Here is a 57,671-nt window from a genome sequence, read left to right as displayed (position 1 = left end):
GCCATTGCTCTTACTAGTTGTGGCAATTCCAAAAAAGAAACAGCCACAACACCTGTTAAGGAAATAGAACAAAGTCCGCTAGAGGCTAGTGTCGCTCGTGGTAAAGAAATATACAGTGATAACTGTGTAAGTTGTCACATGACCAGCGGTAAAGGAGTTGCAGGCGCTTTTCCTCCACTCAATCCATCCAACTGGTTGACAGAGAAACGTACAGAAAGTATACATGCATTAAAATATGGACTTAAAGGACCTATTGAAGTTAACGGTCAAGAATATAACAACATCATGCTCTCACTAGGCTTAGAAGATCAAGAAATAGCAGACGTGATGAACTATACCATTCAAACTTGGAACAGTGGTGATATGGTTACCGAGGAAGAAGTTAAAGTTGTGGAGAAGTAATATTAATCATGGAGTTACTTACATTAAGGGAATTAGCAAAATGGATGAAAGCCAATAATTACGCATTCGATAACTATAGTATTAATGGTAATTTCATTCATGAAGGTTATGGAATTGAAAAAAATGGAGAACTTTTTCAATGGTATTACACAGAACGTGGAGAGAAGCAAACTTTAGAATATTTTAGAACTGAATTTGAAGCTGTTCAATACGCTTTAAGTAAAATAATTGGTGACTAGATATAAGAATCATGTGTTCGTTGAAATATGAAGATTATGAAATAACCTACGTTAGATGAAATCTTAAAAGTAATCGCTAATAGTAATTCTCAAACCAAATCAGAAAGAGAGCTATCATTTAAAAATGGATTAGGTAAAGAAAAATTACATATGAGAAGTTTAGATTTCTCAGTTTAAAAATGAACATCCACAGATTATAGTGATTTACTAAACAAAAAACCCCAATGCTCTCGCATTGGGATTTTTAATATATATAAAAGAATCCTAGTTATAAACCGACTCTTTTCCGTGATGTACACATAGCATGTAATAGATACAAGCGCGATACTTAGCGCGTTCACTCTTACCATACTTTTCCATAACAGCCTCTACTGACGCCATTAGGTTGTCTCCAGACATTCCTAACTTTTTCTTTAGGTAGTTATCTACCACACGTTGCATTTCTGAAGCTTCAGCACTTACAGTTTCTGCGTCCTTATTATAAATTGATGGTCCTAGACCTTTTGTTACTTTTCTCAATAACTCTTCGTCAAGCTTTCCACCTACTTTGTCTTTGTAAGCTGCAACGTACTTTTCTACTCTTTCGTCAAATTTACTCATTGGATATATAGTTTTATAGTTAAGACTTTAAATGTAAGAATTAATAGGATATGATAAAACTCTATTTTAAAAATTTAAAATAGTCTAGAAGAACGGTATCATTTTCTAGTCTAGGTGTAAATATTTCTAATAATTGTGGTTTAGTATTGTCTTCTAGGAATGATTTGTACGCTTTCGCGAAAGCGTTTTCATCATCAACTCTACTATAATTAATGTCAAACATCTTGCATAAATGACTTGCGTCTAGCTCATGTGTAGTTTCAAAATAAGTATGAAACGTATCATTATCCTTATCGCCTGGTAAGATTCTGAAAATCCCGCCACCACTATTATTGATCACGATTATCTTAAAATGTGCTGGTATATAGTTATTCCACAACGCATTGCTATCGTAGAAAAAACTCAAATCACCCGTGATAAAAACTGTAGGTTGTTGAGATACTACCGCTGCGCCTATTGCCGTACTCGTGCTACCATCGATACCGCTGGTTCCACGATTTGAAAAGACTTGATGAGTAGCATTCATAGGAAATAGCTGTGCATATCTAATCGTGCTGCTATTTCCTAGTTGTAAAGTTATTCTAGATGGTAAATCGTTGAAAATCAATTCAAATGCCTTAAAATCGCTCCATGGCATCATTTGAAGATAATCTTTTCTCTTTATGAGGTAATCTTTAAAGAATGACAACCAGTAAGAACTATAATCGCTATGGGCTTGTGAAGGTTCTAAAGATTCTACCCAAGCGGCTGGTGTAACTTTAATATGTCCAGCAAGTTTAAAAAAGGTATCGTATGCCTTGCGGTTCCCTACGTGATAATGGGTTTTAGTTTCAAATTTGCGCAAGTATTGTTTTATTTTCTTTGAAACTATCATGCCGCCTATGGTCACGACCATATCTGGTTGCAAGTGTGCAATAGCCTCATCATCCTTTTCAATAGGCGCAATTAAGGTATCTATTCCCCATATCACTTTTTCATGAACTAGATTACTACTTACTTCACTCATCACAAGAACTGTAGAATCACTTGTTAATTTATCAAGTTGTTCTTGAGTAAGAACGCCTGGATTGAGTGTGGAGAGAATCACAAGCTTGCGCTGTGCACTACTCCATTGTTTATGAAAACTATCTGGGATACTACTAGAGTTATTTTTAAGTAAATCCATTACTTTAGGATCTACAATAGTTTCAACTACAGTATTATAAAGCGGTTCCTCAAAAGGCACATTAATATGTACTGGACCATTTTGAGAAACACTAATGTTGATAGCTTTGTTGATTAAGCGTTCATTTGTTGCGATAGCTTCCGCATTACTAGAATCATTAATCATCTCTAGTTGTGTATCATATAAAATATGATTTGCATAAACCTGTTGCTGTCTTATAGTCTGTCCATCACCTATGTCAATTTTATGTGGTGGACGATCTGCGCTGAGTACTATTAAAGGTATTTCACTATAAAAAGCCTCTGTTACTGCTGGGTAATAATTTAACAATGCACTACCGCTAGTACAAACTAATGCTACTGGTTCCTTCAATTGCTGAGCAATTCCCATCCCGAAATGAGATGCACATCGCTCATCTACAATACTATAACATTTAAAAAATGAGTCGTTTGTAAATCCTATGGTAAGTGGCGCGTTCCTAGAGCCTGGTGAGATGACTATGTGCCTGATTCCTCTTTTCTTAAAAAGTAGGATGACTTGTTGAGCGTGAATTATTTCTGGTAGCATTACCACAAAGGTAACTTAGGCTATTCCATTCATCAAATAAGAATGGATAAAATGAATATAAATTAAGGTGGTTTTCACTTTTCAGCCGTTTATATGATCCGTTCAACAATTGAAAAAGTAATTTCAAAAAAAATGGCTTTGCTAATTAAAATAAATTCATCATCTTTAGTATTCTTAAACTAGCCAACCTATGAAATTATTCAAATTTGTAATTTTCTACACCTTTATAGGTATTTATGAAACTGGTCTATTTGTGAAGTCAAACTTTACAAAGATTAAGAGTATTACAAAATTAAGCTTGCAACAAGAGAAATCGAGTCATACTGCACCACAACGTATGAAAGGTGCATTGCTCAAAACAGCTTTTAGAAGTATTTTATAACAATCTAAACATGGTTTGTAGTTTTGCCATGGTCTCCTGATATTCTAGTTGAACATCACTCTTAACTGTGACGCCACCACCTACATATATAATCACCTTTTTATCAAATAGTTGCATACATCTCAAGTTGACAAAATAGTCGCTTGAATCTTCTTTTACTATTCCTAAATAGCCTGTATAATAGCTGCGATCATAATTCTCGTTTGCCATAATAAACTCCTTGCTTTTATCACGTGGCAATCCACAAACAGCTGGTGTAGGATGTAATGAGTTAATCAATTCCTCGATATTACCAGAATGAGTAGTTCCAGCTAGTAAAGTGCATAGATGAAGTAAATGACCAGCTTCTATGGTTTCTAACGCACTTTCTTTAATATTAGTAATTCCTGTTTTTACAAATTGAGATTTTATAAAATCAGTGACTAGTCGTTGTTCTTCAAGTTCTTTATCACCCCAAATGTGAGTATCCTTACCAACATTTAACGCTGTCCCAGCAAGAGACATAGTGGAAACTGCATCTCCTTTTACATTTAATAACAACTCAGGAGTTGCACCCATCCATTTTCCAACTTGTGGATGGTAGAAAAAATAACCATTTGCAGTTGGATAAGTATCGAGTAGTCTTTCAAAAATTTCAATGTCTGTATCACGTTTAGGAAATTCTTGCTTTCTTGATAAGACCACCTTTTTAAGATTGGATTTTTTGAGCTCGCTCATCGCTTTTTCAAAGAGTTCTAGGTACTCTTTTTTACCATCCTCAGCAATGATTCCTGTAGTATGTAGTGAATTTACAGCTGCACTACTCCACTTAAAGTTTAACTCTTCTTCATTTATTATATAAACCTGACTATCAATATTATCAAATTTTGAAAAAACACCATAAGACAGGTTGTCATGTACCGATTTATGTAGAATTTGATTGTTTTGGGAGATGATTTTTACCTCATTTTCATTTGCTTTTTTAAGAGCAAGAAACGGTAACTTTTTATCTAACAACGATTGTAGGTATGGAAATATCTTTTCGCGCAAGCGGTGAAAATTTAAGAGATTTAAACGTCTTTTTTAAGAGCTATAGTGGTGAGCTTGCAAATGGAAATTAATCGTTCTTGCTCGTCTGTGATTTTAATTTCCCAGAGCTGTGTCGTTCTTCCTTCGTGAAGAAAACGAGCTGTTGCAAAGACGTGACCGTCTTTTTTAGATCGAGTGTGATTTGCACTGATTTCTATGCCACGTATGGCAAACTCGTCTGTGTTGAGAAACATATAACTTGCAGCACTTCCTACAGACTCTGCGAGCGCAACGCTTGCGCCACCGTGCAGCACACCATCTGGTTGATGAACTCTTGGTGTTACCGGCATGCGAGCCGTGAGGAAATCTTCTCCTACGTCTATGAAATCGATCTCAAGTGTCTCCATGAGCGTGTTGCGACATATCTGGTTGCAACGCAATAGTATCTGTTCTTTGTCCATATCTTTACCAAAAATAAGCTACAGACTCCATATTATGATAAAAACAGTCTCTTATCAGCATACTAATTCTTATGAAATTCTAAATCCTATTCAGGATAGCACAGAGAATATTTGGGTTTGCTTTCATGGTTTAGGCTACCTAGCGACTTATTTCAAGCGCTACTTTACAGGAATGGATGCTACAAAAAATGCTGTTATTGTCTTACAAGCACCTTCAAAATTCTATCAAGGAACTAACTTTAAACATGTAGGTGCAAGCTGGCTCACTCGAGTAGATACTGCTCAAGAAATGCTAAATAACCTTAATTATATAGATGCAGTTTTTAAAAATGAAAGCTTAATAAACGATCCTAGAATAGTTTTAATGGGATATTCTCAAGGTGTTTCTATCACTATGAGATACTTAATCCACTACAATAAATCAGTTAAAGCTTTGATTATGCATAGCGGCTCTATTCCTCATGAATTCAATGAAATAGACGGAAATACATTTAGAGATTTAGCCTCTAGATCTATTCACATTTCTGGAAAACGTGATGAGTACGTAACTGCAGATTTAATCCTAAGAGAGAATCTTAAAATCAAAGAACTTTTCGGCACGGAATGTGAATTACACAGACCAGACATCAAACACGAAGTCGATACACAATTACTCGTAGAAATTTCAAAAACACTTTAATATGGAAATCATATTTGCTACTCATAATTTAAACAAACTGAAGGAAGTTCAAATCTTGATGCCTTCACATATAAAATTATTAAGTCTAGGAGACATAGGTATGCATGAAGACATTCCTGAAACCTCAGCTACAATCTCTGGTAATGCGGCACAGAAAGTCAGGTTTATAAGAGATCGATATGATTTACCCGTTTTTGCTGACGATACAGGATTGGAAGTTCTTGCACTTAACAATGAGCCAGGAGTTTACAGCGCGAGATATGCTGGCGAACAAAAAAGCAGTGAAGATAATATGGACTTGCTTTTAAAGAATCTTGAGGGAAAAAGAGATCGCAGTGCAAGATTTGTTACTGTGATAGCGTTAGATATGGAACACTGTCAGACTATGTTTGAAGGAGTTTGTGAAGGAGAAATTATAGAAGAACGAGTTGGGACAGAAGGTTTTGGGTACGATCCCATCTTTAAACCTAATGGATTTGATAAAACCTTTGCTCAAATGAATTTGGTTGAAAAAGGCGCCATAAGCCACCGAGGTATCGCACTTAAAAAATTAATCGCTTATCTATCATAGTTAATTTATTAATAAACTCGTTTAAAAACCATTACGTTAGATTATTTTAGCCCACAGAATGAAAGTATTAAAACAAATTACCATTGCATTACTTCTTTTGATCACGGCAACAGCTGGTGCTCAAAACAACCCATCCACTACTTCTACAGAAAAATCATCTTCTGTTTTTGGGAAAGTGTTGAATGCAAAAAATGACAGCATTTTAAGTAACGTTAACATCGTCAACCTGAACCAAGTAAAAGGAACTATCTCAACTAAAACTGGAGCATTTAAAATTCCAGCAAAAGTGAATGACACTTTGTTCTTTTCTTATATTGGATTTGAAACTATTACTATAAAAGTGACTGAGGACTGGCTCAAATTTGGTGATGTAACTATTTCAATGACTGAAAAAGGAATCGCACTAGAACAAATTGATATTAAAGCAAACACACTTACCGGTTTTTTAGAAATAGATGCTCGCAAAGCTCCTATTTATAATAATAGACGTTACAGTATAAGCGGTTTACCTAAAGCATATGAAGCCGGAAATGATAAACCTGGCGCTATTACTACTGCCTTAAATTCTATTTTTAATCCTGCAGACTTCTTGTATAACGTCTTTGGTAAAAAAGGTAGTTCTATGCGTAAACTGCGACAAATCAAGGAACAAGACGAAATACGTAACTTGCTACAAAGTAAATATGATCGTGAAACACTCATGAATCTACTACAAATGGATAAAGTGAGTATTGATGCAGTATTGCGCAATTGCCAGTACTCTAAATCATTTATAGAAACGGCAAATGATCTTCAAATCCTAGACGCCATAAGCGAGTGTTATGAAGAATACAAGATCTTAAAACGAAAATAAACTTAACCAATAATCTACTAAACTTCAACATCTTGAATATTAAATATATGATCCTCACGTTGTGTGCTGTTGCGCTCACAACTTCTTGTTCTAGCAAGAAAAAATCAAATGAGGAAAACGGAAAGGATAAAAAAGAAACCATTCTCTCAAACGAATACAATGATGTAGATGCAATGAAATATGCAAATACCATCACTCTTGAGGAACTTAAAGAACAACTGTACTTCTATGCGAGTGATGAAATGGAAGGACGCTACACAGGTTCTCCTGGTCAGAAAAAGGCTGTTGAATATTTAAAGTCTAAATACCAAGAAATGAATGTTCCTGGAGGAAATCTAGATGGCACTTATTTTCAAACCGTACCTGGCTCCTATTTTAATAAACCAGACGTGACTTCAGAGAATGTACTTGCATTCATCAAAGGAACTGAAAAACCTGATGAAGTTCTTGTAATCTCTGCGCATCTAGATCATATAGGTATGAAAGATGGTGTAGTTTTTAATGGTGCAGACGATGATGGTAGTGGTACGATTGCTCTTATAGAAATCGCCGAAGCATTTAAAAAGGCCGCAGACGATGGTTATGGACCTAAACGTTCTATCCTTTTCCTGCACGTTACTGGAGAAGAAATAGGTCTTTATGGTAGTAAGTATTATTCTGAGAATCCGGTTTATGCTATGGACAAGACCATTACTAATCTTAATATCGATATGATAGGTCGTATCGATCCTAAACGAGAGGAAAAGTCAGATTACATTTATTTGATAGGTAGCGATATGCTAAGTCAGGATTTACATGACATGTCTGAGGCTGCAAATGATAAATACATGCAACTAGACCTAGATTATAAATACAACGGTAAAAATGACCCTAATCGTTTCTATTACCGTTCTGACCATTACAATTTTGCAAAAAACGACGTTCCTGTAATATTCTATTTCAACGGGACACATGAGGATTACCATAAAGCTGGTGATACTCCAGATAAAATTGAATATGAAATGTATCAAAAAAGAGCTCAGCTGGTATTTGTAACAGCATGGGAACTTGCAAACGGAACTGAAAGACCTACTTTGAAGTAAATGAACCTTTCAAGAAATTAAAAAAGCAGCTTTTGAGAAAAAGCTGCTTTTTTAATGGGTTGTTATTTCGCTTTCGCGAAAGCGAGATTATTCTGATTCAACTCCAGCAAATTCTTGTTGAATTGCCATACGCAGTCTGCGGTAGTAATCTTCTTCTAACCAGTCTTTATAGTTGTTTGTATTATTGATGATACAATAAGAATAACGACGTATTCTATCTTTAATATCGTCTTTAAGTAGTTTTGCTAAAATACGTGCGTCAAAAACGTCTTCACTATTCTCCACACACCATTGAACGTGCTGCTCGATAGATTCGTCTAGTACATACTTAGATTTACGGTTTTCTTTAGTAATGCGCTTGTAAGCACCTTTAATGTCAAATGAGAATTCTTTTGTATTAGGGAATTCGGCTTTTACGTGTGCTGGAAGTCGGTACACAAAATTGCGTTCTATTTCCTCATCAGTAACGATGTTCTCTACATAGAAATCTGGTGATCTAAAGACCTGTTGCCAGTCCACTGGTTCATTCCACAATCCAAAACGAGCCACGTTATTACCTAAATCAATAATATTAAACTCGGTTTTGTTCTTATAAATACGAGATCCACGACCTATCATTTGATAATATAAGGTCAGTGACTTAGTCGCTCGGTTCAAAATGATACAATCTACACTAGGCTCATCAAAACCTGTGGTAAGAATACTCACAGAAGTAAGAATAGCATCGGGTTTATTTTTAAACCACTTGAGGATTTCTTTACGTTCCTCTTTAGAATTAGTATTATCAAGGTGTCTTATCTCTAAGCCAGCTCTTTTAAACGTCTCCTCTACTTCTATCGAGGTACGGATACCGTTATTAAAAATAAGTGTCTTTTTACCTTTACAAACATCATTATAAGATTGCAGTAATTTCTCCTGCATGTTTGTATCGATGTATAATTTCTCACTGGATTTTACCGTATAATCTCCATTCATACCTATGGTAAGACCACTCAGTCCTACATCATACGTATGTGTAACCGCTTGAGCAAGAAATCCTTGTTCTACCAGTGAAGTAATACTATCACCTACGATGAGTTCTTTATAGTTATCCTTCATAGGTAACTTAAAGTTTGAACTCAACGGCGTAGCGGTAACTCCTAGAATAAAGCAGTGTTCAAAATACTTGAAGAGTTTTCTAAAACTGTTATAATGCGCCTCATCTATAATAACTAGTCCTATATCCTGTAACTCAAGCTTATCTTCTTGTAACCTGTTATTAAGTGTTTCCACCATGGCTACAAAACACTGGTACTCATTCTGATCGTTGAGCTCTTTAACCTTAGAATTAATTACTTTATTATTCACATCAAAACCGTGAAGCATTTTTGAGGTTTGCTTACATAATTCAATACGGTGCGTGAGAATAACAACTTTCTTTTGCTTCTCCTTAATATACTTTCTTACAATTTCAGAAAAGATTACTGTTTTACCACCACCAGTAGGTAGTTGATACAACAGGTTGTAATCATCATCCTCATTGTTAATACGGTCAAAAATTTCAGCCAGATCACGTTTTTGATATTCGTAGAGTGACTTAACTTTATTTTCAGGATTTATTGTCTTCAAGGGTCGTCTTTAATTTTTAAGGTTTGCAAAAATAGGGCTTTTAAATACTTTTATAAGCGCATTTTCCTAGCTTTAACTAATATATTTTTCTTGCCATATTATTAACAGATATCATGACAAGAAAAGATTATTTTTGTAGTCTTATCAACGTCCCAGTGCCAGATACTTCAAATAGACATAAAAGCAAATTTCAATTCAATAGAGCACACCGTTACTATAAACTAACTGGGTTCTATTCCTTTGTAGTTGAGAGCATTAAAAAGTCCATGCCACCAGTTCTCGTTGTGGTAGGAATTCTTGCTGCAATTCATTTTTTCTATATGGACATTCCTACTTTACTAGAAATGGCTGTTGAGAAATTACCTGATTATGGTGTTTTGGCTTTTTTCTACGTATCTGAAACTGTTCTAGGTTTGATTCCGCCAGAGTTGTTTATTGCTTGGGCTGGTAAAACCGCTACGCCTGTATTTAACTTGTTTCTCATTGCATTACTTTCTTATCTAGGCGGAATGACTGCTTATTTCATAGGCCGTCGAGCTCTTAAGATTCCTAGTATCCATTACTATCTAGAAGTAAGAATGGCAAAACAATTAGTGATGGCAAGAAAATGGGGCGGCATTCTTATCGCCGTAGGTGCTTTATTACCACTACCCTTTTCTATTTCTAGTCTAGTCGCTGGAATGCTTAAGTACGATTTTAAGTGGTGGCTTATTATTGGGCTGTTACGCTTTGTAAGGTTTGCACTCTATGGTGCCGCAATATTCCAAGTGGTGTAAGTAGCTGTTAGCTGTTAGCTGTTAGCTGTTAGCTGTTAGCTGTTAGCTGTTAGCTGTTAGCTGTTAGCTGTTAGCTGTTAGCTAAAAAACGGAATCCAAAGTGCTTTTCATTCCTTCCACAATATTTCTTATTCACAATCCTTTTAATATTACTTATCTAACTAAGCTACTTTGAGCTGATAGCGATGAGGAAATATTCTGAGTTTATGGATATGAGAGGTGATTTAGATGCGTCTCCTCAACAGCAGATTGCCACGCTGCGCTTGCAATGACGATGAGAAACGTCATTACGAGGAGTACAACGACGAAGTAATCTGACTTTGTGGATATGAGAGGTAATTTACATGCGTCTTCATCACCAGCAGATGCTGAATCAAGTCTGCCTGCCGGCAGGCTGGCAGGCAGGCAGGTTTAGCATGACAATTTTATAATCAAATTCAAAAACATTTCCCTTTGTGAAGGGAAAACAGGTGGACGACGAGCTTAGTGCAACTAAGCGAGCCACCAAAAGGGTTTGGCACAATAAAACGAAACCTATTCCCTAACCCTAAAGGGTAAGGTTTCTGCCTTTCAATTGTGAAGGGAATTTGTTGAAATGCACTCCTGCAGTTTCCGCACCCTTTAGGGATGGGGAACGGAAACTGAACCGACAAGCTTTTCCATCACTAACAGATGCTGAATTAAGCCTGCCTGCCGGCAGGCAGGTTCAGCATGACAGGTTTAAAATGAGACATAAAAAAACGCCTCAATTACTTGAGGCGTTTAGTATTAAAAAGCTATTGAAAATTACTCTTTCTTCTTAGCGTCTATTTTTGCTTGTTCCATTCCTGACTCAATCATGTCAAAGAATTGGTCGAGTTTAGGAAGAATGATAATTCTAGTTCTACGATTCTTTGCCCTACCTTCAGCAGTGTCGTTGCTGGCGATAGGCACGTAGTAAGAACGTCCAGCTGCTGTCATTCTAGCTGGATTGATGTTTTGATTCTCTTGTAAATAACGAGTGATTGATGCTGCACGAGCAGTACTTAAATCCCAGTTATCTTTGAACTTACCAGAAGCGATAGGCTGACTGTCTGTGTGACCTTCAATCATCACTTCCATGTTTGCTTTATCCTTAAGAATAGTTCCCACTTTTCCTAAAATAGGAAATGCACTGCTGTTGATTTGTTCACTACCACTGGCAAATAATAATTTATCGCTTATGGAAATAAACACCACTCCTTTTTCTACGTTCACATTAATATCTTCATCGTTTACGTTTCCTAGTGAACTTTTAATTGAAGTCACTAAAGCAATAGTTACACTGTCTTTTTTAGTTAATGCATCATTAAGTGAACGGATTTGAAGATCCTTTTCTCTAATGCGTTCTAGCGAAGTCTCTAGAATCTCTGCATCTTTTTTAGAAAGCGTTGCTAGATCTCCTACATTGTTAAGTAAAGAAGCATTGTTCTCTCTTAAATTTTGGATTTCGCTCATTAAAGCACTTAGTTTTGCTTGAGCAGCTTTCTCGTCAGATAAACATGCGTTTAACTTGACTGTTGCAGTGTCTAACAATTCTTGAGTAGATTGTTGTTTAGCAAGTGCTGCTTCTAGATCTTTTTTTGAAGCACAAGAAAACAATGTTCCTGCGCATAACATTATTAAGATTATTTTTTTCATTGTTTGTTTAGTTTAGACTAGTTTAATTTTAATATCACAAAATGCTTCTTTTTACAAAACTTGTAATTCAAATTACATTTTATCACAATCAAAAATAAGAAATTGACAACCCTATTGTTAATACTTAACAGATATTTATCAATTATTATTTTAACTCTTGAAAATACTGACGTTTTTTAACAAAATACTGATAAACAATCGAGTAGATTCTAGATTTAGATAAACTAACGGTAGCAAACTGCTTGACTTCTTGACGTTTTTTCAATACCGTAGGAAGTTGCACATAAAAAGATCCGTGAGCTTTCAACACAGCCATAAAGTGAGCTGCTTTTCCTGTGAGAAGAAATTGCATAGCCGCTACTCCATCGAGTACCATGCGTATCCACAAGGTCAACAACCACGTGGTTCTATGATTATTTTTCACAATGTTGAAAAGACTATTTCTAAAATTATAAAAAGTCTTTCTAGGATTTAAAGTTTCTAGCGTTCCACCACCTAAATGATATACAACAGCGTCTGTAGCAATAGCGATATTAAATCCTGCGTGACGTAATCTCCAGCATACATCTATTTCTTCTTGATGCGCAAAATAACTCTCATCAAAAGCTCCTACTTCTAGAAATGCATTTTTCCTCACAAAAAATGCTGCTCCACTCGCCCAATCTAGATCTGTAACATTTTTAAACTGACTAGTGTTTGCTTCTATATTATTAAAGACACGACCACGACAGTAAGGATAAGCCAGCTCATCGAGATAGCCACCAGCAGCTCCTGCATATTCAAAGTGTGTGCGCTTTTTATCATCTATTAAAAGTGGTTGTGCCGCTGCAACATCTGGATGATTTTCAAACAGTGTAACTAGTGGTTGTAACCAGTTTGCTGTTACTTCTATATCATTGTTCAATAAGCATAGAATTTCCTCTTCTACTTCTGGAATGGCGACGTTATAACCACCGGCATAACCTCTGTTTTCACTCATGGTGATGATGCGCACGGTTGGGAAATGCTCGCGCGTCCAGGCGATGGACTGATCTGTTGAAGCATTATCTGCCACGTAAATAGTATGGTTACCGCTATGCTGTACCACGCTAGGCAAATAACGTTTCAATAACGCCAGCCCATTCCAGTTCAATATAACGATGCCTATTTTCATGCCCATTCTGGTAAATCTTCTATGAATTGATAGCGTTGCTGCTCATAATCCATGGTGCAAAAGTAATGTTCCAATCCATTAGTAACCATTAAATACTGAGATTCTAGAGCAAGATTATAACGCGCGATTTGGTCAAAAACGGTCTGATCGACTTTTATTTGCGGTGCTTTACATTCTATAAGTCCATAAATAGTACCATCTGTGTTAAAAATGATGATGTCATACCGCTTCTTAGTTCCTGCGATAACGAGCTGTTTTTCAACGTTGATGAGACTGTGTGGGATACGCTTTCGCGAAAGCAGCCAAAACACCACATGTTGCCTTACCCATTCCTCTGGAGTGAGATGGACAAATTTTTTACGTATCGGGTCAAAAATCAACCGACCTTTTTCAGTACTTTTAACCCTGAATTTTCCGGCCGGTAGTCGTAATGGCGTCATACCGCAATATTACAAAAACCACCACGGCTCTCTATGAGTGATACCAGAAAGATTATAGAAGATATTAAGAATAGGAAACTTGCTCCTATCTACTTTTTATATGGCAATGAGCCTTATTTCATAGATGAGATAAGTGATTACATTGCTGATCATGTGCTGGATGAAGGCGAGAAAGGTTTTAACCAGATGGTGCTCTACGGTCGCGATATAGACATGGGCGAGCTGGTTGAAAATGCTAAGCGTTTCCCTATGATGGCAGAGTACCAAGTCATTATAGTAAAAGAGGCACAAGATCTAGCGCGCCACTGGGATAAGTTTGAGTCTTATGCAAAGCAACCACAACCTACTACGATTTTGGTTTTTAATTATAAATACAAATCTCCCGATAAGCGTAAAAAAGTTTTTAAGGAAATGGCAAAAAATGCCGTTTTCTTTGAAAGTAAACCGCTGTATGAGAATAAAGTCCTGCCATGGATTAATGGACATTTAAAAGGTCGCGGCTATAATATTGAGCCTAAGGCTGGCCAAATGCTCATAGAATTTCTAGGAACTGAGATTGCCAAAATTAAAAACGAACTCGATAAACTGATGATTATAGTTCCTGCAGGAACGATGATCACGCCTCAACTCATTGAGGAAAACATAGGGATCTCAAAAGATTACAACAACTTTGAATTGCGCAAAGCGCTAGGTGCAAAAGATGCGGTGAAAGTGAACCGTATTATCAATTATTTTGCAGAGAATCCTAAGGATAATCCGCTAGTGGTGACGGTAGGTCAACTGCATAGTTTCTTTATTCAATTATTGAAACTTCATGCCATGACAGATCGTAATCCACAGAATGTAGCCCGGCAAATAGGTGTGAGTCCATTTTTTGTCCAGGAATATTTTACTGCGGCCAAGCATTATCCTATGAAACACTGCAGTCATGCGATTAAAGTGATACGTGATATAGACATGAAGTCTAAAGGTGTAGGAACTAACAAAGCGCAACAACACGATTTGCTTCAAGAACTTACCGTTAATATCATGTATCCCTAATGAGTAACAAATTTAAAGCCTGGATCAGTGCCGCAAGATTAAGAACTTTACCGTTGAGTATTAGTGGGATTCTTGTGGGAAGTGCCTATGGCTATAGTTATGTTCTATCGACGAGAGATTTTCTTGAACATTCAATAAAAACATTAAGTCTAACATCGGAAGAGTTGTTTCCTTTCAATATTTGGATACCTATTCTCGCACTCATCACTACTCTAGGATTCCAAATACTCTCTAATTTTGCCAACGATTATGGCGATGGCGTTAAAGGTACTGATAATGAAGACCGAGTAGGTCCTATGCGTGCGTTGCAAAGCGGTATCATCAAACCAAAGGAGATGAAACGTGCTATGATCATTACTGCGGTTCTCACGTTGATTAGTGCTGTGGCCTTAATCTATGTAAGTCTAGGCCTAGAACGCTTGTTGATTTCGCTCTTCTTTCTCGTACTGGGAATTGCAGCGATATGGGCAGCGATTAAATACACCGTAGGTGATAATGCTTATGGTTATCGCGGACTAGGCGATGTGTTTGTTTTTGTATTCTTTGGACCAGTGAGTGTGATGGGAATCTTTTACTTGATTACAAAAACGCTGGACTGGACCATGGTTTTGCCTTCATTCACGATAGGTTTATTAAGCGTAGCCGTGTTGAATCTTAATAACATGCGTGATATTGAAAGTGATAAAAAAGCAGGGAAAAATACCATTGTAGTAAAAATGGGATTGCCTGAAGCCAAGTTGTTCCATTATACACTGGTCACACTAGCTTTTGTAGCAGCTTCTTTATTCTTCATTATCAAATGGTATGCTCAGTATTTAAATGTGGACTTTGGTGATCCATCTATCTTTTACTTCTTACCTATCCTGGCCTTTATTCCTTTATTCATTCATCTTAAAATAGTGGAACTGCGCAAAGAACCAGCCCTACTCGATCCAGAGTTAAAAAAAGTAGCGCTATCTACATTTGCATTTGCGCTCTTGTGCGTTCTTTCTGTATGGCTGGTAAGTTCTTAACAATTTCAAATTGCTAACTTTTTGATTTTCATTTGTTTAATAAAAAGATAGATTCATATAACTTTTGATTAACACAATCCATTAACAAATGTTACGTTATAAATGAAATGAATCTCCTAACTTAGTGGAGTAATTAAAACCTGTTTGCCTCTGACGCTATTCTACTTTTAACTAATCCCTGAATTATTATGGCTAGAGCTATGTTTGAGTACACTAAAACTGTGCTAGAGAAAGTTAGTTTTGATCCTACCCTATTTTGTAAAGAATTACAAAAGGCTGTAGAACGTTTATTACCCTTTGAAATTGAAGAATTGAAAATATGGATGAAACCCATGTTATTGCAGCACCCAGAATTGGCTACCTGCATTCCATTGTTTCCTCGATAACGATTTGAAATTTCGAAGAAAAAATCCCCTTCAAGCTTTGCTTGAAGGGGATTTTTTTTTGTGTGAGGCTATAAAGTAAAGTCCTGTAGGGAAAATCAGTAATTAATAGTTAATTTGCCTATGTCTAAAAAAGACAATAATAATGAACCAAAAAATTGCTTTTCTATTCTCCATTTTTTTCATCATAAGTTCATGTAAAGAGCTTTCTCCGGAAAAAGTAAATAGTGACCAATTTGAATTTTATGCTGATAACGATAATCTAATTTTCAAAAAAAGAATTATTCATAAAGATTATGACAGCCTGTACTACTTTTATAGAAATAGAGAATTATTTAAAAAAGGTAAAATTCATAAGAACGGAAGGCCTCACGGAATTTGGAACTTATATTCAAATAGTGGACAATTAAGAGAGATAAGAGAATGGTTTTATTTAGAAGGACATTCAAGGCTAAACAGAGCTTGGTTTCTTAATAAAAAAGGTGACACTATTGAATATAGGATTCAAGATTCAATTTTTGATCAAAAAGAGTATGTTAATGACACTCTAGGGACAAGAGAAACAGATTATAACCATTTTCAATTCAACAAAGACACAATTTATTTGAATGAACCTTTTCGAGCAATTGCGGTTTGTAATTCGCCTCGACTAAGCAATTATAATTCACAGACTAGACTTTTTCTTCATACAGAAAGTGAGGAATTCAATATATACTTTCCAAATGATAGTATAATCAGAAAAATGGAATTTAAAAATTTAGAAACTGACACTATAAATCAAAAATGGTTCCCCAACGTAAAAACTGATAGATATAAATACGTTACAACTTTTGGTTGTTACTTCAAGAATCCTGGAAATAAATTATTGAGAGGTTACATGGAAGAGTACGCTATCGGTCCTTTTAAAGATTTCAGCAGTGATAGTATTACAGCAAGGACATATTTTGAGAAGAGGATTTACGTTAAAGATACAATTAACTAATTTCGATGAATCTAAGACTTTAGGATTCGATTATTGATTCTAGATTCTTATTTAATTTATGTTTTAAAAGAAGTAAATTAAAAAATTCGGCTCGTGCTTGACTGAAAAACAATCGCTAATTTGCACGCTACGAGCGATATACAAGACCTTTGTGGTTAATTTGAGAAAAACAGAATGTTAATCGAAAAATATAAATCAAATTGGACTAAAAATTTTGCGGATTTAAAACGCGAAATTGGAAATGGATTAAAAGGACTTGAATATAGTATTGAACACATTGGAAGCACTTCTGTCCCATATTTGGATTCCAAACCAATTATTGACATTGATATTATTTATGATAATAATTCACAATTTGAAAAAATCAAATCTGAATTAATTGAACTCGGATATTATCATAACGGAAATCAAGGAATTGAAAAACGAGAAGTTTTTAAACGAAACGGAAATTCACCGAATGGAATTTTAGATTCAATTCCTCACCACTTGTACGTTTGCATAAAGGGTAGCGAACCTTTAGAAAGACACATTCTGATGCGGAATTTTTTAAGAAAAAATGATCTGGCTAGAATAAAATATCAGGAAATGAAATATGAATTAGCTAAAAGAGCAAATCAGAATAAAAGAGTATACGCAGAATTGAAAGAATTAAATGTAAATGATTTTATTGACGAAATAATTAAAAAAGAAAAAACGAACGCTCAAAAATGGCTATAAGTAATTGCTTGTTTTCGCAGACTTTCTATCTATTATTTATTTGCTAAATTTAGTACTCAAACACGCTACGAGCCATATACAAAACCGCTACCTGCGAGATTTAAAAACTTATGAGAATAACATTAACCTTTTTATTTATAATTATAATCAATGCTGCAAATGCTCAGCTCAAATTTGAGGAGTTAAAGCAAAAAATATCTACCTACGAAACAGTTCAAGAATTTGACAGTCTGATAACGTCAAAATATATGAAGGATATGAATGCGCTTCTAGTATACTATGAATTCAAAAGACCAGTAGATAGCGGATATCAACAAAATCGAATTACTATAGATGATTATATTAAAATAAATTTCATTAGTAAAAACGGAAAACTAATGTTTGGTTGGATTTCGAAATTTGACTCTAATAACAAAAAGATAAAACACACAGAAGAAATTAAACCTGCGGAAAATAAGATTAAAGCATACATCAAAATACATAATTCACTATATAACTCTGAACTGACTGAAAAGGATTTAAAAACTCAAATATTAGCGGAATATGTAGTTGGTTTTGGCTGCGGTTATAGTGGAAATTATATTTCAGAAGAATCTTCAAAAATGATGAAATATGTTAAGCGAAAAGACATTAGTAATTTACATGATTGGTTAACCGCATTTTCACCAGAACTTCAAACTTTGGGAGCAATTGGACTTATGCAACTTGGAGAAATAAATGAAACGCAAAGTCAAATAATTAAGGGATTGAAAACAAGAAACACAACGATTTCAAATTGTATGGGATGCACATATTCTAATGACACTGAATTCAAAAAATTGATTAAAATATATAGCGAATAAGCCATCAGGTAGCTAAGAACTAAGATAAAAATCAACACTTTTCTTCGTTAAGAAGAAACATTATCATTCTAGGCTCATAGATTCAATGGTTTGATTTTAGAGCCTATTTTTATTTTAGTATTTTTAAAAAACTAAAATCCATAACATTTTAAAGTACCGTAATGAAGGATTTGAATTCTTATGTATCAATCTATAAAAAGCAATTACAGCAAGGTGATGTACTCATAGCTTATAACGGTTTAGTAAAGTTTGTTATGGAACTAAGAACTGAGTTTATTAAAAATCATTCTGATGAGTATTCTTTTGGTGGAATCCTTAACGGTTATATGGATTACACGTATTTTTATTATTCAAACGATTTTTTAAAAAGTAATAAGTTGAAATTTGGACTTGTTTTAAATCATTTAGATATGAGATTTGAGTTATGGCTTTTAGGAAATACTAAACCTATTCAAAAGAAATACTGGGAACTCATGAAATCGACTCAATGGAACACAAATAGAAAACAAATGCCACAATATGCAATTCTAGAAACTATACTGATCCAAAACTGTGACTTTAACAACCTGGGATTTTTAAGTGACCAAATAGAATCCAAGCTCTTCAAGAGTTCAACTGAGATCATCCATTACCTCAAAAAACTGAATTAATTACTCTCGTGACATCTATTTAAATATTGAAAGAAATAATGAAACAACTACTCCTACTATCAATCTTACTTATATACAGTTCTATAACATCGCCACTATTTGCACAAGATGAAGCTTTTGTGGAAGATTATCTAGAGCGATTAGAAAACTCACGCAAATATCTAATTCTCGTGGCTGAGAAGATGCCAGAGGATAACTATGATTTTAAAGCATCTCCAGAATCTTTGAGTTTTGCTCAAAATCTGCTACACATAGGTTATGCCATGGACTGGCATAGCGAGTCACTTCTAGGTGATCGAGCACCGCGAGAATGGAGTACAGATACCGTTTTTAAAGTAGCCGACAAATCTAAAGAAGAAATGATCGCATTAATTAATTCAACATTTGATAAAGCTATATTGCTCATTAAAAACTTTAATGTTAATGAACTTAATGATGAGTTGGATTATTTTGGTTTAAAACGATCTAAACGCCAAATTTTCATGCTGCTATCAGATCACATCACTCATCATAGAGGACAAATGCTGGTGTACATGAGACTTAACGGAATCGTGCCACCTAGATATGTTCTATTTCAATAAATAGGGATGAATAGAACTCAATTAAAAATTTTCACATCACTCCTATTATTATTCATACTTACCAGCTGTAAACCAAGCAACAACAGCGTAGCGATTGATGAAAATCAAAAGCCATTAATTGAACTAGTTGCAGCGCAGCAACTTAAAAAAGAAGACCTTCATATTCTTATTGATAAAAGCGATTATACTTTATCGGTTCTTGCAGGGAATGATATTGTAAAAGTATATCCGGTAGTTCTAGGAACTAATCCAGTAGATGATAAACTCATGGAAGGCGATCGATCTACGCCCGAAGGTGTTTTTGGCGTGCGAGATTATTATCCACATAGAAAATGGTCTAAATTTATATGGATCGACTACCCTACTGAAGATTCCTGGAAAAAACATAATGCTGCCAAAGCCGATGGTAGCATCCCACAAAGTGCAACCATAGGTGGCGAAGTGGGAATTCACGGTGTGCCACAAGGAAGCGATAATTTAATCGCTCAAAAAGTGAACTGGACTTGGGGTTGTATTTCTCTTACTAATACTGACGTGAATGACTTGTATCCTATCATTCACAAAAACATGAAAATTGAAATTGTTAAATAATTATGACTCCTTAGTCTTTATGGACATGCTCATAATTACGTTTTACAAAATCCAGCACGTTTGCTAGTACTGATCCCATGTTACGAGATCTTTTAAACTTCACGTCTTTGGTAAATTCATGTAATTCGCCACCTAGTTGTTTTGTTTTTTCGGGTGTGCTTACTTTATCTGCTCGCATACATTTCATAAGACTGCGATAACGGCTTTGTGTGTTAATAAGTCGTTTTGAGATTAAGGCACGTTCCTCTTTTTTATACTGAACGATACTTTGATCCTTCAAGCGATCGGTCACATTATTTACCATGGGCAAGTTTTCCTTAAAAAACTGAGGCCGATAGACTTTCAATCTTCCTTCATAACATTGCTGGTCAAAGTCGATGGCGCGTATCGCATAACTCACACGATCAAAATCGTGCGTAGGTATCACCACATAGTTATAAGCACGCATATCACCTAACAATCTTATAAAACAACGCTCGTTAAATTTCACAAATTCTTTGGCAATTTGTGTGCGCTCAGATTCTGTACAATCTTTTAAATAATCAGCAATAAACTCATCTCCAGGGATACCAGCGATATGTTCTTCAATAAGCGAGTTTCCATAAACGAGGAAATTGATACGGTGCGGTGAAAGTAAGTGTTCTAGCTCCAGTCCATAGACTCGAGAGGCATCGGCTTTTTTAACGTAGAAATATGTAAAACCATCATTTAAGATGTTTCTAATCTTAATACGGAATGGTTTTGTGTTCCCAAAGGTGCAGTAATCTACCGCATCTACACTTAAATAATCGAGAGTTTCATCACTTCCATCACTGTGTAGAATATCATAGACTTTTTTAAGTGCGGCATCTATAACGTCGCGCTCAGAATCTGAATAATAACAGCGCACCCATAATGAATCTTCCTCATTTTTATCATAAACCGTTATACAGCCTTGAAAACGCAAGAGATCATCATAAGACACTTCTATATTAGTCTGTCGATTATATCTTTTTAAATACGCGTTAAGCGACTGACTTACAGGATAAGTAGGTTTTTTACGGGAAAGTAATTTTTCTTCTATCATGGATTTGTGCCCTATTCTGGTAACAATTTTATTATTTAATAGTCTTACATTATAACCAAAATATATCGCTTGTGAAAACAATTCTAGAAATAAAACACCTCTCCAAACACTATAGTGGTCTTAAAGCTGTAGATAATGTGAGTTTTAAAATAGAAAAAGGCCATGTTTATGGTATTCTAGGGCCTAACGGTAGTGGTAAATCCACGACACTAGGAATGGTTCTTAATGTGGTGAATCCTACATCGGGTTCTTATCAATGGTTTGATGGTGCTACTTCAAATCACGACGCATTAAAACAGATAGGAGCTATTATCGAGCATCCTAATTTTTATCCTAGCATGAGCGCTGTCCAGAATTTGGAACTGGTCTGTAAGATTAAAAATATCTCAAAGGATAAGATTGAAGAAAAGTTGGCTGTTGTGGACTTGCTTTCGCGAAAGCATAGCCCGTTCAACACATTTTCACTAGGAATGAAACAGCGCCTCGCAATAGCTAGTGCTCTTTTAAATGATCCTGAAATACTCATTCTAGATGAACCTACTAATGGTCTGGATCCTCAAGGAATACGTAAAATTAGAGATATCATAAAACATATTGCAAAGTCTGGAACTACCATTCTACTTGCTTCTCACTTACTAGATGAGGTAGAAAAAGTATGTACTCATGTGATTGTTTTGAGACAAGGAAAAACGCTGTATTGTGGTCCTGTAGATGAGATGAATCATAATCATGGCGTGGTACATCTAGATGCAACAAATCGTGACGGTCTTTTTGAATTCTTAAAAGGTCAACCTTATGCGGTGTCTGTAAATGAAGAGTTTGAAGGTTTTAAAGTGGTTTTAAACCAGCCGGTAGATTTAGGGAAAATTAATGAAGATGCATTTAAAAATAACATCTCATTGAACAAGCTTTTCCTTAAAAAGCAAAGCCTAGAAGATCAATTTATCAACCTTACTAACAACAACTAGCCATGAAAAGATTACTTGATATAGAATTTCACAAATTTAAATACAGTAAGAGTTCTAAGGTTCTTACTATTATTTATCTAATCATAGTTTTCCTTTCCATGTTTGTGGGAATGAAAGAGGTAAGTTTTAATGATTTTAAAGGTAGTTTGAGCGACTTAGGAATATTTAATTTTCCATACGTGTGGCACTTGAGCACTTATGTTATCAGTTTTTTAAAGATTTTTATAGCTATAGTGTTGGTATCACTTACAGCAAGTGAATACAGCAATAGGACTCTTAAACAAAACCTGATAGATGGATTGAGTAAAAAGGAGTTAATCCTATCTAAATTCTATCTAGCTACTACCCTAGCAATTTTGACAACTTTAATTGTGTTTATCGCTTCAATGGTTCTCGGTCTCATATATTCTGACTATTTAGAAATGGGCATTATTTTTTCTAAAATGGAGTACATATTTGCCTTTTTCTTAAGCCATTTAATGTTCTTTTGCTTTTGTCTATTCTCTGGTGTGTTAGTGAAGCGCAGTGCGTTTGCTTTAGGTTTATTAGGAGTCTGGTGGATATTTGAACAAATTTTATGGATAGCTAGTACAGGTTTGGACATGAGGTATGATTTAAAAATATGGTCGGTACTACAGCATATTCTTCCATTAGAATCTGCAGCACTATTAATCAAAGAACCTTTTACTAAAATATCTCTAGTTCAAGGTGGAATTGAACAATTGACTCAAGGTGCTTATGTTAAGGACTATGGTGTGAGCTGGATTAACGTTGTAGTATGTTTGGTATGGAGCTTTTTGTTCATCTATTGGTCCTATTTAGTTCTTAAAAAACGTGACCTATAATTAATATAAATTTGTGATATGTAATTATTAATTTCGCAACTATGATTCTAATAAAAAAGAAAGTAGTTGCGATTTTAATTTTTGTGGTAATTGCAGCGTCCCAGTTGACGACTGCACAATTACAAGCCTCAAATTGGTATTTTGGATTTAACGCAGGTATTTCTTTTGATCCTGTAACCGGTGCTGTTACTCCTTTAACAAATGGGCAGTTAAATACTAATGAAGGTTGCGCCTCCATATCTGATGAGAATGGTAATCTTTTATTTTATACTGACGGAATTACCGTTTTTGATAGAAATCATTTGATCATGCAAAATGGTCAAGGTTTATTAGGAAACCCATCCAGTACACAAAGTGCTATTATTATTCCTAAGCCTCAAGATCCAGACATATATTACATTTTTACCGTTGATACCGCAGCGACTGGTGGACAGGACTCTGGATTACACTGGTATGAAGTAGATATGACTGCAAATCTAGGACAAGGTGCTGTAATGTCTAGTATCGCAAATCCTAACAATTTAATAAGAACTTGTTCTGAAAAAATTACTGCCATTAATCATGGAGTTAATGATGAAATCCTAGTTACTGCACTGGCAGAATTTAATGGTGTAGGAACTGCGTTTGATACGTTCTACACATTTACAGTAGGCCCAACTGGAGTAGATCCTGTTCCTGTAAAATCTCAAGTTTCTACAACTATCACAGGTGGTGGACGTCGTGGAAACCTTAAAATATCTCCTGATGGACAATACATGGTATCATGTAACATGGGAAGCGGATCTTATTTATACGATTATGATCAACTAACCGGAGTTGTAGCAAATGAGCGACCTCTTATATTTAGTGGTACAAATCAAAGCGGTTATGGAGTAGAATTCTCTCCAGACAGTAGTATTTTATATGTAACTGCATCCAATGACGGAAATGGTAATAATCCAGCAGATCAAACCTCTACATTGTTTCAGTTTGACATGACGAGTGCTAGTCCTGCAACAAGCGCTGTTATCATTGATACACGACAGGGATTTCGCGGATCTCTACAACTAGGAATTGATAAAAAAATATACCGAGCATTATCAGATACTTATGATACTGGACGCGGATTCCTCGGTGTAATAAATAATCCTAATACTCTAGGTGCTGGATGTAATTATGTTCATGATGCTATTCCACTTGCTGGTAGGTTATCTACACAAGGATTGCCTCCTTTTATACAGAGTTTCTTTGCGCTTATAGATGTTGAGTTTACTTGTTTAGGAGATAATACCGCCTTTGAATTTGATTCTGACATTCCACCTACTTTAGTTGATTGGGATTTTGGTGATGGAACCAACTCTTCTGTTGAAAGTCCTACACATGTGTATGCAGCACCCGGCATTTATAATGTAGTACTTACATTAACTATTAATGGTTCTGTAAGAACTTATCGTAAAAGTGTCCAGATCTTTGACACACCATTTGTAAATCCTGTAACCAGTGTAGCTGTTTGTGATTTAAATAATGATGGAACAGAAACTTTTGATTTAGGAAATACAGCCACTCCACAAATCTTAGGTTCGCAAGACCCGACTACTTTTAACGTTGAATATTACAACTCTCAATCAGATGCTGATGCTGGTGACAATCCGCTAACGTTACCTTATAGCACGAGCCTTGCAACTCAAACGGTATATGCCCGTATCGCAAACAACAATAACGAGGATTGTTATGATACCACAAGTTTTGATTTGGAAATATTTGCTCAACCTGTTGCAAATGCAGTAGGTGACTTAGAAGTATGTGATGATGACTTTGATGGATTCCAGACCTTTGATTTAAGTCAGCAAACAGCTGGTGTATATGGAACACAATCTACAACAGACTTTGCGATAAGCTACCACGCATCACAGCTAGATGCAGATTCTGGGAATGGACCATTACCTACTAATTACACAAACACCACTGCTTTCAACCAAACCATCTTTGTAAGAGTTGTAAATAATGCTGAAGCAAGTTGTGTAGATACGACCAGTTTTGGATTAATCGTTAATCCTAAACCTGTTGCCAACGATACTAATGCATTTCAATGTGATGAAGATGGTACTTTAGATAGTAGAACTATATTCAATCTATCTCAATTTGATGGTACCATAAGTGCTGCTGCCACTGGCGTAACGGTTACCTATCACATAGATCAAAATGACGCAGATAACAATGTTTCTCCACTAGATAACATGAATTATACAAATGTTACTCCACTGCAAGTTGTAATTGCAAGAGTTACAGATGATACAACAGGCTGTTACACGACCTCACAAGTAACTTTATCTGTAAGTGCTAGTGATGCTCAAGACACTTCACTCATAGGATGTGATGATGATGGAACACTCGATGGAATCACTACTTTTAATTTGGGCGACGCAAGCAGTTCTGTGCTTATTGCAGCACCGGCAAACGTAACTGTAAATTACTACGTGAGTTTAAATGATGCGCTCACTGAGCAAAACCCTTTACCAGCTAGTTATGACAACACAACTCCTAATAACCAAGTGATTTTTGCAAGAGCAGAATCTCCAGATGGGAATTGCTTTGGAATCAGTGAAGTTGAATTAATAGTTAATGATTTACCAGATGTTGAACCAGTTGAACTAGTGGACTATTGTGGAAATAATCCACAACCACTTACCATAGACGCTGGAATACTTTCTGGCACACCAGCAGACTATACTTATTTATGGAACACGAGTGAAAATACATTCAGTATTCAAGTAACAACCGGTGGAGATTACACAGTTGCTGTAACTGATTCAAACGGTTGTACTAGCAATAGAGTTGTCACTGTAATAATTAGTGACTTAGCGACTATTAACAGCATTGACATCATTCATGCAGGAAGTTCTAGCAACGGAACTGCAACCGCAAACGTGAGTGGTCTAGGTGATTATGAATTCCGCGTGAGTCTAGAAGAACCATTTCAGGATAGTCCTGTATTTGAAGATTTAGCTCCTGGATTTTACACCTTATATGTACGCGATAAAAATGGTTGTGGAACAGTAGCTCAGGATTTCAGTATTATAGGATACCCTAGATATTTCACTCCTAATAATGATAATTATCACGATTACTGGCAGTTAATAGGTGTTTCATTTACTATGGAGCCCAATGCTCAGATTTTCATATTTGATCGCTACGGAAAACTACTGAAGCAAATCGCAGCAGATGGTATAGGTTGGGATGGAACTTTTAACGGTAATCCTATGCCTAGCAGTGACTACTGGTTTAAGGCGACGTTAATGGATGGTACTACTTTTTCTTCACATTTTACTTTGAAGAGATAAATTCAAAATGCCTATTTTTACTTTTAGGCAATGAGATACATTTTATATAGCATTATTTTTTTATGTTCCGCTTTCGCGAAAGCGCAACTAGAATCATCCCAGTGGTACTTTGGTGTCAATGCTGGAATCGACTTCTCGTCTGGTAGTGCTATGGCGACAAACGTAGGACAACTAATTACAGGTGAAGGTTGTACAACGATTTCTGACGATATGGGAAATCTGTTATTTTATACAGACGGTTCTCTAGTTTATGACACAACTCATACATTAATGCCTAATGGAACTGGATTATTAGGAGATTCCTCAAGTACTTCTAGCGCCATCATAGTACCACAGCCAGGAAATAGTGACCTTTTCTATATTTTTACTGTGGATACAGACGATCAACAATATCGCCAAAATGTGGGATTCCACTACTCTATCGTAGATATGTCACTGAATGGAGGAACTGGTGATGTGGTTCCTAGCCAAAAAAACATCAACCTCTTACCGCTAACCTCGGAAAAACTAACAGCCATTTCAAATGCGACTGGAGATGGATTTTGGGTGCTTACTCAGTTTGAAGGAACTTATTATGCTTATGAACTCAGTGCTGCAGGATTAAATGTAACACCAGTAACGAGTACCGTAGGTCCATTTATAGAATTGATCACTTCTACAATCACAAACGTAGATGTTGCAGCCATGAGAGGCTACATTAAATTGAATGCTCGTGGAGACAAACTAGCTGCCGCGCATTTTTCAAATAACACCACAGCAGATTTTGCAGGAATCACCAGTACGCTAGAAGCTCGTAGTCTTGCTTATGCTCAAGGTGGCGAACTTTACTTGTATGATTTTGATAATGCAACAGGTGTAGTTTCAAATCCGCAACCATTAATGACTCGAGCAGATGGTGCAAGTTTCTATGGTGTAGAGTTCTCTGGAAATGGAAAATATCTATATGCCGAAGCAGATTTTATGTTACCATCGACTTCCATCATTTTTGAATTCTTAAGAGGTGAGATATTACAATATGATCTAACCGCTACAAATGTTGCTGCTAGCAAAACAGTAGTGCATACTGATATGATTGCACCATTTAGAGGCGCGTTACAACTAGGACTGGATAATAAGATATATCATTCTAGAACTAATCAAACAGCGCTAAGTGTCATTAATAATCCTGATGACGCTGGTACAGCATCTAACTATCTATTTAACGATTTTCCACTTACTACAGGTGCTCAAGCAATTTATGGACTTCCCATTTTTGTTCAGTCATTTTTATTAAATGGTGATATTATGGGAGATAACCATTGTTATGGTGAGAATCAATCATTTTCATTCAGTACAAGTGCACAAGTAGTAAGTATTTTATGGGACTTTGGTGATCCATCCAGTTTAGACAATAGTTCCATAGAATTAAATCCCAGCCATATTTTCAGTGCACCAGGGAATTATACAATTACGGCAACTATTGAAACCTTAGTTTCAAACTTTACAGAAACTCTAGATATCACAGTTTATGAAGCTGTAAGTGTAGATGGAATTCCTCAAGATATATTACTATGTGATGAAGGATTTGATACAGCGAGCTTTGATTTATCAGTAATTGATGCTCAAATAAACTCTACAGCAGGTCAAATAGTAACTATTCATGAATCTCTAGAAGATGCCGATCAAAATAGTAATGCCGTGAACACAAACTTGCCTTATCAAAATACAAGTAATCCTCAAACATTATTTGTAAGAGTAACAAATGATAACTGTTTTGACATCCTTTCCTTCCAAATTAGCGTTGAAAATTGCCCAATCGAGATTTATAATGTGCTCACACCTGACGGTGATGGATTAAATGATACGTTCATCGTTTCTGGATTACAAGATGTGTATGATAAACATAAAATTTTTATATTTACGAGGTATGGTCAGAAAATCTGGGAAGGAGATAATAATTCTCCTGCCTGGGATGGAACTAGTAATAGAGGATTATTATATAATTCTAGCAATAAATTGCCCACTGGAACCTATTTCTATATCATAGAACTTAACGAGCCTGGAGTAAAACCCATTGCTGGTTATGTTTATTTAAATTAAGAACTAAACCAAATATTTCAAATAAATAAATTATGAAAAAAGCAATACTCTTTATACTAGCGATAGTTGTATCGTTCTCAACCGTAGCCCAAGAAGAATCCTCTTGGTGGGTTTTTGGTAATGGTGCAGCGGTAGAGTTCACACCTAATCCACAGAATAGATCACAAGATCCTTTCATGTTAAATGCAAATTACACACAAGAAGAAGGTGTGGCATCGATTTCAGATGATCAGGGAAATCTATTATTTTTCACTAACGGTCGTGATGTTTGGAATAAAGATGGAAATATCATGCCTAACGGTACTGGTCTTTTAGGTAGTGCATCTTCTACACAAGCAGCGATTATAGTAAAAGCTCCAGAAACACCAGACGTATATTTTATATTCACAGTAGGAACTAATCGCGTTTTAGCATACTCTAGAGTTGAAATGACTTTAAACGGTGGACTTGGAGATGTAGTTCCAGGAATTAAGAATATTGTTTTGAATTCTGGTTGTACTGAAAAAGTAGCAGCTACTATTAAAACTGGTTCTAACAACGCTTACGTAATGACTTTTGCAAGAAGTAATTCAACGGCAACTAACCAAGGTTCTGGAAGTTACAACGCTTTATTCACTTGGGAAGTTAGAGGAATAGCTTCGGCAGGAGTGTCATTTGTATTTCCTGTTCCGATTCCTCAAGCTGGTAACGGTAATTTACCTTATTACAATGCGACAACCGCAACTGCAACTTCTGTAAATGGAATGTTGAGAATCTCGCCAGATGGAACTAAACTAGCTATCGGTAACAATAACTTTGGTACTGTAGGTGGTGGATCTGGATGTTACCTTTATGATTTTAATCCTGGAACTGGACAATTTGGTGGTGCTGGTTTACAATTAAACGGTGGAGCTGTTTATGGAGTAGAATTCTCTAAAACATCCCAATACTTATACTGTGAAACTGGATCAAGATTTGGTGTAACAACTAGAGATGTTTTTCAATATGACATGTGTGACCCTAATAATATAGTCGCGACTCAAAACATATTAGCCACTGCAGTTCCTGATGGAAGAGGAACTTTACAATTAGGAAAAGATGGTATTATATATGCTGCAAGAGCCGATACAAGTTTCTTAGGTGCTATTGTAGATGCAGACACACCTACCGCTTCTTACGTTTCTGATTATTTTGATATCAGCCCAGCAGTTTGTAGAGAAGGTTTACCAGTATTTATACAATCTACATTTGCCAGCTCATTTGTAGTTAATGATCAATGTCAAGGTGATGCCACAGAGTTCATTCTTTCTTGTTTGCCACAAGTTTCGGCTTCAAACTGGGATTTTGGAGATGGAAACACACTTGCCGTTACTGGTCCTGGTGTTGTTACAAATACTTATGCAAACGCAGGAACTTACACAGTTTCAGTAAACGTGACTAACGTTTCTGGTGATGTAAGAGATTTTACTCAAGAAATTACAATTTATGAAAATGGAATTGTTGATCCTGTAGACGTAACTTTATTAGACTATTGTGATGACGATAACTCTGGTATGGAAATCGTTGATTTAACACAGTTCACTGCAGATGTTCTTGGAACTCAAGATGCTGCTACATTTGATATATCATATCACGCAAACGCAACTGATGCTGATTTAGATCAAAATCCATTACCAGATAACTATAACGCAACTTTAGGTTCTAATGAGATTTGGGTTCGTATTGCAAACAATACTTCTCCTATTAATGATGGATGTTCTGCAATAGGTTCATTTATTCTTACGATTAGTTCTGTACCATCAGTAAGTAATATTCCAGACTTTGAAATTTGTGATGATGCTAGTCAGGATGGAATTGAAGATTTTGATTTAGCAAGTTTCTTACCTACTATTGCGACACAAGCTGGTAATCCAGTGGACGTTGATTATACGATTCATGCTTCTCAAACAGATGCTGATATGAATATGGGTGCCATTGATACATCAGTATTGTACACTAATACAATGAATCCACAAATACTATATGTAAGATTACAAAACACAAATGATGTGGATTGTTATGGTACTGCTCCTTTTAATTTAGTGGTAACTAATGCTCCTACTCTAGGTGCTGTTGCAGATATCGAAGTTTGTGATGATGCACCACTTGATGGTAGTTCAGACTTTATACTTACAGATCAAGATAGCGCAGTATTGAATGGAGGAACAGGAACAGTGACTTATCACGCATCACAAGCCGACGCTGATAGTGGAAATGCTCCTTTATCTTCTCCATACACAGTATCTGGAACTGAAACTATTTATGTGAGATTATTAAGTACAGCTGGTTGTGCTGGAACTTCAAGTTTTGATATAACTGTGCAACAAGCTCCGGCAATAGGAAACGCTCCTGACCTAACTAACATTTGTGATGATAATGTTGATCTCAATCAAAATTTATTTGACTTATCAGTTCAAGACGCTGCGGTATTAGCTGGATTAAATCCTAATGATTATACCATCAGTTACTACACAACTGATGTTGATGCTCAAAACGGAGTTAATTCTTTACCATTAAATTATACGGTACCATTCCAAGCAGGAATCTCAACTGATTTATTATATGCTCGTTTAGAAAACAATAGTACTGGATGTTTTAATACTTCTCAATTCACATTGATATTTGATCGTTGTGAAATTATATTCCCAGAAGGGTTCTCACCTAACAGTGATGGAGTAAACGACACATTCTCTATTCCAGGTTTAGCAGAGCAATACAACAACTTTAATCTACAGATTTTCAACCGTAACGGTTCAGTTGTTTATGAAACATCAGCAAACAATTATGAAGAATTTGCAGGAATACCTAACAAAGGTGCAATGGCTGGAGATGGCTTGTTACCTGTAGGAACATATTTCTATGTGATTCAATATAATGATGCAGACACTGAGGATACTGCTAGTTGGGTTTATATCAACTACTAGATAATTAGTTAATAATTTTAAAAGTCCTAGCATTAATTTGTTAGGACTTTTTTTATTCGCTTTCGCGAAAGCGTTACCAACAAAATCACATTCTACGAAAACGTTATAATTTTTATGATTTTATTATGCGTGCATAGTAAAATTTTCCTATCTTTGATTCTTCAACACGAGTACATGAGAGATAAAACCATAGATTATACATTGCGAGCTACGTGGATGTCCATTTCAAAAATGTACAATGAACAAGCTGCTGTTAAAGGAAGCACCATGGCTACAGGATTTGCTTTAATTAGCATTGATCCTATAGATGGCACTCCTAGCACTGCACTAGGACCTAAAATGGGAATGGAGGCTACTTCCCTATCTCGTACTTTAAAAACAATGGAAGAAAAAGGGCTTATTTCCAGAAAGAAAAACCCTGAAGATGGACGAAGTGTTCTTATTCATTTAACAGAATTTGGATTAGAAATGCGTAACTTTTCTAAAAGCGTCGTGAAATCATTTGACACCGCAGTAAAGGAAAACATAGAACAAGAAAAACTTAATACATTTCTAGAAGTTGCACATAAAATCAATGATCTAGTAAGTCAAAAAAATATTTTTAAACATAAAACCATAGTCAACAAATAATATGGGAAAACGTAGAATTAAACATGTAACCGTAATCGGTTCTGGAATTATGGGAAGCGGTATCGCTTGTCATTTTGCAAACATAGGTTGCGAGGTTCTTCTTCTGGACATAGTCCCTAGAGAACTTACTGATAAAGAAAAGGCAAAAGACCTTACTCTAGAAGACAAAGTAGTCCGCAACCGTATGGTGAACGATAATCTTGCCGCTTCAATCAAGAGTAAGCCTGCTCCATTATATAACAACTCTTTTGCTAGTAGAATTACTACTGGAAATCTTACAGATGATCTATCTAAGATTAAAGATACCGACTGGGTAATGGAAGTTGTTGTCGAAAGATTGGATATTAAAAAATCTGTTTTTGAGCAAATTGAGAAACACCGCAAACCTGGAACATTAATCACTTCTAACACTTCAGGAATCCCTATTTCCTTTATGAATGAAGGAAGAAGTGAAGATTTCCAGAAACACTTTGCAGTAACTCACTTTTTCAATCCGCCACGATACTTGAAATTATTTGAAGTCGTTCCTGGTCCTAATTGTGATCCAGCAGTGACGGACTTCTTAATGGAGTATGGAGAGAAGTTTTTAGGTAAGACATCAGTTCTTGCAAAAGATACTCCAGCATTTATAGGTAACCGTATCGGTATATTCTCTATCCAGAGTTTGTTCCATACCGTTAAAGAAATGGGACTTACAGTTTCTGAAGTTGATAAACTAACAGGTCCAGTTATAGGTCGTGCAAAGTCAGCTACTTTTAGAACGGTAGACGTAGTAGGATTAGACACTTTAGTCCATGTGGCAAATGGTGTTTATGAAAACTGTCCTGATGATGAGCATAAAGACACTTTTAAACTTCCAGATTTCATCAATACGATGATGGAAAACAAATGGTTAGGTTCTAAAACTGGTCAAGGTTTTTACAAAAAGAACGTTACTAAGGAAGGAAAGAAAGAAATTCTTGCTTTAGACTTAGACTCTATGGAGTATGTTGCACAGCCACGTGCTAAGTTTGCAACTCTTGAGTTAACAAAAACAATTGATAACGTTGCAGATCGTTTTCCGGTTCTTATAAAAGGAAAAGACAAAGCTGGTGATTTCTATAGAAAATCATTTGCTTCACTATTTGCATACGTACAACATCGTATTCCAGAAATATCTGACGAGCTCTACCGCATTGATGATGCGATGAGTGCAGGATTTGGCTGGGAACATGGACCGTACCAAGTTTGGGATGCTGTAGGTGTTGCAAAAGGTGTGGAACTCATGGAAGCGATTGGTAAAAAACCAGCTGCTTGGGTAACTGAAATGCTAGAAAAAGGATTTGATTCTTTCTATACTGTTAAAGATGGAGCAACTTACTACTACTCTATCCCAGATAAAGATTATGTAAAGAAACCAGGTCAGGACGGATTTATCATCCTAGACAACTTGCGTGCAAATGCACCAGTATTTAAAAACTCAGGTGTAACAGTTCACGATATAGGTGACGGAATCCTAAATGTAGAATTTACCTCTAAGATGAATTCTATAGGTGGAGACGTTCTTGCAGGTATGAATAAAGCCATAGACATTGCCGAAGATCGTTTTGACGGACTTGTTGTTGCAAACAATGGTGCTAACTTCTCTGTAGGTGCAAACATTGGGATGATATTCATGATGGCTGTGGAGCAAGAGTATGATGAGCTTAATATGGCCATCAAACAATTCCAAAACACCGTAATGAGATTGCGTTACAGCAGTATTCCTACTATCGTAGCGCCACATCAAATGGCCTTAGGTGGTGGATGTGAAATGACCATGCACTCAGACGTTGCTGTTGCAAGCGCAGAGACTTATATCGGTCTTGTTGAATTTGGTGTAGGTGTAATTCCTGGTGGTGGTGGTTCTAAAGAGATGGCACTTAGAGCTAGTGACACTTTTGAGAAAAACGACGTTGAGTTAAACAGACTTCAAGAATACTTCTTAACTGTAGGAATGGCAAAGGTTGCAACGAGTGCTTATGAAGCATTTGACCTAGGAATTCTTAGAAAAGGAGTAGACCATGTAGTTGTAAATGATAATAGACGTATCGCTTTCGCGAAAGCGCAGGCAAGATTACTAGCTGATAAAGGTTATACACAACCTGCGATGCGCAAAGACATTAAGGTATTAGGAAAGCAAGCTTTAGGAATGTTCTTAGTAGGAACAGAGGCTATGAAATCTGGTAAGTACATCAGTGATCATGACTTGAAAATCGCTAACAAATTAGCTTATGTAATGGCTGGTGGGGACTTAAGTTCACCTACTCTAGTATCTGAACAATATTTACTAGATCTAGAACGTGAAGCATTCTTAAGTCTTACAGGAGAAAGAAGGACTTTGGAAAGACTTCAACACATGATCCAGAAAGGTAAACCTTTAAGAAACTAAGAAAATGACAAACGCATATATAGTTGCCGCAAAAAGAACGGCAGTAGGAAAATCAGGTCGTGGTGTTTTTAGATTTAAAAGACCAGACGAACTAGCGGCCGAAACTATTCAAGGAATGTTGAAAGACCTTCCTGATTTTGATAAAGGACTTATTGATGACATGATCATAGGTAATGCAATGCCTGAGGCAGAACAAGGATTGAACATGGCTCGTCAGATATCACTTCTAGCACTTGATAGAGTTGATGTTCCTGGAATTACCATAAACAGATGGTGTGCTTCTGGACTTGATGCAATAGGTGCAGCAGTTGCAAGAGTACAATCTGGAATGGCACAATGTATCGTCGCCGGTGGAGTTGAAAGTATGAGTTATGTTCCTATGGGTGGTTATAAACCTGCTCCAGCTTATAGCCTAGCTAAGCAAGGTCATGAAGATTACTATTGGGGAATGGGACTCACTGCCGAGGAAGTTGCAAATGAATACAATGTATCTAGAGAAGAGCAAGACCAATTTGCTTATGATTCTCACATGAAAGCTTTAAAAGCTCAAGCTGAGAATCGTTTCCAAGATCAAATCGTTCCTATCGATGTAGAAGAAACGTATCTAGACGAAGACGGAAAGAAAAAGACAAGAACTTATACAGTTACTAAAGACGAAGGTCCTAGACAAGGCACAAGCATGGAAGCACTTGCTAGATTGCGTCCTGTATTTGCTGCTGGTGGTAGTGTAACTGCTGGTAACTCATCTCAAACTAGTGATGGCGCAGCTTTTACACTTGTAATGAGTGAAGAAATGGTTAATGAATTAGGCATCAAACCTATTGCAAAATTAGTAAGTTTTGCTGTAGCTGCTGTCGAACCTAGAATCATGGGAATAGCACCAATAGTTGCTATACCAAAAGCTCTTAAACAAGCTGGTCTTAAAAAAGAAGACATGGCTCTTATTGAGTTAAATGAAGCCTTTGCAAGTCAATCTGTAGCAGTAGTAAGGGATTTAGGTCTTAATAAAGATGTTGTGAATGTTAATGGTGGAGCAATCGCTTTAGGGCATCCACTGGGATGTTCAGGTGCAAAACTATCTGTACAAATCTTTGATGAAATGAGAAAACGTGGAAATCAAGGAAAGCATTGTATGGTAACTATGTGCGTAGGAACAGGTCAAGGTGCGGCTGGAATTTTTGAGTTTTTAAATTAGATAGGTAGTAATCAGTAGTTAGACCGCTATGCTGTTAGTAGTTAGACTGTTAAGTATATGCTATAGTGTTAGAAGGATAAATTATTGTAACAGTATAAAATATCTTAAGTATTTCGCTTTCGCGAAAGCAGAGTCTTAACATAAAACTAAAAATATGCATCAATTTGAGAAACTAAAAATCTGGCAAAAAGCTATGGATTTAGTTGTTGACGTTTATAAAGCTACTGAGGAGTATCCTAATGAAGAAAAGTATGGATTAACCTCTCAAATGAGAAGAAGCGCTGTGTCCATTCCTTCAAATATAGCTGAAGGTTCTGGAAGGAATTCAAATCAGCAATTCAACTACTTTCTAGGCGTTGCATCTGGAAGTACATCAGAGCTAATAACTCAAACTTTCCTTTCAGAAAGATTAGATCTAATAAACGCTTCAACAATGAGAAATATAGTTGATCAATGTGTAGAGGTAAGTAAGATGAATGTTGCATTACAACGAACTCTGAACAAGTCAAAGAATAAAGAACTATAGTTATTTTTTTTAAATGTCTAAATACTAACAGCTAGCGCAGCTAAGCGATCTAAATACTAAGTACTAAGAGAAAGAATATAAAATTATGGAAAGTAATAAAGAAAAAAGCATGATCCGCGGTGGACAATTCATCGTGACTGAAACAAATCCACAAGATGTTTTTACTCCAGAGGACTTCTCTGATGAGCAAAAGATGATGCGTGAAAGCGTACAAGAATTTGTAGATAAAGAAATCGTTCCTCATAAAGAACGTTTTGAAAAGAAAGACTACGCACTTACTGAAGAGGTAATGCGCAAGGCAGGAGAAATGGGATTCTTAGGTGTCGCTGTTCCAGAGGAATATGATGGTCTAGGAATGGGATTCGTCTCTACCATGTTAGTTTGTGATTACATATCTGGTGCTACTGGATCTATTGCAACTGCATTTGGTGCGCATACAGGAATAGGAACTATGCCTATTACTTTGTACGGAACTGAAGAGCAAAAGAAAAAATACGTTCCTAAACTCGCTACTGGTGAGTGGTTTGGAGCTTATTGTTTAACAGAGCCAGGTGCAGGATCTGACGCTAACTCTGGTAAAACTAAAGCCGAATTAACGGCAGACGGAAAACATTACAAAATCAACGGTCAGAAAATGTGGATCTCAAACGCAGGTTTCTGTAGTGTGTTTGTAGTATTTGCAAGACTAGAAGATGATAAAAACATTACGGGATTCATCGTTGAAAATGATCCTAGTAATGGAATTTCAATGGGTGAAGAAGAGCATAAATTAGGTATTCACGCCTCTTCTACTCGTCAGGTATTCTTTAACGACTGTATGGTTCCTGTGGAAAACATGCTTGCTGGTCGTGGTGAAGGATTTAAAATTGCCATGAATGCATTAAATGTAGGTCGTATCAAACTTGCAGCTGCTTGTCTAGACGCACAACGTCGTGTGATCACATTGGCTACACAATATGCTAACGATCGTGAGCAGTTCAATACTCCTATTGCAAAATTTGGCGCTATAAGAAAGAAACTAGCTGAAATGGCTACTAATGCTTACGTAGGTGAAAGTGCTTCTTATCGTGCTGCAAAAGATATTGAAAACAGAATCCACAAACGTCAGGAAGATGGAGCAACATTTGCTGAGTCTGAATTGAAAGGTGTAGAAGAATTTGCTATAGAATGTTCGATTCTTAAAGTAGCCGTGTCTGAAGATATACAATCTTGTAGTGATGAAGGAATCCAGATTTATGGAGGAATGGGCTTCAGTGCAGACGCTCCTATGGAAGCAGCCTGGAGAGATGCTCGTATCTCACGTATTTATGAAGGTACTAACGAGATCAACCGCATGCTAGCGGTAGGAATGCTTGTTAAAAAAGCGATGAAAGGTCATGTGAATCTTCTAGAGCCAGCAATGGCAGTAGGAAATGAACTTACTTCTATCCCATCTTTTGATACTCCAGATTTCTCAGAGCCATTAAGCGAGGAAATGGATATGATAAAGAAATTGAAAAAAGTATTCTTGATGGTTGCAGGTAGTGCGGTACAAAAATTTGGCCCAGCACTTGAAGAGCACCAGCAATTATTACTTGCAGCATCTGATATTCTTATCGAGATCTATATGGCAGAAAGTGCGATACTAAGAACTCAAAAGAACATCGCTCGCACTAGTGTGGAAGCTCAAAAAGAGCAAATCGCAATGAGTAAATTCTATTTATACAATGCTGTAAAAATCATTCAAAATAGAGCCGAAGAAGGAATCTCAGGATTTGCAGAAGGTGATGAACAACGCATGATGTTAATGGGATTAAAGCGATTCACTAAATACGTGAACCTGCCTAATATCATCGAGCTACGTAATATAATAGCTGACAAAGTAACGGGAGAAAATAAGTATCCATTTACGATGTCATAACTCTTAGTTAAGTTAGATTAAGTTAAGTTGAAACCGCTATCAATGCCAAATGATAGCGGTTTATTTGTGTTTAAGAAATACATATCATGCCTATTTCACAATCAACTTCTCCAACTTCTTCCCTACCTCACTTTGAATCGTTACAAAGTAGATTCCGCTAGTGAGATGTTCGAGTAACAGTGTTTGTTGAATTCCGCTTTCGCGAAAGCGTTCTTGAGATACCATTCTACCATTTAAGTCCACTATGGTAGCACTTACTAAGTGGCTCGTAGCTGATAGATGAATCAAGTTAGTCGCTGGATTAGGATAAAGGCTTATAGAAGAATCTGTGGTTTCTACTGTGGATGCGGTGCTCATAACCGTTACAGTTTCTGTATTTGTAATAATTGGGAAATTGAAATCAAAGTAAATCTCGGCCGTATTATCAAAGCTGTCTCCGTCTACTAAGGAATTCAAGGTTTTAATTTTGAATAAGATATGACCGTCATTAGTAGCATCATTAAAATCTAGATTGATATCATCAAAATGGAATTCTACTTCGTTACCATTAGTTACACTCATGTAATAATCATGGCTGGCATCTACTGGTACGATGCTATTGACATCAAATTTAGAAGTATCAATCACGTCTTTGATACGCACATTTATAGCGCTAGCCGTTCCAGTATTTTCAAAACGGATTAAATAATCCAGATACTCACCTATCATTACAGGATCAATGGTTTCTCCTTGTAAGCAAGTCTTATCATTAGGATCGTAACTATTTACAACTACTTGGTCCAGATTGAAGGTATTATTCGTTACATCAACATCTGCTCCTGTGAGATAAGTTGACGCACTCAAGTTTAGAATATCATTTGCATTTAAAGGAAAAGTAGGATGTGTAGGTGGATTTAAGTTAAAATCTATTTCATAGGTCAAACTATCAAACGGATTCAACGTATAATTCCACGATAAGGAATTTGCAGTAGAAGCATTTGCAGCAGGAACAGCCATTAAAAAAGTCATGTAATCATCTTCATAGGTAAAAATTATCGTATCAGTTACCGGCAAAGTACTTTGATTTGTGAGTAGAATACGATAACTAGAATCAAATCCTGGTCGTGCTTGACTTATAGGAATTATTGTTACAGTAACGTCTTCTTGTAATACGATAGGTGTTAGACAAAAGTCTTGTACAGCACTATTGGTAGCATTTGGAAAAGTTAAAGTAGGTGATGAAGGAGAAACCGAAACGCTAGGATTTGAAAAGTTATTACTGATAGTGAAGGTTCCATCAAGAACATTTAGAGTATAGTTACCATTTGCATCAGTAAGAGCAAAATATTGATTTGAAGTAGTTGTTTCCACAGCTTGCACTAAAACTCCAGCTGCTATTGGATCTGTAACTGAACAGCCATTATTATCCTGATCGTAAGTAATAGTTCCAGTTATTGTGTTATAATTCCCAGGAACGAGTAAAGGTCCAGTCCAAGTTGAAAAACTATTCTGTCCACAAACAGATCTCACATAAAAATCATATAAAGTTCCTGGAACTAAGCCTGATACAGAATAAGGATTTGAGCCTACTACAGAGATTATTGTTCCACCAGAACCTTGAATGTATGGAGAAACTCCATATTCTATTTCCCAAAAAGTCGCAGTACCATTAATTGTCCATTCAATATCCACGGAAGTTCCTGTATAATTATTATAACCAATTTGCGTTACTGGCGGACACTGAGCACTGGATAAGTAAAAACTAAAAAGAAGTAGAAGGCTGAGTAGAAATGTTTTCATGATGCAAACTTTATTACTTAAAAGTAGGAATAATATATGACATCTTTATTTCTAGTACGTTAAGCCCATAAAAAAAGCGCAAACCTCACGATTTGCGCTTTTTGAAAATTGTAATCTTAACTATTTATTGGTTTCCTAAAATGATAGGTAATCCTCCACCATTTCCACCACCTACTACAACTACTTTAGAATTTTCAGATTCTGCTAATTTTAAGGTAGCCTCGATTCCTTTTTCCATTAGAATTTTATCTGTTAGGGATGCACTTAAAATCTTGTTGGCCACTGCTTTACCTTCGGCATCAATTTTTTGTCTTTGCGCCTCTTTAGTTGCTCTTGCGAGACGGAATTCATATTCTAGGGCTTCTTGTTCCTGCTCCAGTTTACGCTCAATAGCCGATTTAATTTTAGGCGGTAAAGTCACGTCTTCTACAAGAACTCTATTCACCTGAATATACTGACTAGATAATTCACGTTGAACTTCATCTAGGATCTCGTTTTGAATCACATCTCTTTTACTTGAGTATAATTGCTCTGGTGTATAACGACCTACTACACTTCTCGCTGCTGCACTGATCGCCGGCGCCAGAATTTGAGATTCATATTCACGACCTTTTTCTTGGTGTAAATAAGGCAACTTGTTATACTCAGGTTGATACCATACAGTTCCATCTACAGTCACCTCTAGACCATTAACTGAGAGTACTCTCATTTTATCACTCACAGAAAGCTGTCTTACTGGATAAATAATCATATCATTCCATGGAGCGATGATATGAAAACCTTCACCATAAGTATTCTCTCTATCTACACCATTATCCAGTGTCTTAAATAAAACTCCTGCCTGTCCAGACTCTATAACTACTGAGCTTTTAAGAACAATAATTACTAAAAGTACTACTGCTATAATGGCAAATAATCCTGCCTTTGGTAATTTTTCCATTACTATATTTATTTTAAGTTTAAAGTGTCAAGTTACAACACAAACGTTTGTTAGGTAACAAACAATAGTTAAAAGATTTCTTGAGCCTAATTGATACTGCTGATGCTAAAGACTTAGATAAGTCCGCTATATTTTCTCAAGAACCATTCAATTCCCAATAGTAATAATATCAATCCTAATAAATATTCCCAATCTATTAAACTCGCATAACTTACACTTGCTCGTTCTACTGGTTTCATTAAAGGATTTTCTAAAAGCTGTTGAACCACTTCATCTACTTGACCTTCATAGTAAACTTGATCAGCACCTACGAGCTGTTTCATACCTTTATCTTGAGCACTAATGAACTGTTTCTCTACGTCAAATTCAAGAATACTCAACGCACCACTCTTAGAAAGTTGATCATTTTCTACCTTAACAGTAAAACGATAATCGCCTGCATCAAATCCACTCAAGTCAACCGTGTAACTATTTCCTTCCAGTATAAATGGTCGCACCACACGTTTATTATCTGACTTGCGTATGAGAGTCATGTTAATGATTCCATTATCCTCAAACTCATAATTCTTATCTAGGTATTGAGCGTTGATGACAATTTTACGGTTTTGGTAATAGAAGGTTTCATAGTCCAGTTCCAGTCGGTTGCGCTTTTTATTTGACGCTAGATATTGCACCTGGCTGCCTACTAGATCATCCCAATTCTTAAACTCTTTTTCATCGAGATAACTTTGTGCTCTCCATCTCCAGAAACCATCTGCAAGGAGAACGGCATGTCTAGAATCATTTTCTTCATAGGTAAACCATAAAGGCTGTAAAGTCTCCACATCACCTATCATTTTATACATGAGCACATCTGGCGCTGTATTCATCTTAACTCCTCCAAAAGGGACTTTCACAGGTGGATAATCATCATAGTTGTAATCCTCCAGATTAAACGTGGAATACGCGGTATTTAAAATCGGTTGAACTTCATCAAATTCCTCGTCCAGTTCTACCTCATAAGCTGTTACCTGACTGTTTAAGAATTTAAAATCAGTACTTGGGCCAGTAGCTGTCCAGGTGTTTTTGTTGAGCTGTTTGGCTTGATTATACGCTTTCGCGAAAGCGTTTCCAGGACTATAAAATATCACCAAGTTATAATCATTCAAGTCTGGATTATCACTCGTGCTTTTAATTTCTACATCACGCTGCTGGTTTGTAGCAATTGCTTTTTTAAGCGCAGCAAGATCTGGATGCATGACGTCACTTAGAATCAACACCTTGGTTTGTTGATCGATGACTTCTACAGCAAAGTTGCGGTAGTTGTTTGATGTGTTTTTTTCGGCAGTAAGCGGTGTGAGAATCGCTCTCATGGACTGCGTTCCTACACGTTTACTAGTCAAATTTACATTCACTACGCGTGAAGGATTTTCCTTAGAAAAACTCAACTGTTCTTGATGTAAAGTCGTGTTGCCACTCATTATTTTAAATGAGGTTTTCACAGCTGCATCACCGCTGTAAGAAGTAAAAACTTCTATGGGAAATTCATTATTCAAGTAAGAATAACGATTCACGTTAAGTTGGCTGATTTTCAAATCTGGGTACTGAGTGGTGTCACCGTAGATGATGGGATAGACACCAGTTTTTGCATCTATTTTTGCATATGGATAGCTGTTACCGCTAGTTTGGTTTCCATCAGTTAGCAGTACAATCGCTTTATTGCGTTCTTTAAATAACTTTTGAGGTTGAGCAATAGCTTGATAAATATCTGTATCGCTACCTTTAAAATTTAGACTATCCAGTGGTGAAATCTCATTAGAGAAACCGAAAGATTGTATTTCAAAATTATCAACCAGATCTGGATGATTTAAGATACTGTTGTAATCAGTTTCTAAAGATATAGCCGCTTCTAGCTGCTCGATAGAACTAGAATTATCAACCTCTAGCAGTAGTAAGGGTTTTATGGTTTGATAAGTGGTTTTATCAAACTTAAGGTCTAAGAAAAGTATCAAAATAGCAAAAACCGTGAAGAACCTCAATAAGGCAAACCACGGTTTTCTTTTATTCTTTTTATGACCATAAAATATATAACCGTACTGGAATAGGGCTACGAGCGCTGCAACGATAGCCGCAAGAATGATCCATAATACAGTCATAGAAATTTACTAAGTAATAATATTAAGTAAGCATACCACCGTCCACGTTAAGTGTCTGGCCAGTTACATAAGTTGATAAATCACTTCCTAAAAACACACAAGCATTTGCAACATCTTCAGGAGAACCACCACGTTTTAATGGAATAGCATCTCTCCAACCTTGCACTACTTCTTCATTTAATTTACCAGTCATTTCAGTCTCGATAAATCCAGGAGCAATAGAGTTACATCTTATGTTTCTAGAACCTAACTCGAGAGCTACGGATTTAGAAAAACCTATGATTCCTGCTTTACTAGCAGCATAGTTAGTCTGTCCAGCATTTCCTTTAACACCTACCACACTACTCATGTTGATTATACTACCAGAACGTTGTTTCAACATAGTACGTTGAACAGCCTTAGTCATGTTAAATACTGACTTAAGATTCACCTCAATCACTTGATCAAAATCCTCCTCGCTGATGCGCATCAACAAATTATCTTTTGTAATTCCGGCGTTATTAATCAATATATCAACAGTTCCAAAATCTTCAACAACTTGTACCACAAGATCTTGAGATTCTTGAAAACTCGCTGCGTTACTTTTATAAGCTTTGGCTTTTACACCTAGAGCTGTTAATTCTTTTTCTAGTTCCAGCGCTGGCGCTTCAGAACTACTGTACGTAAAAGCAACGTTTGCTCCATGATTTGCATACACTTGAGCAATTCCTTTTCCTATACCTCTACTCGCTCCAGTAATAAGAGCTGTTTTACCTTCAAGTAATTTCATAGTTAGTTGAATTAAAAAAGCCTAGACTTCTCTTAAATTAAAAGAAGTCTAGACATTATAAATTAAAATTAGCCTAATACCTCAGCTACTTTTTTACCTATTTCTGCTGGAGAATCCACAACATGAATTCCACAATCTCTCATGATAGCCTTTTTTGCCTGAGCAGTGTCTTCATCTCCACCTACGATTGCACCAGCGTGTCCCATAGTACGACCAGCAGGAGCAGTTTCACCTGCGATAAATCCTATAACTGGTTTTTTATTACCAGTTGCTTTGATCCATTTTGCAGCGTCTGCTTCTAGTTGTCCACCTATCTCACCTATCATAACGATAGCTTCAGTTTCTGGGTCGTTCATGAAAAGCTCTACAGCTTCTTTAGTAGTAGTTCCTATAATAGGATCTCCACCTATTCCTATTGCTGTAGAAATACCATAACCTTGTTTTACCACCTGGTCAGATGCCTCATAAGTAAGAGTTCCAGATTTTGAAACGATACCTACTTTTCCTTTTTTGAATACAAAACCAGGCATGATACCTACTTTTGCCTCACCTGGAGTAATAACTCCTGGACAGTTAGGACCTACTAGTCGACAGTTTTTATCTTGAATATAGTCTGCAGCTTTTACCATATCTGCAACTGGAATACCTTCAGTAATCGTGATGATTACTTCTATTCCTGCGTCTGCAGCTTCCATAATCGCGTCTGCGGCAAATGCTGGTGGAACGAATATGATTGTTACGTTTGCTCCTACTTTCTCAACAGCTTCAGAAACAGTGTTGAAAACTGGCTTGTCTAAATGTGTCTGGCCACCTTTACCTGGTGTTACTCCACCGACTACATTTGTACCATATTCTATCATCTGGCCAGCGTGGAATGTTCCTTCACTACCAGTGAATCCTTGTACTATAATTTTAGAATCTTTGTTTACTAAAACGCTCATTTATATATATTTAAGTTGAGTTTTTCTTATTTATTGTTCGCTTGGGTGACTCGTTTGATGCACCTCAATTATCTTATTTTCTGAGACTTTAAAGATAGAGATAAAATAACCTACTGGCACTTCTTCTCTATTATTTTCTACCGTTCTTACGAACACTGTAAAACGAGCAGCAACCTCATCCTTATCGCTGATCATATGTGTTACTTCAGAACGCATACTTTCATAAGCTACAGATATCGCTTGAGTAAATCTTTTATAATCCTCATAATTGAATTCTCTGTAACCTGAACTGGCGTGCCAGTGCATTTTAAAATCTTTATGAAAATGGCTATCAAATTCTTCAGGTTTAACAAACACATCTGAATCTAAAAAGCTTCTTACAATTTTCTTTGCGGCTGCTGACATTAGTTATTTTTAATAAAGTTAGGTAACATTCTTATAGCTGCCAGCTCTCTAAACTTTTCTTTAGCATTTGAAGCTGGTGAACCGAACAGTACATCACCTGGTTTAACATCTTTTGAGACACCACTTTGTGCCATTATTTCACATCCTTTTCCTAGTCTTATATCACTACGTATTCCTACTTGTCCCCAGATTTTCACCTCATCTTCAATCACCACACAACCAGAAATACCAGTTTGACTAGCGATAAGCACATGTTTCCCTAAAACGGTATCATGTCCTATATGTACTTGATTATCAAGCTTACTTCCATAACCTATGGTTGTATCTCCACTAACTCCACGATCTATAGTACATAAACTGCCTATTTCAACATGGTCCTCTACAACTACGCGACCATTACTTAAAAGTTTATCATAACCTTCAGGTCTGCGTTTGTAATAGAAAGCATCGGCTCCTAGGACAGTTCCAGAATGAATGGTTACGTTATTACCTATAATACAACGATCGTTAATGGATACATTACTATGGATCACGCAATTCTCTCCTACGACTACATCGTTTCCTAGAAAGACATTGGGTTGCAAGATTGTTCCTTCTCCTACTTTTGGTGGGTTAGTATTCGCTTCCGCGAAAGCGTGAAAAGGAGCAAAATGCTGCGTTAATTTATTAAAGTCTCTAAAAGGATCATCTGAAATAAGGAGCGCTTTTCCTGCTGGGCAGTCTACTTTCTTATTAATAAGCACGATGGTCGCGTCGCTTTGCAATGCTTTATCGTAGTATTTAGGATGATCTACAAACACAATATCTCCTGGTGTCACAACATGAATCTCGTTCATACCGGTCACAGGAAATTCATCATCGCCCACGTACTCACAATTAATGAGCGCAGCGATATTTTTTAATCTATGTGTTTGAGAAAACTTCATTTACTCTTTCATGCGCTCGTGATAAGCACCTTTTTCAGTATCGATACGTATTTTATCACCTTCATTAATGAATAAAGGTACGTTTACTTGTGCTCCAGTCTCCACGGTTGCAGGTTTAGAAGCATTAGTCGCTGTGTTTCCTTTTAATCCAGGCTCAGTTGCTGTAACTTCTAGAACTACATATTGAGGCATATCCACAGAAAGCGGTGAATCGTCCTCAGTATTAATCTGAATTTTTACGATTTCTCCTTCTTTTAATAAATCTGGAGCATCAAGTACAGATTCCTGTAAACGAATTTGCTCATAATTCTCAGTATTCATAAAATGATAACCTTCCGGATCTTGATAAAGAAATTGAAATGCATGCGTTTCTACACGTATATCATCAATTTTGTGACCTGCAGAAAAGGTGTTATCGATCACCTTACCGTTTGTTACACTTTTTAATTTAGTTCTTACAAATGCTGGACCTTTACCAGGTTTAACGTGTAAGAATTCAACAATTTTATAAATGTCGTGATTGTATCTAATACACAATCCTTTTCTAATGTCGCTTGTACTTGCCATAATATCTTAGTTACTAGTGACGTATCCTCTCATGATACCTCTCTTTGAGTTTTTAATAAATTCTATAATTTCATCACGCTCATTTGTAGCGCTCATCTCTGCTTCTATGATTTGAACGGCTTGTGAAACGTTATAATTTTTTTGGTAAAGGATTCTGTAAATATCCTGAATCTCTCTGATTTTCTCTAATTCAAAACCACGTCTTCTCAATCCTACAGAATTAATCCCAACATAACTAAGTGGTTCACGACCTGCTTTTACAAATGGTGGCACATCTTTTCTTACTAGAGATCCACCAGTTACAAAGGCGTGACTTCCTATTTGACAAAATTGTTGAACGGCAGCCATACCAGCAAGAACAACGTGATCACCTACTGTGATGTGTCCAGCAAGTGTACTATTATTTGAAAAAATACAGTTATCACCTACCACACAATCATGTGCAATGTGACAATAAGCCATGATCCAACAGTTCTTACCTATTACGGTTTTCATACGGTCAGATGTCCCACGATTAATGGTAACACATTCTCTAATGGTCGTGTTATCTCCTATTACCGTAGTTGTGTCTTCATCTTCAAATTTCTTATCCTGAGGAATCGCACTAATTACTGCGCCTGGAAAAATACTTACATTTTTACCTATGCGAGCACCTTCCATAATGGTAACGTTTGATCCTATCCATGTTCCTTCACCTATCACTACATCATTATGAATAGTTGTGAAAGGCTCTATGACTACATTCTTTGCAATTTTTGCTCCTGGATGTACGTATGCTAGTGGTTGATTCATTACTTAACTTTTGAGATTTGTGCCATTAACTCAGCCTCGGCACAAAGGATACCATTTGCATAAGCATAAGCTTGCATGTGACAAATTCCTCTTCTTATAGGAGTAATTAAATCACATTTAAATATAAGCGTATCTCCTGGTGAGACTTTGCGCTTGAACTTTACATTATCCATTTTCATAAAAAATGTAAGGTAGTTTTCTGGATCTGGAACAGTACTTAACACTAAAATACCACCTGTTTGTGCCATTGCTTCAACGATAAGTACTCCTGGCATTACTGGAGCTCCTGGAAAGTGACCGTTAAAGAATTGCTCATTCATAGTCACATTCTTTAAACCGATTACATGAGAGTCTGATAGTTCAAAGATCTTATCGATTAAAAGGAATGGTGGTCTGTGTGGTAATACTTCCATGATTTTCACCACATCCATTAAAGGCTCCTGGTTCAAATCTATTTTAGGCACATTATTACGAGCTTCTAATTTTATAAGCTTAGATAACTTCTTTGCAAATTGAGTGTTCACAAAGTGACCTGGCTTGTTTGCTATGACTTTACCTCTTATTCTTGTTCCTACTAGAGCAAGATCTCCTATCACATCTAGTAACTTGTGACGTGCTGCCTCATTAGGATGATGCAATGTCAAGTTATCAAGAATACCGTTAGGTTTTACGGAGATATTTTCTTTATTAAATGCCTTCTTAAGGTTCTCCATGGTTTTAGGAGATAGTTCTTTATCTACATAAACAATGGCATTATTTAAATCTCCACCTTTTATTAATCCATGTTCCAATAACATTTCAATTTCATGTAAGAAACTAAAGGTTCTAGAGTCTGAAATATGGTCTTTAAAATCTGAGATTTTATCTAAAGTGGCATTTTGTGTTCCTAACACTTTAGTCCCAAAATCAACCATTGTGGTAATTTGGTAACTATCAGCAGGCATGAGGATTATTTCACTTCCTGTTTCTTCATCTCTATATGAGATGATGTCTTTAACCACGTATTCTTTGCGATCTTTATCTAAAGTAACAGTTCCTGCATTTTCAAGAGCTTCAATGAAAAATTTAGATGATCCATCCATTATAGGTGGCTCACTATTGTTAATTTCAATCAAGCAGTTATCAATCTCTAGACCTACTAAGGCAGCAAGAACGTGCTCACATGTATTAATATGAACACCATTTTTATCTAGTGTTGTTCCTCTTTTAGTGTCTGTAACGTAGTTAGCGTCTGCTTCAATGATAGGTTGTCCTTCTAAATCAACTCGCTGGAATTTATATCCATGGTCTGCAGCAGCAGGCTTAAAAACTAAAGTCACATTATTTCCTGTATGAAGTCCTACACCTGATAAGGAGACTTCTTTTGAAATAGTGGTTTGTTTAAAATCTGTTGTAGTCATCTATAATTTCTTTTTTTCTAAATCGGCAACTCTACCATTTAGCTTTTTTAAATTTTTAAAATATACATATGATCGGCTCCATTCAGCATAATTGAACGCTGGAGAACCTTGAATCGTTTCTCCATCATTTATATTTTTACCTACGCCACTTTGCGCCTGGATACCTACATTATCTCCTATATTAATATGTCCTGCAATACCTACTTGTCCACCTATACGGCAGTTCTTACCTATTTTTGCAGATCCAGCTACACCTGTTTGCGCAGCTATTACCGTATTTTCTCCTACCTCAGCATTATGACCTATCTGGATTTGATTATCCAGCTTAGCTCCTTTTTTAATAATTGTAGCTCCTAATGTGGCACGATCAATCGTGGTAAGTGCACCTATATCTACATTATCTTCTATGATCACAATTCCAGTTTGTGGAATCTTACTATAAGTTCCGTCAGCATTAGGCGAGAAACCGAATCCGTCTGCTCCTACTACTGCTCCTGCATGAATCGTGACGTTATTACCTATTACAGAATCTGACATGATTTTTGCTCCGGTATGAATCACACAATTATCTCCTATAGTCACATTATCTGCTATGTGAACTTGAGAAAATATTTTCACATTATCTCCTAACTTTACATTTGCCGAAATATAACCAAAAGCTGCGAGATAAAAGCCTTCTCCTACTGTTGCAGATTCGTGAATAAAACTAGGTTGTTCTATTCCGTTTTTATTGAGTTTCACCATTTGGTAATACTCGAGTAATTTTGTAAAAGCTCCATATGAGTCCTCTACCCTAATCAAGGTTGTAGTGACTTCTTGCTCGGGAATAAAATCTGAATTTACGATTACAGCACTAGCTTTAGTAGTATAAACAAAAGGTGTGTATTTCACATTTGACAAAAAGCTGATGCTTCCAGTCTCGCCTTCTTCAATTTTAGACAATTTAGAAACCTCTACCTGAGAGTCACCTTCAATGGTTCCGTCTAGGATATCGGCAATTTGTTGGATTGTAAATTTCATTGTAGCAAAAATACTAATTTTAGTTAATCCTGAATCTTTGGGTAGCAATAGTAATATTTAGTCACTCGTTTTGTGAGTGCTTTAAAACTTGCTTCCTCGCCAGCCTTGATGAGTTCTACAAGTTTGCCATTTTTGAAGAGAATTTTTATGGGTTTCGCTTTCGCGTAAGCGAGATTATGAACAGCACCAGAGAACACAAAATATTGCGCCTCGTGGTCAGATAAGTCGTGTACCGCTTTTAGTTTATCTTTCTTCTTTTGAAGTTTTTTATCGCTAATAGGTTCTTTTGAAAATTTGATTCTGAGTAATTGTCTATTTAGAATCATAAGACACAGTTCTTGCAACACAAAATCTTCATGCTGTGCTCCCAACTTGAGTGTGGTGATTAAATCTGTATCATCTAATCGAGCAAATCGTTTTAAATTATCATCATTAAAATCCTTAATGCTGATATCGTTTGTTAAAAAGTAATATAGATCTTTAGGTAACTCAACCGTTACACCTTGTTTAAGGAGTTCTTTAATACGTACAAAAACAGATTGTAATAAGTGCTCTGCGCCTATTCCAGTTTTGTGCAGGTAGACTTGCCAGTACATCAACCTGCGGCTGCTTAAAAAGTGTTCTACTGAATAGATTCCCTTTTGCTCAACCACGAGTTCATCATCTTTTACATTAAGCATGGCGATCAATCGCTGGCTATTTATGTTTCCCTCGGCAACACCTGTGTAGAAACTATCTCGTTTTAAATAATCGAGTCGATCCATATCCAGTTGACTTGAGATCAGCTGCATCATAAATGGTCTGTGATATTCTCCTTTGAAAATCTGAATAGCAAGAGTTAAACTACCGTTAAACTCTTTATTCAACGACTCCATAAAAAGGATAGAAATATCCTCATGACTCACGTTATTTATGATGCTGTGCTCCATTGCATGAGAGAACGGCCCATGACCTATATCGTGCAATAAAATTGCTTTATAGAGCGCGTCTTCTTCTTCATTTGATATTTCAACATGCTTAGAGCGAAGCACTTGAACTGCCTTTTGCATTAAGTGCAAGCAACCTAGCGCATGATGAAAACGAGTATGATGAGCACCTGGATACACCAGGTAACTCAATCCCATTTGCGTGATACGACGCAGCCTTTGGAAGAAAGGATGTTCTATGATTGTAAATAAGTCCTCATTAGGAATGGTAATAAAACCATAAATGGGATCGTTTAATATTTTAAGTTTGTTCTGTTGATTCAAATGAACAGCGATTTAATTACAAAGATACTGATATGACCGACATAAAAATCCTTTGGGTAGATGATGAAGTAGATTTATTAAAGCCACACATTATATTTTTAGAGAATAAAGGATATAGCGTCGACACGAGAGTGAGCGGTACTGAAGCGCTGGAAGCGATTGAAGAAGTGCGCTATGACATTGTTTTATTAGATGAAAACATGCCTGGACTAACTGGTCTTGAAACACTTCATGAAATTAAAGAAAAACAATCGCAACTGCCTGTGATTATGATTACTAAAAGTGAAGAGGAATATATCATGGAAGAAGCGATAGGTTCCAAAATCGCTGATTACCTTATCAAACCTGTGAATCCTAATCAGATTTTGTTATCTCTTAAAAAGAATCTAGATCATACCAGATTAGTCTCAAATAAAACCACGTCTGATTATCAACGTGAGTTCAGAAAAATCACGATGGATCTTTCTATGATCAATTCTTACGAGGAATGGGTTCAATTGTATCAAAAACTAATTTACTGGGAACTGGAGCTGGAAGATATTGATGATAGCGGTATGCTTGAAATACTTACCACTCAAAAGAATGAAGCAAATAATCAGTTTTGCAAATTCATAGATCGTAATTATCCAGAATGGTTTCAAGATGAAGATGATGCACCTGTAATGTCACACAACCTTTTCAGAAAAAAGATTGCACCACATTTAAAGAAAGACAAACCTGTACTGCTTGTAGTAGTAGATAACTTGCGCTATGATCAGTTTAAAGTTTTTGAAAACATTATTAATGGTCATTATAAAAAAGAGGTAGAAGAAACGTATTGTTCCATTTTACCTACTGCTACTCAATATGCACGTAATGCATTATTCTCAGGTTTAATGCCAGATGATATGGAGAAAAGACATCCAGATTTGTGGTTGAATGATACTCAAGAAGGTGGTAAAAACATGCATGAAGATGCTTTTCTAACTGCTCAATTAAAACGTTTAGGTCTAGGCTTAACGCATCAATACCATAAAATCACTAGTGAACAACAAGGAAGAAGACTAGCAGATAACTTTAAATCTCAAAAAGATAATGACTTGACAGTTGTGGTATATAATTTTGTAGATATGCTTTCACATTCTAAAACAGAGATGAAAGTAATAAAAGATCTAGCTAGTAATGATAAGTCCTATAGATCACTCACATTAAGCTGGTTTAAAAACTCACCGTTACTTGAGATGATACAACGTGCTCAAGATTTAGGCATGAAATTGATATTAACCACAGACCACGGGACTATTAATGTGACTAACCCTAGTAAGGTTGTCGGAGATAGAGACACAAGTTTAAACTTAAGATATAAAACAGGACGAAGTCTTACTTATGAAGAGAAAGATGTTCTTGCTGCTACAGACCCAAGTACTATCAAGTTGCCTAAAATAAATATGAGCAGTAGTTTCATATTTGCTAAAGGCGATTTATTCTTTGCCTATCCTAATAATTACAATCATTATGTGAGTTATTATAGAAACACTTACCAGCATGGTGGAGTTTCACTAGAAGAAATGCTTATTCCATTTGCTGTTTTTAATCCTCGATAAATGACTATTACTTATCATATAGATGATATAAATCAAGTTGCTAGACAAATTCTAGATCATTCCACTGTAAACACATTTATATTCAATGCTCCAATGGGCGCGGGAAAAACCACGCTCATTACGGCTATGTGCAAACAGTTAGGAGTCACAGATGAAATATCTTCACCTACTTTTTCATTAGTAAATGAATATCAAGGATCTCAAAGAGATATTTTTCATTTTGATTTATACCGATTAGAAGATGAAGAAGAACTTTTTAACATAGGTATAGAAGATTACTTAAGTAAAAATGCAGCAATCTTCATAGAGTGGCCTGAGCTTGTTATGCCTTACCTAGAGAAGTACGTAGAGTTAAATATTGAAATTCTGGACCCTTTTACTAGAAAGGCAACATTAATACTTTCATAATTTTACATTTATTTAACATACGTTAAGCAATAAATAGAGATAAGGTTTCATCTTGGTATTTTAACCGATTATCGAAAGTCTCAACAATTATCTATATTTTTTTGTTGGTTTATACAATTAAACTCTATACATTAGTACCACTTATTTACTTAAACCAAACTATTATGAACAACAAGTCCCTCAAAGCGCTAGCATTGCTAGCAGTCTTTAGCGTTTCAATCGCTGGAGCCGCAGTACAATTTGCGCCACAAGCGCCAACTACGAAGAAAGTTGAAAAGAAAACACTTGCTATTAAATTAGCACATGCAAAAAAGAAAGGTTTACTATAAATCATTCTTTTTGATATCTTTTAAAATCTTCGCTAACGCGAAGATTTTTTTTTGTTATCATTGTAATTAAAGGTTAATAAAGTTTATGTCAAAAAGTAATAGTAGCGCTTTAATTTACGGAACTGTAATAGCAGTTGTGTTAGCTATAATGCCATACTTCTTTTATAGTTACGAAGCAGCGCCTGATAGTTTATATGAATTAAGTTTCTTAAAAACTGTAAATGAAAGCTTGGGTGGTGACGCCTATATTACTACTTGGCTTATTACACTTAAACTAGTTCCCGCGATTTTGTTTTTGGTTTGGTTTCTTACTTGTAAACACTGGTGGTATCATGTGATTATCATCCCATTCTCAATGTATGTTTTTCAACTCATCACTATTTTCATAACTGATGTTGAATATGTAGATCATCATGAGATTTATTTTATTATTCCTGTAGTCATCGCATCGCTTTCTGCAAGCTACTTGGCACGTATTAAGGTTTTTGATAGAATCCATGGAATAGATATTTCTGAAATTGAGGATGACATTAAAAAACCAAGTGATCGTTTCTTCAATTAAAATGACTAATTTTAGAACTAGAAATAGTTTCAATGAGTCTACACTTATCTCCTTTTACTAAAGATCAATTACTACCGCAAGAAGAGCGTTTAGAAATACAACGTTCTAAACAAGAGCTTCTTATAGGTATTCCTAAAGAAAATCAACATCAGGAAAAACGTATCGTTCTTACACCAGATGCTGTTGCAGCATTAACTGCTCATGGACATCGTATTATAATGGAAAAAGGAGCTGGTAACGGTTCAAATTTTACAGATTCTCAGTACAATGAGGCTGGTGCTGAACTTACTACTGATAGAAACAAGGTGTTCTCCTGCCCTACTATTTTAAAAGTAGCACCACCATCCATTGAAGAAATAGACCTGATCAAACCGCAAACCGTTCTCATTTCGGCTTTGCAAATTAAAACACGTAACAAATCTTATTTTGAAAAGCTTGCTGTAAAGAAAATAACAGCTCTAGCCTATGAATTCATACAAGATGATAGTGGCAATTATCCTGCAGTAAGTGCTTTAAGTGAAATTTCTGGGATAGCGTCTATTCTTATTGCAAGCGAGCTATTAAGTAGTGGTGAAAACCGTACCGGACAGTTGTTTGGTAACATTACAGGTGTTCCACCAGTAGATGTAGTAATTATGGGTGCTGGAGTTGTAGGCGAGTTTGCTGCTCGTACAGCACTAGGCTTAGGTGCAAACGTAAAAGTATTTGATAATTCCATAACTAAACTACGTAATCTTCAAGATAAAGTAAGCCAGCAACTATACACTTCAACCTTACAACCTAAATACTTATTAAAAGCTTTAAGACGCTGTGATGTAGTCGTAGGTGCCTTATCCGGCACTAATAGAGCTCCTGTGGTTGTGACCCAAACTATGGTGGAGAACATGAAACAAGGATCTGTAAGTATGGATGTAAGTATAGATATGGGTGGCTGTTTTGAAACGAGCGAAGTCACTACTCACGATAAACCTACGTTTGTAAAATATGGAGTAACACACTATTGCGTTCCTAATATTCCTTCACGTTATTCAAAAACTGCATCAATATCCCTGAGCAACATTTTCACGCCTTATTTATTAAATATTGCTGAAGATGGCGGCATTGAACATGCCATAAGAATGGATAAAGGATTGAAATGCGGTATTTACATGTACCATGGGATTATCACTAATAAATCTGTAGGTTCATGGTATAACTTACCTTATAGCGATGTAAATTTGCTCATCTTTTAAAGAGCGATAATGAAATTTATACAGCGATTAAGTTTTTACCTAGGTGGAGTTTCTATAGGTTTAATTTTTTTAGTTTTTTTCTTAACCGGTAAACGTACTCAATGCACTTGGTTTCCAGAATCAAGAGTACTTGCAGATATAGGTAAGAAATCCATACGATTATCTCCAGAGTTAAGAGAAAATCTTACTCAAGAAGAAATAGACACGCTTAGCATCCAACTTATTTTAAAATATGGTGATGTAGATTTTTCCAAATCAGAGACAGACACTATGCCTTGTAAATTCTACTATATCTCAGGTCGTGAAGAACTTGCAAACACTACACTTTGGGTTAAAAACTGTGAGCGATATGCAACGGTTGAAAAAGTAATTTATACTGAAGAAGATTAAATTCCTCTACGTTTCATTTCTTGTTTAATTAAAATTAGTTCTCGACCTGTTTGCCCAGCTACAGAAGTATTTTCTTGCGCTCTACGTATTAAGTAAGGCATCACGTCTTGTATAGGACCAAAAGGTAATATCTTAAACGTGTTATAATTCAACTGCGCTAGATTAAAGGTCAAGTTATCACTCATCCCGTATAACTGACCAAACCATACATCTTTATGATTTGCTGGAATTCCTTTCTTATCAAGGATTTCCATAGCTTGTAAAGTGCTAGATTCATTATGAGTTCCTATACATAGTTTAATGACATCCAGTCGATCAAGAATAAAAAGCATCACGCTATTAAACATTTCGTCGGTTGCCATTTTGTTAACACAAATGGGTGATTCATAATTCAATTCTTCAGCACGATCGCGCTCTTTTTCCATGTAAGCACCACGTACTATTTTTGCTCCTACTATAAAATTATTTGCTTGAGCGTCTTCATAAAGAGACTTTATATAATCGAGTCGATCGTGGCGATAGCACTGGATCGTATTATAGATGATCGCTTTTTCTTTATTGAATTGCAACATCATATCACGTATCAACTCGTCTGCAGCATCCTGCATCCAGGATTCTTCACCATCAAATAGTAATCCTATATCATGATCATAAGCCGTTTGTGATAATAACAGCACACGATCCTTAATACGTTGCCATTCTTCCTGCTCTGACTCAGATAATACTTTTTTCTCGGTCACCTTTTGCCATATATAAAAACGCCCTATACCTGTAGGCTTTACAACCTCAAATGGAAGTGCATCTACTCCAGCCGCATGTTTAATAAGGTGCAATTTCTTTTCAACGACTGCATTAAAATCTGACTCGTCTTCCTTTCCTTCCACAGAATAATCTAGAATACTACAAACTCCTTTACTACATAATTTATCAACGACTTCTTTGCACTCGTCCTCAGTAGTTCCACCACAGAACTGCTCAAATACGGTATGCTTAATTAAACCTTTCACAGGTAATCTCCATTGCAAAGATTTCATCATCACACTAGACCCAAAATTTACTAACGACGGATAGCCCATCATCTTAAAAATGAAGTGAGATTTACGAAGTTCCCTATTACTTTTAAGTGAAAAAGCAACTTCTGTATTATTGAAAGGATTTTTCATATTCATGTCACAAATATAATAGCAAGCGGTTAATTAATAGCGGTAGAGATTGTACTTTTAACGCTTTCGCGAAAGCTACTATACCATGAACCCAATTTCTATAAAAGACTTTACCATTTACTTTGAAAATCAAGGTTTTGAAGCATTGAATCAATGGATCGATGAACATCAACCTTCCACCATTTTTATACTCGTGGATGATAAGACGATGGAAAATTGTTATCCTTACTTAATCCCAAAGATTGAAACAACCGCAACTATTGAGGTAATTGAAATCGATCATGGTGAGGAATATAAAAATATAGACACCTGTGCAGGTGTGTGGAGTGCGCTGGTGGAACTAGGTTGTGATCGCAATAGTTTGATGATCAATTTAGGCGGTGGCGTGATTACAGATTTAGGAGGTTTTGTTGCATCTACAATTAAACGTGGTATTCCTTTTATACACGTACCTACTAGCCTTCTAGGAATGGTAGATGCCGCTATAGGAGGAAAAAATGGTGTAGATCTAGGACATCTTAAAAACCAAATAGGTGTGATTAATGCGCCAGTGATGACTATAGTTGACCCAACTTTTTTACAGACCTTACCCATTCAACATCTTATAAATGGAAGTATAGAAATGTTTAAGCATGGATTAATAAGCGATCGTGTGTACTGGAATGATATGAAGAATTCTACAGATTTTCATTCAGATACTTTTAATTCACTCATTTATCAAAGTGCCATTATTAAAAGCGATATCGTTTCTATG

The 57,671-nt window shown here is 36.1% G+C and carries 56 protein-coding genes (2 of these 56 running past the window's edge); 34 read left to right on the top strand and 22 right to left on the bottom strand.

The window, feature by feature from the left end; all coding sequences use genetic code 11:
- Window positions 1-402, top strand: partial view of a c-type cytochrome gene (locus ACSHWW_RS09600; protein WP_435682229.1) — the 3' portion only. It extends 27 nt beyond the left edge of the window; only the last 402 of its 429 coding nucleotides appear in the window; its start codon lies beyond the left edge, outside the window; its stop codon occupies window positions 400-402.
- Window positions 403-410: 8 nt separating this feature from the next.
- Entirely contained in the window at window positions 411-641 is a 231-nt protein-coding gene (locus tag ACSHWW_RS09595) for a hypothetical protein (RefSeq protein ID WP_435682228.1), read from the top strand.
- 264 nt (window positions 642-905) lie between these two features.
- On the opposite strand, the gene ACSHWW_RS09590 is transcribed toward ACSHWW_RS09595, so the two are convergent.
- Both ACSHWW_RS09590 and menD read right to left on the bottom strand, forming a co-directional pair.
- Window positions 906-1,241, bottom strand: coding sequence for a DUF2853 family protein (locus ACSHWW_RS09590; protein ID WP_435682227.1), 336 nt, complete (start codon window positions 1,239-1,241; stop codon window positions 906-908).
- Between the two features lie 61 nt (window positions 1,242-1,302).
- Complete coding sequence (menD, locus tag ACSHWW_RS09585; protein WP_435682226.1) at window positions 1,303-2,973, bottom strand: 2-succinyl-5-enolpyruvyl-6-hydroxy-3-cyclohexene-1-carboxylic-acid synthase; 1,671 nt, start codon at window positions 2,971-2,973, stop codon at window positions 1,303-1,305.
- 190 nt (window positions 2,974-3,163) lie between these two features.
- Between menD and ACSHWW_RS09580 the strand changes: the two genes are divergently transcribed.
- Window positions 3,164-3,355, top strand: a complete 192-nt coding sequence (locus tag ACSHWW_RS09580) for a hypothetical protein (RefSeq protein ID WP_435682225.1) — start codon at window positions 3,164-3,166, stop codon at window positions 3,353-3,355.
- Here ACSHWW_RS09580 and ACSHWW_RS09575 read toward each other — a convergent pair.
- Both ACSHWW_RS09575 and ACSHWW_RS09570 read right to left on the bottom strand, forming a co-directional pair.
- A complete protein-coding gene (locus ACSHWW_RS09575) occupies window positions 3,350-4,384 on the bottom strand; it encodes a chorismate-binding protein (protein WP_435682224.1) in 1,035 nt (344 codons plus the stop codon). The two genes, ACSHWW_RS09580 and ACSHWW_RS09575, sit on opposite strands and share 6 nt — an antisense overlap.
- Before the next feature lie 20 nt (window positions 4,385-4,404).
- Complete coding sequence (locus tag ACSHWW_RS09570; RefSeq protein ID WP_435682223.1) at window positions 4,405-4,824, bottom strand: hotdog fold thioesterase; 420 nt, start codon at window positions 4,822-4,824, stop codon at window positions 4,405-4,407.
- 34 nt (window positions 4,825-4,858) lie between these two features.
- Here ACSHWW_RS09570 and ACSHWW_RS09565 point away from each other — a divergent pair, with 34 nt between their 5' ends.
- Genes ACSHWW_RS09565 through ACSHWW_RS09550 form a run of 4 tightly spaced genes read left to right on the top strand, consistent with a single transcriptional unit; the run spans window position 4,859 to window position 8,009 of the window.
- Window positions 4,859-5,503 (top strand): alpha/beta hydrolase, encoded by a 645-nt coding sequence (locus ACSHWW_RS09565; RefSeq protein WP_435682222.1) that lies wholly within the window; start codon window positions 4,859-4,861, stop codon window positions 5,501-5,503.
- 1 nt (window position 5,504) lies between these two features.
- Window positions 5,505-6,074, top strand: a complete 570-nt coding sequence (gene rdgB, locus ACSHWW_RS09560) for an RdgB/HAM1 family non-canonical purine NTP pyrophosphatase (RefSeq protein WP_435682221.1) — start codon at window positions 5,505-5,507, stop codon at window positions 6,072-6,074.
- Window positions 6,075-6,132: 58 nt separating this feature from the next.
- Window positions 6,133-6,927: a carboxypeptidase-like regulatory domain-containing protein gene (locus ACSHWW_RS09555; RefSeq protein ID WP_435682220.1), complete on the top strand. Its 795-nt coding sequence runs from the start codon at window positions 6,133-6,135 to the stop codon at window positions 6,925-6,927.
- 38 nt (window positions 6,928-6,965) lie between these two features.
- Window positions 6,966-8,009, top strand: coding sequence for a M28 family metallopeptidase (locus ACSHWW_RS09550; protein ID WP_435682259.1), 1,044 nt, complete (start codon window positions 6,966-6,968; stop codon window positions 8,007-8,009).
- Window positions 8,010-8,096: 87 nt separating this feature from the next.
- Here the strand turns inward: ACSHWW_RS09550 and ACSHWW_RS09545 are convergent, their stop codons facing one another.
- Window positions 8,097-9,617 (bottom strand): DEAD/DEAH box helicase, encoded by a 1,521-nt coding sequence (locus ACSHWW_RS09545; RefSeq protein ID WP_435682219.1) that lies wholly within the window; start codon window positions 9,615-9,617, stop codon window positions 8,097-8,099.
- A 113-nt stretch (window positions 9,618-9,730) separates the two neighbouring features.
- Between ACSHWW_RS09545 and ACSHWW_RS09540 the strand changes: the two genes are divergently transcribed.
- Window positions 9,731-10,393 carry a YqaA family protein gene (locus tag ACSHWW_RS09540; RefSeq protein WP_435682218.1) on the top strand — a complete coding sequence of 221 codons (663 nt, stop codon included), beginning with the start codon at window positions 9,731-9,733 and terminating at the stop codon, window positions 10,391-10,393.
- A 786-nt stretch (window positions 10,394-11,179) separates the two neighbouring features.
- Here the strand turns inward: ACSHWW_RS09540 and ACSHWW_RS09535 are convergent.
- From ACSHWW_RS09535 to ACSHWW_RS09525, 3 genes are all read right to left on the bottom strand, one after another.
- On the bottom strand, window positions 11,180-12,052 hold the full coding sequence (locus ACSHWW_RS09535) for an OmpA family protein (protein ID WP_435682217.1): 873 nt from the start codon (window positions 12,050-12,052) through the stop codon (window positions 11,180-11,182).
- 145 nt (window positions 12,053-12,197) lie between these two features.
- Window positions 12,198-13,205 (bottom strand): glycosyltransferase family 2 protein, encoded by a 1,008-nt coding sequence (locus tag ACSHWW_RS09530; protein ID WP_435682216.1) that lies wholly within the window; start codon window positions 13,203-13,205, stop codon window positions 12,198-12,200.
- Window positions 13,202-13,645 (bottom strand): type I restriction enzyme HsdR N-terminal domain-containing protein, encoded by a 444-nt coding sequence (locus ACSHWW_RS09525; RefSeq protein WP_435682215.1) that lies wholly within the window; start codon window positions 13,643-13,645, stop codon window positions 13,202-13,204. Before ACSHWW_RS09525 ends, ACSHWW_RS09530 begins: the two co-directional genes overlap by 4 nt.
- A 33-nt stretch (window positions 13,646-13,678) precedes the next feature.
- On the opposite strand from ACSHWW_RS09525, the gene holA reads away from it, so the two are divergent.
- The 9 genes from holA (at window position 13,679) to ACSHWW_RS09480 (ending at window position 20,445) form a co-directional block, all read left to right on the top strand.
- On the top strand, window positions 13,679-14,686 hold the full coding sequence (gene holA / locus ACSHWW_RS09520; protein ID WP_435682214.1) for a DNA polymerase III subunit delta: 1,008 nt from the start codon (window positions 13,679-13,681) through the stop codon (window positions 14,684-14,686).
- Complete coding sequence (gene menA, locus ACSHWW_RS09515) at window positions 14,686-15,699, top strand: 1,4-dihydroxy-2-naphthoate octaprenyltransferase (RefSeq protein WP_435682213.1); 1,014 nt, start codon at window positions 14,686-14,688, stop codon at window positions 15,697-15,699. Before holA ends, menA begins: the two co-directional genes overlap by 1 nt.
- Before the next feature lie 188 nt (window positions 15,700-15,887).
- Complete coding sequence (locus ACSHWW_RS09510; RefSeq protein WP_435682212.1) at window positions 15,888-16,085, top strand: hypothetical protein; 198 nt, start codon at window positions 15,888-15,890, stop codon at window positions 16,083-16,085.
- 142 nt (window positions 16,086-16,227) lie between these two features.
- A complete protein-coding gene (locus ACSHWW_RS09505; RefSeq protein ID WP_435682211.1) occupies window positions 16,228-17,064 on the top strand; it encodes a hypothetical protein in 837 nt (278 codons plus the stop codon).
- 174 nt (window positions 17,065-17,238) lie between these two features.
- Window positions 17,239-17,781, top strand: a complete 543-nt coding sequence (locus ACSHWW_RS09500; RefSeq protein WP_435682210.1) for a GrpB family protein — start codon at window positions 17,239-17,241, stop codon at window positions 17,779-17,781.
- A gap of 110 nt (window positions 17,782-17,891) precedes the next feature.
- Window positions 17,892-18,623, top strand: a complete 732-nt coding sequence (locus ACSHWW_RS09495; protein ID WP_435682209.1) for a hypothetical protein — start codon at window positions 17,892-17,894, stop codon at window positions 18,621-18,623.
- A gap of 161 nt (window positions 18,624-18,784) precedes the next feature.
- Entirely contained in the window at window positions 18,785-19,273 is a 489-nt protein-coding gene (locus ACSHWW_RS09490; protein ID WP_435682208.1) for a DUF7000 family protein, read from the top strand.
- 38 nt (window positions 19,274-19,311) lie between these two features.
- Window positions 19,312-19,854, top strand: coding sequence for a DinB family protein (locus tag ACSHWW_RS09485; protein WP_435682207.1), 543 nt, complete (start codon window positions 19,312-19,314; stop codon window positions 19,852-19,854).
- A 6-nt stretch (window positions 19,855-19,860) separates the two neighbouring features.
- Window positions 19,861-20,445, top strand: a complete 585-nt coding sequence (locus ACSHWW_RS09480; protein WP_435682206.1) for a L,D-transpeptidase family protein — start codon at window positions 19,861-19,863, stop codon at window positions 20,443-20,445.
- A gap of 10 nt (window positions 20,446-20,455) precedes the next feature.
- Here the strand turns inward: ACSHWW_RS09480 and ACSHWW_RS09475 are convergent, their stop codons facing one another.
- Window positions 20,456-21,511 (bottom strand): hypothetical protein, encoded by a 1,056-nt coding sequence (locus ACSHWW_RS09475; RefSeq protein ID WP_435682205.1) that lies wholly within the window; start codon window positions 21,509-21,511, stop codon window positions 20,456-20,458.
- A gap of 71 nt (window positions 21,512-21,582) precedes the next feature.
- Here ACSHWW_RS09475 and ACSHWW_RS09470 point away from each other — a divergent pair, with 71 nt between their 5' ends.
- From ACSHWW_RS09470 to ACSHWW_RS09425, 10 genes are all read left to right on the top strand, one after another.
- Window positions 21,583-22,479, top strand: a complete 897-nt coding sequence (locus tag ACSHWW_RS09470; RefSeq protein WP_435682204.1) for an ABC transporter ATP-binding protein — start codon at window positions 21,583-21,585, stop codon at window positions 22,477-22,479.
- 2 nt (window positions 22,480-22,481) lie between these two features.
- Window positions 22,482-23,324, top strand: coding sequence for an ABC transporter permease (locus tag ACSHWW_RS09465; RefSeq protein ID WP_435682203.1), 843 nt, complete (start codon window positions 22,482-22,484; stop codon window positions 23,322-23,324).
- Window positions 23,325-23,365: 41 nt separating this feature from the next.
- Complete coding sequence (locus tag ACSHWW_RS09460; protein ID WP_435682202.1) at window positions 23,366-26,644, top strand: T9SS type B sorting domain-containing protein; 3,279 nt, start codon at window positions 23,366-23,368, stop codon at window positions 26,642-26,644.
- A 30-nt stretch (window positions 26,645-26,674) separates the two neighbouring features.
- Window positions 26,675-28,723, top strand: a complete 2,049-nt coding sequence (locus ACSHWW_RS09455; protein ID WP_435682201.1) for a gliding motility-associated C-terminal domain-containing protein — start codon at window positions 26,675-26,677, stop codon at window positions 28,721-28,723.
- Between the two features lie 32 nt (window positions 28,724-28,755).
- On the top strand, window positions 28,756-31,665 hold the full coding sequence (locus tag ACSHWW_RS09450) for a gliding motility-associated C-terminal domain-containing protein (protein ID WP_435682200.1): 2,910 nt from the start codon (window positions 28,756-28,758) through the stop codon (window positions 31,663-31,665).
- A 174-nt stretch (window positions 31,666-31,839) separates the two neighbouring features.
- Window positions 31,840-32,295 carry a MarR family winged helix-turn-helix transcriptional regulator gene (locus ACSHWW_RS09445; protein ID WP_435682199.1) on the top strand — a complete coding sequence of 152 codons (456 nt, stop codon included), beginning with the start codon at window positions 31,840-31,842 and terminating at the stop codon, window positions 32,293-32,295.
- 1 nt (window position 32,296) lies between these two features.
- Complete coding sequence (locus ACSHWW_RS09440; RefSeq protein ID WP_435682198.1) at window positions 32,297-34,705, top strand: 3-hydroxyacyl-CoA dehydrogenase/enoyl-CoA hydratase family protein; 2,409 nt, start codon at window positions 32,297-32,299, stop codon at window positions 34,703-34,705.
- Window positions 34,706-34,709: 4 nt separating this feature from the next.
- Window positions 34,710-35,900 (top strand): acetyl-CoA C-acyltransferase, encoded by a 1,191-nt coding sequence (locus ACSHWW_RS09435; protein WP_435682197.1) that lies wholly within the window; start codon window positions 34,710-34,712, stop codon window positions 35,898-35,900.
- A gap of 154 nt (window positions 35,901-36,054) precedes the next feature.
- Window positions 36,055-36,426: a four helix bundle protein gene (locus tag ACSHWW_RS09430; RefSeq protein WP_435682196.1), complete on the top strand. Its 372-nt coding sequence runs from the start codon at window positions 36,055-36,057 to the stop codon at window positions 36,424-36,426.
- An 85-nt stretch (window positions 36,427-36,511) separates the two neighbouring features.
- Complete coding sequence (locus ACSHWW_RS09425; protein WP_435682195.1) at window positions 36,512-38,326, top strand: acyl-CoA dehydrogenase family protein; 1,815 nt, start codon at window positions 36,512-36,514, stop codon at window positions 38,324-38,326.
- 90 nt (window positions 38,327-38,416) lie between these two features.
- On the opposite strand, the gene ACSHWW_RS09420 is transcribed toward ACSHWW_RS09425, so the two are convergent.
- From ACSHWW_RS09420 to ACSHWW_RS09365, 12 genes are all read right to left on the bottom strand, one after another.
- Complete coding sequence (locus tag ACSHWW_RS09420; RefSeq protein ID WP_435682194.1) at window positions 38,417-40,105, bottom strand: DUF7619 domain-containing protein; 1,689 nt, start codon at window positions 40,103-40,105, stop codon at window positions 38,417-38,419.
- Between the two features lie 124 nt (window positions 40,106-40,229).
- Window positions 40,230-41,045: a prohibitin family protein gene (locus ACSHWW_RS09415; protein WP_435682193.1), complete on the bottom strand. Its 816-nt coding sequence runs from the start codon at window positions 41,043-41,045 to the stop codon at window positions 40,230-40,232.
- 113 nt (window positions 41,046-41,158) lie between these two features.
- On the bottom strand, window positions 41,159-43,180 hold the full coding sequence (locus ACSHWW_RS09410; RefSeq protein ID WP_435682192.1) for a hypothetical protein: 2,022 nt from the start codon (window positions 43,178-43,180) through the stop codon (window positions 41,159-41,161).
- A gap of 22 nt (window positions 43,181-43,202) precedes the next feature.
- Window positions 43,203-43,949: a 3-oxoacyl-[acyl-carrier-protein] reductase gene (gene fabG / locus ACSHWW_RS09405; protein ID WP_435682191.1), complete on the bottom strand. Its 747-nt coding sequence runs from the start codon at window positions 43,947-43,949 to the stop codon at window positions 43,203-43,205.
- Between the two features lie 68 nt (window positions 43,950-44,017).
- Window positions 44,018-44,890 carry a succinate--CoA ligase subunit alpha gene (gene sucD / locus ACSHWW_RS09400; RefSeq protein ID WP_435682190.1) on the bottom strand — a complete coding sequence of 291 codons (873 nt, stop codon included), beginning with the start codon at window positions 44,888-44,890 and terminating at the stop codon, window positions 44,018-44,020.
- 30 nt (window positions 44,891-44,920) lie between these two features.
- Window positions 44,921-45,295: a nuclear transport factor 2 family protein gene (locus tag ACSHWW_RS09395; protein WP_435682189.1), complete on the bottom strand. Its 375-nt coding sequence runs from the start codon at window positions 45,293-45,295 to the stop codon at window positions 44,921-44,923.
- Window positions 45,295-46,221: a UDP-3-O-(3-hydroxymyristoyl)glucosamine N-acyltransferase gene (locus tag ACSHWW_RS09390; protein WP_435682188.1), complete on the bottom strand. Its 927-nt coding sequence runs from the start codon at window positions 46,219-46,221 to the stop codon at window positions 45,295-45,297. The genes ACSHWW_RS09395 and ACSHWW_RS09390 overlap by 1 nt, the downstream gene beginning before the upstream one ends.
- Complete coding sequence (efp, locus tag ACSHWW_RS09385) at window positions 46,222-46,788, bottom strand: elongation factor P (RefSeq protein ID WP_435682187.1); 567 nt, start codon at window positions 46,786-46,788, stop codon at window positions 46,222-46,224.
- A gap of 6 nt (window positions 46,789-46,794) precedes the next feature.
- The gene (gene lpxA / locus ACSHWW_RS09380) at window positions 46,795-47,580 is read right to left on the bottom strand and encodes an acyl-ACP--UDP-N-acetylglucosamine O-acyltransferase (protein ID WP_435682186.1); all 786 of its coding nucleotides are present in this window, start codon (window positions 47,578-47,580) and stop codon (window positions 46,795-46,797) included.
- A complete protein-coding gene (locus ACSHWW_RS09375) occupies window positions 47,580-48,980 on the bottom strand; it encodes a bifunctional UDP-3-O-[3-hydroxymyristoyl] N-acetylglucosamine deacetylase/3-hydroxyacyl-ACP dehydratase (RefSeq protein ID WP_435682185.1) in 1,401 nt (466 codons plus the stop codon). Before ACSHWW_RS09375 ends, lpxA begins: the two co-directional genes overlap by 1 nt.
- The gene (gene lpxD, locus ACSHWW_RS09370) at window positions 48,981-50,000 is read right to left on the bottom strand and encodes a UDP-3-O-(3-hydroxymyristoyl)glucosamine N-acyltransferase (protein WP_435682184.1); all 1,020 of its coding nucleotides are present in this window, start codon (window positions 49,998-50,000) and stop codon (window positions 48,981-48,983) included.
- A 23-nt stretch (window positions 50,001-50,023) separates the two neighbouring features.
- Window positions 50,024-51,250: an HD domain-containing protein gene (locus tag ACSHWW_RS09365; protein ID WP_435682183.1), complete on the bottom strand. Its 1,227-nt coding sequence runs from the start codon at window positions 51,248-51,250 to the stop codon at window positions 50,024-50,026.
- 32 nt (window positions 51,251-51,282) lie between these two features.
- On the opposite strand from ACSHWW_RS09365, the gene ACSHWW_RS09360 reads away from it, so the two are divergent.
- From ACSHWW_RS09360 to ACSHWW_RS09335, 6 genes are all read left to right on the top strand, one after another.
- A complete protein-coding gene (locus ACSHWW_RS09360) occupies window positions 51,283-52,833 on the top strand; it encodes a PglZ domain-containing protein (protein WP_435682182.1) in 1,551 nt (516 codons plus the stop codon).
- Window positions 52,834-53,241 (top strand): tRNA (adenosine(37)-N6)-threonylcarbamoyltransferase complex ATPase subunit type 1 TsaE, encoded by a 408-nt coding sequence (tsaE, locus tag ACSHWW_RS09355; protein WP_435682181.1) that lies wholly within the window; start codon window positions 52,834-52,836, stop codon window positions 53,239-53,241.
- A gap of 164 nt (window positions 53,242-53,405) precedes the next feature.
- Window positions 53,406-53,570 carry a hypothetical protein gene (locus tag ACSHWW_RS09350; protein WP_435682180.1) on the top strand — a complete coding sequence of 55 codons (165 nt, stop codon included), beginning with the start codon at window positions 53,406-53,408 and terminating at the stop codon, window positions 53,568-53,570.
- A gap of 85 nt (window positions 53,571-53,655) precedes the next feature.
- On the top strand, window positions 53,656-54,132 hold the full coding sequence (locus ACSHWW_RS09345) for a hypothetical protein (RefSeq protein WP_435682179.1): 477 nt from the start codon (window positions 53,656-53,658) through the stop codon (window positions 54,130-54,132).
- Between the two features lie 32 nt (window positions 54,133-54,164).
- Window positions 54,165-55,364, top strand: coding sequence for an alanine dehydrogenase (locus tag ACSHWW_RS09340; RefSeq protein WP_435682178.1), 1,200 nt, complete (start codon window positions 54,165-54,167; stop codon window positions 55,362-55,364).
- 9 nt (window positions 55,365-55,373) lie between these two features.
- On the top strand, window positions 55,374-55,754 hold the full coding sequence (locus ACSHWW_RS09335; protein WP_435682177.1) for a DUF4258 domain-containing protein: 381 nt from the start codon (window positions 55,374-55,376) through the stop codon (window positions 55,752-55,754).
- Here the strand turns inward: ACSHWW_RS09335 and ACSHWW_RS09330 are convergent.
- Window positions 55,751-56,917, bottom strand: coding sequence for a proline dehydrogenase family protein (locus tag ACSHWW_RS09330; RefSeq protein ID WP_435682176.1), 1,167 nt, complete (start codon window positions 56,915-56,917; stop codon window positions 55,751-55,753). The two genes, ACSHWW_RS09335 and ACSHWW_RS09330, sit on opposite strands and share 4 nt — an antisense overlap.
- 85 nt (window positions 56,918-57,002) lie before the next feature.
- Here ACSHWW_RS09330 and aroB point away from each other — a divergent pair, with 85 nt between their 5' ends.
- A protein-coding gene (aroB, locus tag ACSHWW_RS09325; protein WP_435682175.1) for a 3-dehydroquinate synthase crosses the window boundary here: on the top strand, window positions 57,003-57,671 show its 5' portion. The gene runs 399 nt beyond the window's last position; the window shows 669 of its 1,068 coding nt (coding positions 1-669); the start codon lies at window positions 57,003-57,005; the stop codon falls past the right edge of the window.

It is taken from the genome of Nonlabens sp., assembly GCF_051251825.1.
Lineage (GTDB): Bacteria > Bacteroidota > Bacteroidia > Flavobacteriales > Flavobacteriaceae > Nonlabens.
This window is presented reverse-complemented; position numbering and strand designations above follow the sequence as displayed.

Excerpts from the sequence above, each read along its gene's own strand:
- ACSHWW_RS09555 (WP_435682220.1), top strand. The coding sequence starts at position 6,133 with ATGAAAGTATTAAAACAAATTACCATTGCATTACTTCTTTTGATCACG.
- ACSHWW_RS09410 (WP_435682192.1), bottom strand. The coding sequence starts at position 43,180 with ATGACTGTATTATGGATCATTCTTGCGGCTATCGTTGCAGCGCTCGTA.
- ACSHWW_RS09495 (WP_435682209.1), top strand. The coding sequence starts at position 17,892 with ATGAGAATAACATTAACCTTTTTATTTATAATTATAATCAATGCTGCA.
- ACSHWW_RS09460 (WP_435682202.1), top strand. The coding sequence starts at position 23,366 with ATGATTCTAATAAAAAAGAAAGTAGTTGCGATTTTAATTTTTGTGGTA.
- ACSHWW_RS09540 (WP_435682218.1), top strand. The coding sequence starts at position 9,731 with ATGACAAGAAAAGATTATTTTTGTAGTCTTATCAACGTCCCAGTGCCA.
- ACSHWW_RS09510 (WP_435682212.1), top strand. The coding sequence starts at position 15,888 with ATGGCTAGAGCTATGTTTGAGTACACTAAAACTGTGCTAGAGAAAGTT.
- ACSHWW_RS09390 (WP_435682188.1), bottom strand. The coding sequence starts at position 46,221 with ATGAAGTTTTCTCAAACACATAGATTAAAAAATATCGCTGCGCTCATT.
- ACSHWW_RS09445 (WP_435682199.1), top strand. The coding sequence starts at position 31,840 with ATGAGAGATAAAACCATAGATTATACATTGCGAGCTACGTGGATGTCC.
- ACSHWW_RS09440 (WP_435682198.1), top strand. The coding sequence starts at position 32,297 with ATGGGAAAACGTAGAATTAAACATGTAACCGTAATCGGTTCTGGAATT.
- menA (WP_435682213.1), top strand. The coding sequence starts at position 14,686 with ATGAGTAACAAATTTAAAGCCTGGATCAGTGCCGCAAGATTAAGAACT.
- ACSHWW_RS09590 (WP_435682227.1), bottom strand. The coding sequence starts at position 1,241 with ATGAGTAAATTTGACGAAAGAGTAGAAAAGTACGTTGCAGCTTACAAA.
- ACSHWW_RS09455 (WP_435682201.1), top strand. The coding sequence starts at position 26,675 with ATGAGATACATTTTATATAGCATTATTTTTTTATGTTCCGCTTTCGCG.
- ACSHWW_RS09595 (WP_435682228.1), top strand. The coding sequence starts at position 411 with ATGGAGTTACTTACATTAAGGGAATTAGCAAAATGGATGAAAGCCAAT.
- ACSHWW_RS09430 (WP_435682196.1), top strand. The coding sequence starts at position 36,055 with ATGCATCAATTTGAGAAACTAAAAATCTGGCAAAAAGCTATGGATTTA.
- ACSHWW_RS09505 (WP_435682211.1), top strand. The coding sequence starts at position 16,228 with ATGAACCAAAAAATTGCTTTTCTATTCTCCATTTTTTTCATCATAAGT.
- fabG (WP_435682191.1), bottom strand. The coding sequence starts at position 43,949 with ATGAAATTACTTGAAGGTAAAACAGCTCTTATTACTGGAGCGAGTAGA.
- ACSHWW_RS09360 (WP_435682182.1), top strand. The coding sequence starts at position 51,283 with ATGACCGACATAAAAATCCTTTGGGTAGATGATGAAGTAGATTTATTA.
- ACSHWW_RS09350 (WP_435682180.1), top strand. The coding sequence starts at position 53,406 with ATGAACAACAAGTCCCTCAAAGCGCTAGCATTGCTAGCAGTCTTTAGC.
- ACSHWW_RS09570 (WP_435682223.1), bottom strand. The coding sequence starts at position 4,824 with ATGGACAAAGAACAGATACTATTGCGTTGCAACCAGATATGTCGCAAC.
- ACSHWW_RS09580 (WP_435682225.1), top strand. The coding sequence starts at position 3,164 with ATGAAATTATTCAAATTTGTAATTTTCTACACCTTTATAGGTATTTAT.
- ACSHWW_RS09525 (WP_435682215.1), bottom strand. The coding sequence starts at position 13,645 with ATGACGCCATTACGACTACCGGCCGGAAAATTCAGGGTTAAAAGTACT.
- ACSHWW_RS09335 (WP_435682177.1), top strand. The coding sequence starts at position 55,374 with ATGAAATTTATACAGCGATTAAGTTTTTACCTAGGTGGAGTTTCTATA.
- ACSHWW_RS09480 (WP_435682206.1), top strand. The coding sequence starts at position 19,861 with ATGAATAGAACTCAATTAAAAATTTTCACATCACTCCTATTATTATTC.
- ACSHWW_RS09535 (WP_435682217.1), bottom strand. The coding sequence starts at position 12,052 with ATGAAAAAAATAATCTTAATAATGTTATGCGCAGGAACATTGTTTTCT.
- ACSHWW_RS09485 (WP_435682207.1), top strand. The coding sequence starts at position 19,312 with ATGAAACAACTACTCCTACTATCAATCTTACTTATATACAGTTCTATA.
- ACSHWW_RS09490 (WP_435682208.1), top strand. The coding sequence starts at position 18,785 with ATGAAGGATTTGAATTCTTATGTATCAATCTATAAAAAGCAATTACAG.
- ACSHWW_RS09475 (WP_435682205.1), bottom strand. The coding sequence starts at position 21,511 with ATGATAGAAGAAAAATTACTTTCCCGTAAAAAACCTACTTATCCTGTA.
- ACSHWW_RS09415 (WP_435682193.1), bottom strand. The coding sequence starts at position 41,045 with ATGGAAAAATTACCAAAGGCAGGATTATTTGCCATTATAGCAGTAGTA.
- ACSHWW_RS09450 (WP_435682200.1), top strand. The coding sequence starts at position 28,756 with ATGAAAAAAGCAATACTCTTTATACTAGCGATAGTTGTATCGTTCTCA.
- sucD (WP_435682190.1), bottom strand. The coding sequence starts at position 44,890 with ATGAGCGTTTTAGTAAACAAAGATTCTAAAATTATAGTACAAGGATTC.
- ACSHWW_RS09425 (WP_435682195.1), top strand. The coding sequence starts at position 36,512 with ATGGAAAGTAATAAAGAAAAAAGCATGATCCGCGGTGGACAATTCATC.
- rdgB (WP_435682221.1), top strand. The coding sequence starts at position 5,505 with ATGGAAATCATATTTGCTACTCATAATTTAAACAAACTGAAGGAAGTT.
- ACSHWW_RS09420 (WP_435682194.1), bottom strand. The coding sequence starts at position 40,105 with ATGAAAACATTTCTACTCAGCCTTCTACTTCTTTTTAGTTTTTACTTA.
- ACSHWW_RS09500 (WP_435682210.1), top strand. The coding sequence starts at position 17,239 with ATGTTAATCGAAAAATATAAATCAAATTGGACTAAAAATTTTGCGGAT.
- ACSHWW_RS09345 (WP_435682179.1), top strand. The coding sequence starts at position 53,656 with ATGTCAAAAAGTAATAGTAGCGCTTTAATTTACGGAACTGTAATAGCA.
- lpxA (WP_435682186.1), bottom strand. The coding sequence starts at position 47,580 with ATGAATCAACCACTAGCATACGTACATCCAGGAGCAAAAATTGCAAAG.
- menD (WP_435682226.1), bottom strand. The coding sequence starts at position 2,973 with ATGCTACCAGAAATAATTCACGCTCAACAAGTCATCCTACTTTTTAAG.
- ACSHWW_RS09565 (WP_435682222.1), top strand. The coding sequence starts at position 4,859 with ATGATAAAAACAGTCTCTTATCAGCATACTAATTCTTATGAAATTCTA.
- tsaE (WP_435682181.1), top strand. The coding sequence starts at position 52,834 with ATGACTATTACTTATCATATAGATGATATAAATCAAGTTGCTAGACAA.
- lpxD (WP_435682184.1), bottom strand. The coding sequence starts at position 50,000 with ATGAAATTTACAATCCAACAAATTGCCGATATCCTAGACGGAACCATT.
- ACSHWW_RS09340 (WP_435682178.1), top strand. The coding sequence starts at position 54,165 with ATGAGTCTACACTTATCTCCTTTTACTAAAGATCAATTACTACCGCAA.
- holA (WP_435682214.1), top strand. The coding sequence starts at position 13,679 with ATGAGTGATACCAGAAAGATTATAGAAGATATTAAGAATAGGAAACTT.
- ACSHWW_RS09435 (WP_435682197.1), top strand. The coding sequence starts at position 34,710 with ATGACAAACGCATATATAGTTGCCGCAAAAAGAACGGCAGTAGGAAAA.
- ACSHWW_RS09375 (WP_435682185.1), bottom strand. The coding sequence starts at position 48,980 with ATGACTACAACAGATTTTAAACAAACCACTATTTCAAAAGAAGTCTCC.
- efp (WP_435682187.1), bottom strand. The coding sequence starts at position 46,788 with ATGGCAAGTACAAGCGACATTAGAAAAGGATTGTGTATTAGATACAAT.
- ACSHWW_RS09395 (WP_435682189.1), bottom strand. The coding sequence starts at position 45,295 with ATGTCAGCAGCCGCAAAGAAAATTGTAAGAAGCTTTTTAGATTCAGAT.
- ACSHWW_RS09330 (WP_435682176.1), bottom strand. The coding sequence starts at position 56,917 with ATGAAAAATCCTTTCAATAATACAGAAGTTGCTTTTTCACTTAAAAGT.
- ACSHWW_RS09465 (WP_435682203.1), top strand. The coding sequence starts at position 22,482 with ATGAAAAGATTACTTGATATAGAATTTCACAAATTTAAATACAGTAAG.
- ACSHWW_RS09530 (WP_435682216.1), bottom strand. The coding sequence starts at position 13,205 with ATGAAAATAGGCATCGTTATATTGAACTGGAATGGGCTGGCGTTATTG.